General features: G+C 46.8%; 51 protein-coding genes and 2 pseudogenes. 10 read left to right on the top strand and 43 right to left on the bottom strand.

Features of this window, described 5'->3' with window-relative positions:
• Positions 1–250 precede the first annotated feature (250 nt).
• The 37 genes from dqlB to ACVCAM_RS21845 form a co-directional block, all read right to left on the bottom strand.
• On the bottom strand, positions 251–346 hold the full coding sequence (gene dqlB / locus ACVCAM_RS22025; protein WP_000609145.1) for a DinQ-like type I toxin DqlB: 96 nt from the start codon (positions 344–346) through the stop codon (positions 251–253).
• 536 nt (positions 347–882) lie between these two features.
• Positions 883–1,143 (bottom strand): hypothetical protein, encoded by a 261-nt coding sequence (locus ACVCAM_RS22020; protein WP_040080119.1) that lies wholly within the window; start codon positions 1,141–1,143, stop codon positions 883–885.
• A 110-nt stretch (positions 1,144–1,253) separates the two neighbouring features.
• The gene (locus tag ACVCAM_RS22015) at positions 1,254–2,072 is read right to left on the bottom strand and encodes a SprT-like domain-containing protein (protein WP_040080118.1); all 819 of its coding nucleotides are present in this window, start codon (positions 2,070–2,072) and stop codon (positions 1,254–1,256) included.
• 2 nt (positions 2,073–2,074) lie between these two features.
• Positions 2,075–2,308 carry an antirestriction protein ArdR gene (locus ACVCAM_RS22010; protein ID WP_044715201.1) on the bottom strand — a complete coding sequence of 78 codons (234 nt, stop codon included), beginning with the start codon at positions 2,306–2,308 and terminating at the stop codon, positions 2,075–2,077.
• 210 nt (positions 2,309–2,518) lie between these two features.
• Entirely contained in the window at positions 2,519–2,788 is a 270-nt protein-coding gene (locus ACVCAM_RS22005; RefSeq protein WP_044715198.1) for a hypothetical protein, read from the bottom strand.
• 48 nt (positions 2,789–2,836) lie between these two features.
• Positions 2,837–3,292, bottom strand: a complete 456-nt coding sequence (locus ACVCAM_RS22000) for an H-NS histone family protein (RefSeq protein ID WP_044715196.1) — start codon at positions 3,290–3,292, stop codon at positions 2,837–2,839.
• 18 nt (positions 3,293–3,310) lie between these two features.
• Positions 3,311–3,520, bottom strand: coding sequence for a hemolysin expression modulator Hha (gene hha, locus ACVCAM_RS21995; protein ID WP_044715194.1), 210 nt, complete (start codon positions 3,518–3,520; stop codon positions 3,311–3,313).
• Positions 3,520–5,841 (bottom strand): type IA DNA topoisomerase, encoded by a 2,322-nt coding sequence (locus ACVCAM_RS21990; RefSeq protein WP_044715191.1) that lies wholly within the window; start codon positions 5,839–5,841, stop codon positions 3,520–3,522. The genes hha and ACVCAM_RS21990 overlap by 1 nt, the downstream gene beginning before the upstream one ends.
• A gap of 1 nt (position 5,842) precedes the next feature.
• Positions 5,843–6,499: a hypothetical protein gene (locus tag ACVCAM_RS21985; RefSeq protein ID WP_050886235.1), complete on the bottom strand. Its 657-nt coding sequence runs from the start codon at positions 6,497–6,499 to the stop codon at positions 5,843–5,845.
• 2 nt (positions 6,500–6,501) lie between these two features.
• Positions 6,502–7,158 (bottom strand): hypothetical protein, encoded by a 657-nt coding sequence (locus ACVCAM_RS21980; protein ID WP_044715189.1) that lies wholly within the window; start codon positions 7,156–7,158, stop codon positions 6,502–6,504.
• A gap of 11 nt (positions 7,159–7,169) precedes the next feature.
• Positions 7,170–7,943 (bottom strand): hypothetical protein, encoded by a 774-nt coding sequence (locus ACVCAM_RS21975; RefSeq protein ID WP_044715185.1) that lies wholly within the window; start codon positions 7,941–7,943, stop codon positions 7,170–7,172.
• Between the two features lie 14 nt (positions 7,944–7,957).
• Positions 7,958–8,428 carry a thermonuclease family protein gene (locus tag ACVCAM_RS21970; protein WP_044715183.1) on the bottom strand — a complete coding sequence of 157 codons (471 nt, stop codon included), beginning with the start codon at positions 8,426–8,428 and terminating at the stop codon, positions 7,958–7,960.
• A complete protein-coding gene (locus ACVCAM_RS21965) occupies positions 8,425–8,760 on the bottom strand; it encodes a hypothetical protein (RefSeq protein WP_050886236.1) in 336 nt (111 codons plus the stop codon). Before ACVCAM_RS21965 ends, ACVCAM_RS21970 begins: the two co-directional genes overlap by 4 nt.
• 5 nt (positions 8,761–8,765) lie before the next feature.
• Positions 8,766–8,969 carry a hypothetical protein gene (locus tag ACVCAM_RS21960; protein WP_044715181.1) on the bottom strand — a complete coding sequence of 68 codons (204 nt, stop codon included), beginning with the start codon at positions 8,967–8,969 and terminating at the stop codon, positions 8,766–8,768.
• 68 nt (positions 8,970–9,037) lie between these two features.
• A complete protein-coding gene (locus ACVCAM_RS21955) occupies positions 9,038–9,376 on the bottom strand; it encodes a hypothetical protein (RefSeq protein WP_225622178.1) in 339 nt (112 codons plus the stop codon).
• A gap of 4 nt (positions 9,377–9,380) precedes the next feature.
• Positions 9,381–9,776, bottom strand: coding sequence for a cag pathogenicity island Cag12 family protein (locus ACVCAM_RS21950; RefSeq protein WP_044715177.1), 396 nt, complete (start codon positions 9,774–9,776; stop codon positions 9,381–9,383).
• Positions 9,773–11,608, bottom strand: coding sequence for a type IV secretory system conjugative DNA transfer family protein (locus ACVCAM_RS21945; RefSeq protein WP_447093668.1), 1,836 nt, complete (start codon positions 11,606–11,608; stop codon positions 9,773–9,775). The genes ACVCAM_RS21950 and ACVCAM_RS21945 overlap by 4 nt, the downstream gene beginning before the upstream one ends.
• A gap of 2 nt (positions 11,609–11,610) precedes the next feature.
• Positions 11,611–12,642 (bottom strand): P-type DNA transfer ATPase VirB11, encoded by a 1,032-nt coding sequence (virB11, locus tag ACVCAM_RS21940; protein ID WP_085281062.1) that lies wholly within the window; start codon positions 12,640–12,642, stop codon positions 11,611–11,613.
• Between the two features lie 23 nt (positions 12,643–12,665).
• Positions 12,666–13,877 (bottom strand): VirB10/TraB/TrbI family type IV secretion system protein, encoded by a 1,212-nt coding sequence (gene virB10 / locus ACVCAM_RS21935; RefSeq protein WP_085281061.1) that lies wholly within the window; start codon positions 13,875–13,877, stop codon positions 12,666–12,668.
• Positions 13,874–14,803: a TrbG/VirB9 family P-type conjugative transfer protein gene (locus ACVCAM_RS21930; protein ID WP_044715170.1), complete on the bottom strand. Its 930-nt coding sequence runs from the start codon at positions 14,801–14,803 to the stop codon at positions 13,874–13,876. The genes virB10 and ACVCAM_RS21930 overlap by 4 nt, the downstream gene beginning before the upstream one ends.
• A 4-nt stretch (positions 14,804–14,807) precedes the next feature.
• Positions 14,808–15,536, bottom strand: a complete 729-nt coding sequence (locus ACVCAM_RS21925; protein ID WP_044715168.1) for a virB8 family protein — start codon at positions 15,534–15,536, stop codon at positions 14,808–14,810.
• A gap of 239 nt (positions 15,537–15,775) precedes the next feature.
• On the bottom strand, positions 15,776–16,831 hold the full coding sequence (locus tag ACVCAM_RS21920) for a type IV secretion system protein (protein WP_044715165.1): 1,056 nt from the start codon (positions 16,829–16,831) through the stop codon (positions 15,776–15,778).
• Positions 16,832–16,842: 11 nt separating this feature from the next.
• Positions 16,843–17,100, bottom strand: coding sequence for an EexN family lipoprotein (locus ACVCAM_RS21915; protein WP_044715163.1), 258 nt, complete (start codon positions 17,098–17,100; stop codon positions 16,843–16,845).
• A gap of 9 nt (positions 17,101–17,109) precedes the next feature.
• Positions 17,110–17,856 (bottom strand): type IV secretion system protein, encoded by a 747-nt coding sequence (locus tag ACVCAM_RS21910; RefSeq protein WP_044715162.1) that lies wholly within the window; start codon positions 17,854–17,856, stop codon positions 17,110–17,112.
• Between the two features lie 10 nt (positions 17,857–17,866).
• The gene (locus ACVCAM_RS21905) at positions 17,867–20,626 is read right to left on the bottom strand and encodes a VirB4 family type IV secretion/conjugal transfer ATPase (protein WP_044715159.1); all 2,760 of its coding nucleotides are present in this window, start codon (positions 20,624–20,626) and stop codon (positions 17,867–17,869) included.
• Between the two features lie 21 nt (positions 20,627–20,647).
• Positions 20,648–20,938: a TrbC/VirB2 family protein gene (locus ACVCAM_RS21900; RefSeq protein ID WP_044715156.1), complete on the bottom strand. Its 291-nt coding sequence runs from the start codon at positions 20,936–20,938 to the stop codon at positions 20,648–20,650.
• Positions 20,922–21,566 (bottom strand): lytic transglycosylase domain-containing protein, encoded by a 645-nt coding sequence (locus ACVCAM_RS21895; protein ID WP_044715155.1) that lies wholly within the window; start codon positions 21,564–21,566, stop codon positions 20,922–20,924. Before ACVCAM_RS21895 ends, ACVCAM_RS21900 begins: the two co-directional genes overlap by 17 nt.
• A gap of 223 nt (positions 21,567–21,789) precedes the next feature.
• On the bottom strand, positions 21,790–22,281 hold the full coding sequence (locus tag ACVCAM_RS21890; protein ID WP_044715152.1) for a transcription termination/antitermination NusG family protein: 492 nt from the start codon (positions 22,279–22,281) through the stop codon (positions 21,790–21,792).
• Positions 22,282–22,636: 355 nt separating this feature from the next.
• The gene (gene mobP1, locus ACVCAM_RS21885; protein WP_044864205.1) at positions 22,637–23,797 is read right to left on the bottom strand and encodes a MobP1 family relaxase; all 1,161 of its coding nucleotides are present in this window, start codon (positions 23,795–23,797) and stop codon (positions 22,637–22,639) included.
• A gap of 2 nt (positions 23,798–23,799) precedes the next feature.
• On the bottom strand, positions 23,800–24,348 hold the full coding sequence (ddp1, locus tag ACVCAM_RS21880) for a DNA distortion polypeptide 1 (RefSeq protein WP_044715148.1): 549 nt from the start codon (positions 24,346–24,348) through the stop codon (positions 23,800–23,802).
• Between the two features lie 327 nt (positions 24,349–24,675).
• Positions 24,676–24,933: a hypothetical protein gene (locus tag ACVCAM_RS21875; protein WP_044715147.1), complete on the bottom strand. Its 258-nt coding sequence runs from the start codon at positions 24,931–24,933 to the stop codon at positions 24,676–24,678.
• 15 nt (positions 24,934–24,948) lie between these two features.
• Positions 24,949–25,098 (bottom strand): hypothetical protein, encoded by a 150-nt coding sequence (locus ACVCAM_RS21870; RefSeq protein WP_162852120.1) that lies wholly within the window; start codon positions 25,096–25,098, stop codon positions 24,949–24,951.
• Positions 25,099–25,175: 77 nt separating this feature from the next.
• Positions 25,176–25,517, bottom strand: coding sequence for a hypothetical protein (locus tag ACVCAM_RS21865; RefSeq protein ID WP_059347451.1), 342 nt, complete (start codon positions 25,515–25,517; stop codon positions 25,176–25,178).
• Between the two features lie 96 nt (positions 25,518–25,613).
• Positions 25,614–25,853, bottom strand: a complete 240-nt coding sequence (locus tag ACVCAM_RS21860; RefSeq protein WP_044715143.1) for a hypothetical protein — start codon at positions 25,851–25,853, stop codon at positions 25,614–25,616.
• Complete coding sequence (locus ACVCAM_RS21855; RefSeq protein ID WP_044715141.1) at positions 25,846–26,112, bottom strand: hypothetical protein; 267 nt, start codon at positions 26,110–26,112, stop codon at positions 25,846–25,848. Before ACVCAM_RS21855 ends, ACVCAM_RS21860 begins: the two co-directional genes overlap by 8 nt.
• Positions 26,113–26,123: 11 nt before the next feature.
• Positions 26,124–26,666 carry a hypothetical protein gene (locus ACVCAM_RS21850; protein WP_044715140.1) on the bottom strand — a complete coding sequence of 181 codons (543 nt, stop codon included), beginning with the start codon at positions 26,664–26,666 and terminating at the stop codon, positions 26,124–26,126.
• A 43-nt stretch (positions 26,667–26,709) separates the two neighbouring features.
• The gene (locus tag ACVCAM_RS21845; protein ID WP_044715137.1) at positions 26,710–27,225 is read right to left on the bottom strand and encodes a DnaJ domain-containing protein; all 516 of its coding nucleotides are present in this window, start codon (positions 27,223–27,225) and stop codon (positions 26,710–26,712) included.
• A 253-nt stretch (positions 27,226–27,478) separates the two neighbouring features.
• On the opposite strand from ACVCAM_RS21845, the gene ACVCAM_RS21840 reads away from it, so the two are divergent.
• The 4 genes from ACVCAM_RS21840 to ddp1 (ACVCAM_RS21825) all read left to right on the top strand — a co-directional run bounded on the left by ACVCAM_RS21840 (position 27,479) and on the right by ddp1 (ACVCAM_RS21825) (position 30,642).
• Positions 27,479–27,634 carry a hypothetical protein gene (locus ACVCAM_RS21840; protein WP_226852982.1) on the top strand — a complete coding sequence of 52 codons (156 nt, stop codon included), beginning with the start codon at positions 27,479–27,481 and terminating at the stop codon, positions 27,632–27,634.
• A 1,138-nt stretch (positions 27,635–28,772) separates the two neighbouring features.
• The gene (locus ACVCAM_RS21835) at positions 28,773–29,660 is read left to right on the top strand and encodes a replication initiation protein (protein ID WP_225622177.1); all 888 of its coding nucleotides are present in this window, start codon (positions 28,773–28,775) and stop codon (positions 29,658–29,660) included.
• 8 nt (positions 29,661–29,668) lie between these two features.
• Entirely contained in the window at positions 29,669–30,112 is a 444-nt protein-coding gene (locus ACVCAM_RS21830; protein ID WP_447093667.1) for a hypothetical protein, read from the top strand.
• A 173-nt stretch (positions 30,113–30,285) separates the two neighbouring features.
• The gene (gene ddp1, locus ACVCAM_RS21825; RefSeq protein ID WP_044715127.1) at positions 30,286–30,642 is read left to right on the top strand and encodes a DNA distortion polypeptide 3; all 357 of its coding nucleotides are present in this window, start codon (positions 30,286–30,288) and stop codon (positions 30,640–30,642) included.
• Here ddp1 (ACVCAM_RS21825) and ACVCAM_RS21820 read toward each other — a convergent pair.
• From ACVCAM_RS21820 to ACVCAM_RS21810, 3 genes are all read right to left on the bottom strand, one after another.
• Positions 30,639–31,616 carry a DUF6685 family protein gene (locus ACVCAM_RS21820; protein WP_044715124.1) on the bottom strand — a complete coding sequence of 326 codons (978 nt, stop codon included), beginning with the start codon at positions 31,614–31,616 and terminating at the stop codon, positions 30,639–30,641. The genes ddp1 (ACVCAM_RS21825) and ACVCAM_RS21820 overlap by 4 nt on opposite strands.
• A gap of 24 nt (positions 31,617–31,640) precedes the next feature.
• The gene (locus ACVCAM_RS21815) at positions 31,641–31,922 is read right to left on the bottom strand and encodes a hypothetical protein (RefSeq protein WP_044715122.1); all 282 of its coding nucleotides are present in this window, start codon (positions 31,920–31,922) and stop codon (positions 31,641–31,643) included.
• A gap of 96 nt (positions 31,923–32,018) precedes the next feature.
• Entirely contained in the window at positions 32,019–32,681 is a 663-nt protein-coding gene (locus ACVCAM_RS21810; protein WP_044715119.1) for a nucleotide-binding protein, read from the bottom strand.
• Positions 32,682–33,016: 335 nt separating this feature from the next.
• Here ACVCAM_RS21810 and ACVCAM_RS21805 point away from each other — a divergent pair.
• Positions 33,017–33,427 (top strand): annotated as a pseudogene (locus tag ACVCAM_RS21805) (recombinase family protein); the annotation flags it as partial.
• 33 nt (positions 33,428–33,460) lie between these two features.
• Here ACVCAM_RS21805 and ACVCAM_RS21800 read toward each other — a convergent pair.
• Both ACVCAM_RS21800 and ACVCAM_RS21795 read right to left on the bottom strand, forming a co-directional pair.
• Entirely contained in the window at positions 33,461–36,427 is a 2,967-nt protein-coding gene (locus ACVCAM_RS21800; RefSeq protein ID WP_001138014.1) for a Tn3-like element TnAs1 family transposase, read from the bottom strand.
• A 3-nt stretch (positions 36,428–36,430) separates the two neighbouring features.
• On the bottom strand, positions 36,431–36,991 hold the full coding sequence (locus tag ACVCAM_RS21795) for a recombinase family protein (protein WP_001161490.1): 561 nt from the start codon (positions 36,989–36,991) through the stop codon (positions 36,431–36,433).
• 448 nt (positions 36,992–37,439) lie between these two features.
• Between ACVCAM_RS21795 and ACVCAM_RS21790 the strand changes: the two genes are divergently transcribed.
• The 5 genes and pseudogenes from ACVCAM_RS21790 to ACVCAM_RS21770 form a co-directional block, all read left to right on the top strand.
• The gene (locus ACVCAM_RS21790; protein ID WP_014343471.1) at positions 37,440–38,000 is read left to right on the top strand and encodes a replication protein; all 561 of its coding nucleotides are present in this window, start codon (positions 37,440–37,442) and stop codon (positions 37,998–38,000) included.
• A 533-nt stretch (positions 38,001–38,533) separates the two neighbouring features.
• Positions 38,534–38,812 (top strand): hypothetical protein, encoded by a 279-nt coding sequence (locus ACVCAM_RS21785; protein ID WP_013213990.1) that lies wholly within the window; start codon positions 38,534–38,536, stop codon positions 38,810–38,812.
• Between the two features lie 110 nt (positions 38,813–38,922).
• Entirely contained in the window at positions 38,923–39,348 is a 426-nt protein-coding gene (locus ACVCAM_RS21780) for an antirestriction protein (protein ID WP_013213989.1), read from the top strand.
• A 127-nt stretch (positions 39,349–39,475) separates the two neighbouring features.
• A complete protein-coding gene (locus tag ACVCAM_RS21775) occupies positions 39,476–39,631 on the top strand; it encodes a hypothetical protein (RefSeq protein ID WP_013213988.1) in 156 nt (51 codons plus the stop codon).
• 463 nt (positions 39,632–40,094) lie between these two features.
• A pseudogene (locus ACVCAM_RS21770) lies at positions 40,095–40,958 on the top strand (IS1182-like element ISKpn6 family transposase); the annotation flags it as partial.
• A gap of 249 nt (positions 40,959–41,207) precedes the next feature.
• Here ACVCAM_RS21770 and ACVCAM_RS21765 read toward each other — a convergent pair.
• On the bottom strand, positions 41,208–42,089 hold the full coding sequence (locus ACVCAM_RS21765) for a carbapenem-hydrolyzing class A beta-lactamase KPC-2 (protein ID WP_004199234.1): 882 nt from the start codon (positions 42,087–42,089) through the stop codon (positions 41,208–41,210).
• Between the last annotated feature and the right edge of the window lie 276 nt (positions 42,090–42,365).

Below are 42,365 nucleotides of genomic sequence, written 5' to 3'. Positions count from 1 at the left end.
CCAATTTATCGTCAAAATCGGTGTTGCAAAAACGGGAGTGACCATAGATTCCGTTTTCTGAGACGACCCCTACGAACCAAGATTGGTTAAATAATGCGCTTAACGTACAAAAATTTCCGATCTCCAAACTGACCCCTAAAAGGTTAGGTGGGGGGGGTTATGCGCATCAGATGAATGTTGTAACTAAACGATGTTTTTATTAAAGGCCGGAGGTGGTTAGCCCCCAGCCTTAGTTACGTTTCCGTATTCATCAATCGATGAACTGGCGGATCAGTTCCAGAATAGCAATCAGCGCGTTTGCCAGCGCCGCTACCGCTCTAAGAACGATGATTAACAGATTAATCATCCGGTTCTCCAGATAAGCTGGAGGAAATCACCGTTGCTTACTCATACACTGCCTGTCACAACGGTTCTCTCGCATTGTTAGATGTAGAGTGACTTCCTCCTGCCAGAGCACCAAACACAGCACCACCTGTTTGTTCAGCCAGGACTTTTGAAACTATTCATACCCGCCGGAACGGGGAAGGGCAGGGAGGCCACTTACAGAGCTAACCCCGCAATTATACCGATCTGCTGGCGAAACTCATGCTGTAATTCAGTCAGTTGACAACTTGTGTCAACTGCCACTGGACAGCCTGTGTCAAGTGCCATAATATTATGGGTGTTAGATGTAGAGTGACTTCCCCGGCCAGAGCACCAACTCCGAACCGGAAAACAAAAAAGCCCGATCTCACCAGTCGGGCTTTTTTGCGTCTGAAACAGCGTGCGCTACGTGAAATCTGAGTTCGAGTGAAGGGAGGTTAATCCCGATTTTTTAAACTGAAGCGTCGCCATCCCCCGTGAAAGAAAGCCCCCAACTACGCCCTGACAAAACTGATGATATTAACTTTTGCCGTTGTCGGCCAGCTCGAACATAGTATTCAGGCTGGAACGGAATTGATTCACCGATGATACTAGCTCCTGACTCCGCGCTTTTTCTTGCGCTAGTGAGCGCCTGAGCTGCGTTATCTCGTCTCTGTTACGCTGAAGCTCAAGGATGGCCGTCATAAAGGCTTTACTGGCTGACGCCATTCCGGTAACCTCCTGCGCCTTTCTGATAACCTGATCTTCATCGTCATTTGTTCTGATGGTGTAATGCCCCATAGAAAACCTCTTTTGCTGTCATTTTTATCACGCCGGCACGAATCCGGAAGAAAGATTTGCTGGCAAAAAATCGATGGCCAACTGCTGCGGTCGTAGAATTTTGCTGGCACTTAGCTTTCTCTGAAAGCTTGTTCACAATCTCCGCAATGGATATTCAGCCCGGCCTTACCCCACACAGCAGCACCGCACCCCGGACACTGATATTTTGCCTTGTTCCGTTTAGGCTTGTCCTCAAACGCCGCAACAAAGGACGTATTGCTCCCGGCTATAACTTCTGAATCTGCGTTCCCGTTCTGTGGCGTCACTGACGGTAACAGAGCCATTGACAGCACCGCTTCAATATCAATGCCGGAGCCTGCATTCTGATGCGCCTGAGCCAGCGTTTCCCGCCATTGTTCGATAACGGCGGTCATGTCTTTCTGTTGTTCAACCTGAACGGGGAAGCGGTCAAACCAGCTCAACGCAAATTGCCCCTGAAACAGTTCCAGTGTGACAAGCTGGAAGCGACCGCCGGGGATCGGATAGTCGTTAATTTTCTGGCCGACTTTCGCGCCACCAGGTCTCCCGGTGGAAGAGGGCATTAGTCCGATGCTTTCCATTTTGGCCGCCCACTGCGCATTGTGGTACGTCTTGCGGGAAGGGTTACCAAAGTGAAATTGCCACATATGACACTGTTCATGAACCAGAGTCTGCATAACTTCAATAAGCGGATATGCCGGAAAATACTCAGGATTCAGGGCAATCTCATCAATCATTTTGCCGCTGCCATCAGCAGCAACAAAACGTCTGAAGCTGAAATAGCCCATCGTGTTTTTACCGCGCTGGAAGGTGATCAGGCAGTCGGGAAGTTCGCCGTTAAACAGCCTCTGATTGTAGAAATCAAACGCCTGCTGTAGCTCGTTGTAAGCGCGTTCTGTGGCTCTGGTCATTATCAGGACTCCTGAAAGACTACCCAGCATTTAGCGCCGTCATAGTCATTCCCGCCCTCGGCAATAAACATATTACCTTCGGCATCGACGGCAATTGCTCCTGGGCGTTCATGCTGTGGATCGCGGAGAACGTTTTTCCAGCCATACGCCTCGCCATCCCATATAAGCACAACACCGGAATCAGCATGTTCCTGATTCCGCTGACGCCATACCTTTGCTATTCCGACATGATCCATATGCTCACCCTTATCTGTATTGTACGATACAGATAAAATATAGTAGCCCGAAACCGAATGCAATCATTTTTGCTGGCATTTTGGGTCGCCGACTGGCATCGAGAAAGGAATTATGCTGGCATTATTGCGCGGCCGCATCAGCTGCAGAAGGTATCTTTGCTGGCAGGATTAAGGAAGCCTCCGGTACAGAGGCTTGAGGGGGGAAACGACTCAACGCTTTTTCGCCCACGTTTTTTCATCATCGGTGAGCTGTTCTTTATGCAAGTAATCTCCGGGAACTGGAGGCGGCGTTACCAGCTTAGGATGCCCTGTATCGATATCGCGAACAGTCACCAGTCCGACAATATCCCCATTTTCTTTTAGCGCCCATGCAGCAAGCTGGTATACGGTCGATTCGCCATGCTCACCGGGGACATTATCATGCCTGAAATACCAGTCTGTTGCCGGGATGATTTGTTTGTAGGGTGATAAGTCACTCACGTTTTAATCTCCTTAAAACCCTCCGCACAACCTGGAGGGCTTATAAAGTTACTGTTTATCGTCAGCAGAACCAGACGGCTCTTTCTTGATAAGAAAATCGTCCAGAGAACGGCCAGCCTTTAACGCTTCATCAATCGGTTTTGGCGAACGTCCACGGCCAGACCAGAATTTAACTTCGCCATTTTCTTCAAACTGATACTTTGGCGGTGCTTTCGGCAATTTACTCTTACGTGCATTTGGCGCATCGTCGGTCAGACCAAGCAACTCTTCAGGAGAAAAACCTTCCCCAGCGATGAGCTGAAGCAATTCCTGACGTTTTTTCTCACGTTCCTGACGTTCTGCGGCTTCACGTTCAGCATCTTCTCGCCGCTCTTCGATAACAGCGTTCAACTTTTCCTGCATTTCCAGCAGTTGCTCAAAGCTCGTTTCACGCGCAAAGACACGGACAGAACGAATATTCGTCAGAAGTCTTCGGGCTGCATCAAACGTTTCATTATCGCTCATAGTTCCTCTCTTTATGGGTTATCTGACGTGTTGCCAGACTGATGCGGGGATTTTATCAAACAGTTTATTCATGATTATCTCAGCCAATCGGTGATCAGCAGCAGAATAAAATGTTACCAGCTCTCCAGCGGTAAGGCTGCGTTCATTTTTTTCTATAACTTTCTCTAAGGTTTCCCGGTGTTGGCACTTTCTTAACTGGAAAAGCCAGTCTTGTCTGGTTTTCACCATTATTTTTTCCTGAACTCAAAACCAAGTTTGCCTGTAGATTTATCCTGCAAGGTAACTACAGCGTCAAATTTTTTCCCGGCTTTGCTGGTAAACCCTTTAATCTCGCTGGTTTTACCTTTTTTTATCACCGTTTCAACCTGATTTTGTGTCAGTTTCTTGCCGGAAAACTCAGACCAGATTTTAAACTCACACCCCGTACAGAAAAAGCCTTTTGGCCTGATTAAAATCTCTTTGTTACAGGAAGGGCAGGGGACACCAAGACGGGCGCTTGCCCCCTCAGAAGCCTGTTTCTCTGTAACAGGTTCTCCATCTTTATCCGGGAATGATGTTTTACACTCAGGATAACATGAGCACCCCCAGAAAAAGCCATTCTGCCCCTTACGTTTGCGCAGAAAACCTTTGCTACAGACAGGGCAGGGCGTGGCATTAGACGAAATGTTAATCCCGTTTTTATCCAGATCGTCGATTAAACCGCGAATATAATCGTCGTTGTCTCTGATAAAATCCTCAACGGTCAGTTCGCCGGATTTGATTTGCGCCTGTTTTTCAGCCCATATTGCCGATATGTTGGGTTTAATCACTTCAGGCGGAAGAGCAGCGCAGAACTCCTGCCCCTGTTTTGTTGTTTTCCATACCAACTCAGAGTAGCCCTTTTCTTTCTCTATCGAGATAAGCCCGGTATTGGCAGCCAGTTTTTCAAGGATACCCGCACGGGTAGCTTCTGTGCCGATACTGCCCCGGTCACTGCTCCCCTCGTCTTTGGCTTCAAGCGCTTTTCTCAGAGCCGGATCATCGATAAATTTTGCCGCACTGGTCATCGCGGCCAGTAACGTTGACTCCGTAAAATAGCGGGGTGGAGTTGTCTTTTTCTTGTCCACGTCAGCCGACTCACACAGGCCGCTGTCATTAAATTTCAGAGTCGATAAATCAAAACCGCCCGTTCCGGCATCTTCGGCATCGTCCTCTTCATCATTGTCTTTACCCAGCGCTTCCCAGCCCTTTTGTATCAGAACGCTTTGTGTGGCCGTGAAGGTATCACCTTTAATATCGAAGTGAATTTTTGTTTTGTCACGGATGGCATCCGGGTAAAACAGACCAATGAAATAGACGGCCACCAGGTTATAGACGTTCCGCTCTTTCTCACTGAGCTGAATACCGGCTCCGCTTTTCGTCGTCGGAATAATGGCATGGTGTGCCTCGATCTTACTGGCGTTAAAGGCTTTATGCTTTTGTTCCTTCTCCATATCTGCGGTTGCCGACGCCAGTTCCGGCATTGTGGCCGCGATAGCGACTGCAATATCCCCGGCCTGATAAAAATGCTCATCTGAAAGATAGCGGTTGTCAGAGCGGGGATAGGTCAGCAGCTTGTGTGTTTCATACAGCCCCTGCATCACATCCAGCGTTTCCTTAGCCGTATAACCGTATCGTTTTGCACAAAGTTGCTGAAGCGTGGACAAGTTCAAGGGCAGCGGCGGTTTGGTATTTTCCGGTTTAGTTGTCGCGATCGTCACGAAAGCGTCCTTACCCGCTACCCGTTCGGCAATATGCGCGGCCTGTGCTTCTGAAATCAGGCGTTTTTTATCGTCGATCTGATCGCCGTCCGTTGTCTGATATTTCGCCTTAATATGATTCCCGTTCATCTTCAGACTGGCGAAAACATCGTAGTAAAAGCTTTCAGTGTGATTCTGGTTTGCCAGCGTGCGCATGTTCACCAGTCCGAGAACTGCACTCTGTACACGACCAACGTTCAGAACACCGTCATATCCCTTCTCACGGCCTTTGAGCGTACAGCCTCGCGTCATATTATAACCAAAGTCCTGATCGCATAGAGAACGTGCCAAAGCGCTATCTGTCATGCCGCGAAATTTTTCGTTAGGCTGCATGTTTGCCAGCGATTTTTGCACTGGCGCAAGGTTGAGATCGGCAACCAGCAGCCGCTGGACGGGCTTCTTGTTTCCGGCATAACCTAAAATCTCATCAACCAGTAAACACCCTTCATCGTCGGGGTCGCCAGCATGAACAATGCTATCGGCTTTTTCTATCAGCGACAGAATAATGCGGGTCTGTGCTTCAGATTCAGGTTTTAGTTTGTACGTGGGTGGATAAACGGCTTTAATCGGTAAATCGCTGAATCGCCAGTTAGCATATTTTTCGTCATAATCCTGCGGGTCATAAAGCTCAAGCATATGACCATAACACCAGGTAACAGCATCAGCGCCGTGTTCAAAATAACCGTTTTTCTTCTCCGTATTAGGGTTGCCACCTAATCCTTCGAAAATCGCTTTTGCTAATGATGGTTTTTCAGCAATAAAAAGTCTCATATTAATGGCTCCTGTCAATACAATCTTTTTGTACTAAGGACTGAATTTCGCCCGCTGCCGCAACAATAATTTCTTGTGCATTATCTTTGTCAAAGGCGTTAACTATTATTGATAGCTGGTCACTGACATCCCTTGCTAATGAAAAAGTATCTTCATTGTCATCATCCTCCCAGACATATCGGTTTTTCAATAATGACTCCACGCTGCCTGTTTTACTCGTTGTTGTGCAGGTGAAAGAACCATCTTCTAATCGCCGGGTTTCTATTTCATACTCAAACACTGGCTTAAAGTTTTCCAGAGTGTTAGAAGTAAATGCAACAGCAATAACTCGCTTCCCTCTGGCGCTCATGATTTTTAAAAAATCATACAGAAATGAATCATTTATGTTCTGTGGAAATTCTACACTATCGAGAATGACAGTGGATTCCTTCGCATCCAGAATATGATCCAAGTAAATATCTTCATTAGTACGGCAAAGGAAATGCAAGTCTGGATAACATGTTGCACCGCACATTTTTGAAAAGTCAAAGTAACGCGAATCGGGGATAGTTGCTTCTTCGAGTAGTTTACTTTTTCCTGTCCCCGTCCTCCCATGAACCAGAACATGCCCTTGCGATTTTTTCAGGGCGTCTTGTGCTGTTTTCTTATCATGTTCCATTTTTAATCCTCCAGCTGAAGTGCGCCAGTAGCAAAGGCAGCTTCAACAATTGCGGAAAGTTGATGCGTTGGCATATAATCTTTGTAATTAATCCATACTCGTTTAATTTTCCCATCAACTTCTACGGCACGCTGTCTCCTTTCATTGCAATCACTATCCAGCCATACACCATTGAATAAAGGAGAACTGTTATTCTTAAAATAGACTTTTTTATCTTCATCAGACATGCAGTTGAGCATATGCGCGAGATAACGAGATACAAGCGCGAAACTTCTTACCGTATGGTTCTTATCGTCAGGTTCAACGTTTTTATTATCGAACTCTATAATGCCGCCTTTGTGGATTCTGAATTCCCCAAATGTCATAACATGCGCACGTTCTGGTTTTGTCGGGAATGTCCATGTAGCGTAAAAAGAGTATACCCCGCGCTCTTTTTCTATCCACGCCTCCGCAACGAAGCAAGCCTCGCTACCATCCAGACAAGCTGAATAGCGCGGAGGTACACAAAACGAATCACTGTCGTGAGAAACAGGCTGCGTGTATTTTCCAAGAATGAAGGTGTCACCGACTTTCATATCCCTGATTGAACGCTGAAACCAGAGCGGCATACGGCAGTAACGCATAAAATCATAAACCGTCTTTATTGAACTCACTTTCATTATTGGCTCCTTTACCAGCCATACGGATAAGCAGGAAACGTCAGCCAGCTTTCAAGCAGGTATTCGGTTTCTTTGTTCCAGTAAAAATAAAAACCCCTGGGATTGAAGAAAACGGAATAACCGTCAATCTCACCAATTTGTTCTGCTTTATTGAACAAAGGATTGACATAAAAATCATCTTCGAAAGAATCAGTGAGATTAGACGCTACGAAATCCTTACGAGATAGTTTTGTTATTTTGTCACGCTCATCATCAAAGTTAATGCGTTCCATTGTATGGGGATTGATGCCAAAACCTACCGTTCCGCCAGTGAATGCTCTGTGTTCAAAATTACCCCATGTAAGTTCATCTAATGAATCGACATGTTTTTGTGTGATTTCCAGAAAGGATTGTTTAACTGGTTCCTTATCATCATAGTTAGCTTTCTCCGGGAAACTGATAAGAAACTCAGCCGTTTCACCCTTATCATGATTGAATAAAGGGTTTAACTCCTCCTCATTTTCAAATTCTTTCTTAAATGCTTCAATATCACGCACGAAACATGACATATAGTAATATCTGTCTGTCTGGAACAACCCTTGTAAATCTTCACCATGAAGCAAAGCAAACTGGCAAATACGATCATACAAATCCATTGCCTTTTGATAATCATCGTTAGGGACGATTAACTTTACCTCAGCCGCGCTTTCTGTCATGCCTGGTGTAACATAAACATCTGCACTTACAAGCAAGTTACCAACACATAAACGGTTATTGAAACGTTCTTTATCGGATTCAGTCATCATCGTTTCATTCCTCTTTATTTACTATGCCGCCATTCCCACGGCGGCACTGGTTGACTGTCAGCCCACAGGCCGCGCTTTTGTTCCTGTGCTGCCCTTTGCAGAGCCGGTAATGAATTATCGCTGTTGTACTTGTCGTAAACCCATGCTGCACCAGATTGCACCATAAAGCGGTTGGCCTCTGTGCCGTTCGCCGTGAACACACGCCCGATAATGCGCCCGTAGCGATCTGTCTGCGTATACGTCACCGTGACGGGCAGCGCTGCAACCAGGCCTTTAAGCTGATTGGTTGACCAGCGCCCGAAAGCCTGTTTCTTTTCCGGTGCATCGATGTTTGCCAGGCGAATCCTGACGGGCTTTTTATCCTGCAATACTTCGATGGTGTCACCATCGAGCACACGGATAACTTTTCCCTGAATTTCTGCTGCACACAACGTAGCTGGAAGCACGACTACAAAAAGAGAAAAAGCATAAAGAAAACACTTCATCGTTTCTTTTCCTCCCACATGATAGTTCCTATCTTAAACAGTGAGAAAATCACGATGATTGAAACACCAACAACTACCAACATAGGAATAATCAAGCTATACAAATTAATTGTATAATTAAAAAAACGCTCAAAGTAATAGTATTCAGATTCAGATGTACTTCCCCATAAGATAACGGCGATACGATAAAACCCATAAACCAATACAGGGAACCAAGCCATAAAAAAGAGTAGCCGAGTAAACACTGAGGCAACCTTTTTAGAGTATCCTATGAAAATAAACAGAATATCACTGACTCTTCCTGCTGCTGATCCCATAATAATCCTCACCATAATCTTTAATCCTCTTTATCCTGTTTCTCAACGTCACATTCATCCAGAAAAATTTTATCATTGCAATTAACCAGAGAGATGTAAGCGGTACAGTTTTCGATAATCGCATTCACTGTCTCATTACCTGTATTTTTCAAATCACTTAGATTCTGAGTAACCGTTACTGTTTGAATATTATGACGTGACATTTTTAAAATCATTTTATCCATAACTAACGTCCTTCGGTTGTTCAACCCCGCAAACCTCAGATTAAAATCTGAAATTTTCGGGGTTATCGTTATTCCTGGAATGAGCGACCATAGCGCTGAATAATCATTTCCAGATTGTCTTTATTGATTACAGCGCCGTCACAGGTATTTAAGATACTTTGCCTAAGCCTTGCTGTGGCTTCAGGATTATAGTAGGGGGTAAAAACCCGGACATTGAAAAAGCGCTGATTAACTGTCTGACAGGCTGGCTGTGTATCCCCCTGTAATTTTCCGGCCATGCAGGTTAACAATTCACATGGATCACCCGTCTGGTTTAACCCGTCAGTGTGGTTATGCTTTTTGGCTAAAGCAGGCGTTGTCAACACAGCAAGAACGAGCGGAACTATAAGCACATTGCGAACATTCATAATGTCATCCTTTCTGAAGATAGATATTGATGGATTTAACACCAAATTCATCACGCTTATATCGGTACTGGATTAATCCATATGCACCGTTAGACCTAAGCCAGTTTTTTGCAGTAAAGAAGTCTTCACCCCGGCTACTTTCAATAATAATTGAGTCTGAATGAGCAACAGCATAGAAAACCGCATCATCGTAAAGACGGTTCTCAGGAGTAAAGTTTTTTATAACCTTTACCCAGGATGAATTAACACGGTCAGATTTAATTACCGTAAAAGTAGGTTGCCAGTCCATTAACTGTGAATTCATTGTTTCCGGGTTTTTCTTCCAGTCAACCTGTGGGGGTTCAGGAGGTGATGAACAGGCAGAAAGAAAGACAAAACCAGCCAGCACTATTCTTTTCATAATAAAACCTCAGATTCAAGCTCACCTACGGAAAGCATTTTTTCTTTTGAAGGGTATTTAAGCCCCTTAACACCAAAGATATTTTTTGTCTTGTTAAGACTGGACGTTAAAGCAGCCAGCTTCGGACTTACCAGCATAAGCCTGTCCATAAAATACGAATCAAGGTAGTAAAGGGCTTTTTTGGCTTTAACAGGGTTCTCACCCTTCAGGATGATAAACTCCTCTGAAAACTCCAGCGTTCCCAGCTCCTGTGGAAGTACCAGAGCGCGTTGAGCGTCACTTTCGGAATTGCTTTTTGATGTCGAACGACCGCTCGTTTTACTGGAACCAGTAGACTTAGCGGTTGTATAACCAAGCTTCTCTGAAATCTTTTTAGCATCATCCTCTTCACTGACAGCATAGATAATCCGGCAAGGGTGCGCACTCATCAGAGTCTTAGCTCCCTCTATACCGTAGATTTCATTAAGCTGGCTGATATTCTGATAAATCGTCAAAAGCTTGAGTTTAAAGCCTGCAATGTACCCCGAACCTTTTTTAATAATCGGCATATAACCAATTGAAGGGAACTCATCTAGAAACATTAAACAGTCATGCTTAAGCGTTGGGTCAAAATCCGGGTTTTCCCTCAATGTGACTTCAACGACAAAGTTAAAGAACAGGTTCAGGAAGTCATAGGCAAGGGACATATCCTCCGCATTCACGCCAACATAAATAGAGATATCTTCCCGGCGCAGCTGGCGAAGGTCAAAATCATTACCGTCAGTACATTTTCTGACGGTAGGGAGGTAAAACAGACTCATTTTTTTACGGAATGAACCATCGATACTTGAACGCTGTTCGTCTTCAGTTTCGTGGTACTCACGGATTTTCGTCAATGCATCCCGTAAGTGAAACAATGCCGTTTCATCTAATCCCGCTATCCCCTCAAAGTCTTCACGGTTAGCCAGTACGTTTTCCCGATCAATATTGCTGTAAAGGTCAACAACAGAACCGATTGAGAAAATGGGTTTAAGATTGAATTCGTTAAGCCAGTCAGGAGCGTAATTGATAAAAAAGTGAAGCAGTTTTGCAAGGCCAGTCCAGTATTGCCCGGCAAGGTTGTTAAAGTGGGCTTCGGCTCCCGTCATACCATAAGACGGGAACAGAATTTCTATCAGCTTCAGTAAGTCTTTAGCGCCACTCTCAGCTTTTAAATCAATATAGAAAAGCGGGTTAAACTTATGCGTTTTACTGTTAAAGGGGTCTAACAAAAAAACTTTATTCTGGAGAATCACCTCGCGAACTTTACTGGTGATTTTCCACAGTTCCTGTTTTGGGTCTAAAGCAATAAGAGAGTGCTTTCTTACCAGAAGATTAGGAATTCCTATTGCAGCACCTTTACCCGCGCGTGTACCTGCACCCAGCGAAACAAAATCAGGAGCCGTATACCAGAGATATTTTCCCTTGTAAGCGCCGACAAGTATATCGTCGTCATTCTCTTTCTCCCATTTTAGCAGCTTTGATTTTTTTAAATCATCATCGCTGGCAAATTTCGCATCACCATAGAGAGAAAAATCTTTTTTATTCAATTGCCAGATAATAAAAACGGGAACGATAACTGAGGCAGCTAAACCAGAAAGAAGAGCGGGCATTGCCGTAATTCTGATATCTGACCGTATATTACTTTCTGTCATGAGTCGCCAGAGTAACATAGAGTCGAAGTTCTTCCATATGAACAGTGGCGTTTTACCATTAAAAAAGTAGACAGCAACAGAACCTGCATAATACGTAAAAAGACACATAACAAAACCGATAAAGAGCCACTGCCCTTTATCAGAGAGTTTAAGAGACATGATCACTCCTTCAGCTTTTCAAAGTATTCCTGAAAGTGAATATCGCGATAGTAAATACCCGATGCAAAGCGTAGGTCTTCGTCATCAATGTACTTAATACTCATGATTACATCGACGTTGCTCAAAACCCTTCGCAGTATAATGTTATAGGGCAGATTCTGGCATTCCGGGTTCATATAACACCGCTGAACAAGGCCAAGCACAGCATCTTCAGGCGTGCTTTCATGTACCGTGGTTATGTTTCCTGCGTGGCCGGAACTTGAACCTTTAAGAAAATCCCAGGCTTCCGCGCCACGAACTTCTGTCATCAGTATCCTGTCTGGATTCATACGAAAACCAGAACGTAGTAGAGAGGCCGAGTTAACAACGATACTTTCACCCTCTGACGGGTAATACAGCTTCACATGGTTTTTATGAAAACGGAATTTTGCCTCATCAGTATCTTCTATTGAAACACATCGCAGATGATGAGGGATGTATTGCAGACAGGCATTTGCAAACGTGGTTTTCCCGGCTCCGGTTCCGGCACAGAACACCATCGTTTTACCTTTAACCAGACATTCAGGAATAAACCGTTCAAAACGATTATCTTTAAACATTAAAGATAATTCGTCCTCTTTATTCCTGAAATCAGCGCCCTGATTTAGCTTCGAGTAGAAACCCTGTTTAACGAATGTTTCATGGTCAATAAAAACACTGGACGGCTTACGAATTGTGATTGATACCGTTTCACGTTCCGTTGCCGGGGGGATGACAATCTGTACGCGCTCCCCAAGGGGGAGCGTGGCAGAGCGCAATGGATATTCTGGCGTAACAGAACCCCCATCATGATAATCAGAAATTGCCCCAGCAAATGACATACAGTCACCAAAAGTCATACTCGTTTGGTGTTGCTGCCATTTACCCCTGACTTTAACAAACAGTTCACCGGGACGATTTACGGCAATCTCGGTTAAACCCTCCACACTATTTAGCCACTGATGAAAATAATCATTCACGATATCGTAAACAATATGGCGATTTTCAGTATTAATATCACCCTGCATTACCTGACCTCTTATCGCATTTTCAGTTTATAGATACCTGAGAAATCCAGATCCTGACCGACAATCAGAGTAATAATCTCCCCCTGATTTTTATAAAGCGTTGGTGGAATATTCACACTGTTAGAAAAGGCTTCACGGGCGATATCAGCAAAAGCCTGTCGGCTGTTTGCGGTATAGTCCGTCTGGTTATCCTTATTGTTTTTAGCGGCTCCACTCGCCCACTGAGCCACATCGGGGATCATGCCAACCATCATAGCCCCGGAAAAACGCTCCCAAAAATGCGTATCAATCCAGCCTGACGCTCCGGCCTCACCTAATGGCCCAGCCGCCTGTGTATCAATCAGCGGAATATCGATAAACGGTGCAGTGCGTGTTCTCAGTTTGGTCGCCATAAGGAATACAGCGCCCTGACCGTGCTGAAGGGAACCGGCTTTATAAATCACATGGGCGGCAGTTCCTTTTTCGATGAGTTTTACATTACCGTTGGCACTGTAAATGTCAGAATTAACCGTGCAGACCAATTTTCCTGCGAGATCAGAGATAAACTTTCTGTCCAGTGAACAGGGTATGCCCGTATTTTCTGGAATAAATAGATTGGGATCATAGGGAACCCTGGTAATTTTCGACAGCGATACGGGCGCTCCGGCATTAACAGGCTCGACCTCCTGTGTCGTGCTGGTATTACCTCCACCTTTGGTTTCACTGGCTTTTTGTGTTGAGGCGCTGCCGGAACCTCCCGATGCCGCAGAGCTACTGCCACCATAAGACACATCAAGCGCACGGCTGAAGTTATGCTGTACGCTTTCTGGCGCTGCTTCAGCTTTCCCGCTGTTGTTATCCCCTTTTTTCTCTTCCTGCCCGCCCTGCGTCTTTTGGTCAGAATTAAAAGGGTCAACGTCATCGCTTAACCCGGTCTGACGCTTCACCGACCCCGTAGCCACATCACTACTGGCTGGTTTTTCGTCATTACTGGACATTGAACGGATGATGGAAGGGACATAATAGACGGATACCCCAGCAGCCAGCAGAACAAAGGCGGCCACAATGATGATTAGCCCCTTACGTGATTTTTTAAGCTTCTCGATGCCCAGGCTGTTAGCTGGCCGTCCTGAATCCTCCTCTTTATCTGTTTTGTCGGCCTGCTCAAGCTCTTTCTGTCGCCGTTCGCGCAGTTCCCGCTCAATTTCAACGGCGGTGAGAGTTTTATTTTCCTGTTCGCTCACTGGATCACCTCTTTTTCAACTTTCGGAGATACGGTGTCTCCTGCCGGAAGCCGGACTTTGCCAAAGCCCCGATTTTCAACCCCGACAACCTGATTTCCGATACGCAACACAAAACGCTGGTCTACAGGCACACCCACAACGGTAAAACTGCTGCTTTTCTTCACTACCGGATTAGTCAGGGTTTCCTGATCGCCGCTCATGACAAAAATACTCGGGATTTTCTTCAGTGGGCTGAATCCAAACCAGGTATAACGGCCATCGTCATATGCATAATCCGGGCTGATATCCTGGCTACCTTCAGCAACTCGCTTCCAGTACTGCCAGTTGCGCGGAGATTTGGCATTTTCAAGCGCGTTGTTGATGGTTTTTTCTTCCTGTCGCTTGTTGTAAGCCTCAATCCTTTTTTTCTCGATCTCGGCCTGCTCTTTACGCCTTTCCTGCGGGTACTGGTAATTCACAACAAAAGCAATTTTATCCGGCTGGCGAAACGTCCGGGCGTTCAGCTCCATGCTGTAATTGCGTTTTGTGGTACGGACAAACAGGTTTGTTCGCCAGCGTTCCAGATCGGTTTCAGGGTCAAGAGCCACGTTAACGACTTCAGATGACTGCTTTCCGTTCTCGTCCGTGTTGTTGTTCTGCACCGTCTGTTTAACTGGCTTCACTTCGACATAAACAAGATTATCTTCTTTATTCACCGACCATCCCTGGGGGAAGCCTGTTCTGGCACTGATAACAGTTTCGTCGTCATCAAATACCAGTGTGGTTGTATAGCCGACTGCACTGTTAATAACAGTCGTATTTTGAGGGTTATAACTGACAATCTGGTTTCGTGGATCGAAGCGGCTTCCCGATGGCTGTACTGCCGCATTACAAATGTGCGCAGCCATCAGAAGCGCAATTACTAACGCTCCTTTTCTTATTTTCATATTTTCACCCTTTAACTTCTTTATCGCGAACGTAGCTGGTTACAACGAATTTGAGCGGATTATTATTACGTTCACCCGATGCCATTTCGACCTGTGGCTCAATCCGGTAAGTTAGCCGGATATTCCAGTATTCATCATTATTTTGGCCTGTCGCCACATCCCTGACGGTTAGTTTAAAGCGAACATATGCCCCCATATCCTTATCATCAGGACGGGATGACGGGCTGATAATGACAGACGGCTTATCTTGCACGGTAGCCGTTCTTTCAGCTTTTCTGTAAATGACTTTAGGTGAATTACTGCTATTGATTAGAGCATTATATTCAGTTGCCACATTTTCAGCGCTATAGAGCAATACATAATCATAGTCATGCTGAAGACTAAAATAGTTATAACCTTCGCGACGTTTAACGTACTGAGTGATAAAGTATTTTGCCAGCGCTTCATTTTCAGAGAGATTTTCTTTTTTAACAGAAGTCAGTCTTTCAGCAACGCCAGTGACACCATTAATAAGATAAGCCTCGACAACCGTACTCTTTAACGGAAGCGCACCATTCAGGGCAAGCAGCGACAACACACCAACGGCCATCCCAGCAATACCACCAAATTTATATATGCGGTTCATTTTCTCCTGTAACACTACATTTTTCTCTTCAAATGTGGTTGAAGAGTCCGTTACTTCTTTTTTCTTATTAAAACCGGGCAGTTTTAATTGTGGAATTTTAAACCCCATTGCGCATTACCTCTGCTGAATTAACAGGTTCGCTTTTCCCGGAAACCGGAGGTTGTTTGTGTGACGCCTGACAACCAAACAGACAAAGTGTCACGAAAAACGTGATAATTAGTTTCATAGTAAAACCTGAGATTAAAGATGAGTGAGAAAGTAGAGTGGGATTAACTGGTAAAAAAAGACATTATCAAACAGGCAGTAATAAAAAAGATGAAAATAACCATATATAATAAATTATTCACCTACCCTCCATATTTCTTCTTAGCCATTTCGATTGCGGCACTACGCAGTTTTTTTGCACCAATATTTAACCCCTGCCCGGTCAGATTACCCAGCTTACCGGACATTCCCGGAGACTGACCAAGCCCCCCTTTCTGACGACTAATGCCCTTCCATGCGCCAATACCTGCGTTTCTCCCCATGCCAAGAGCACCACGCGCCATGCGGGAAGCACCAAATACGCCAGCACCTATCCCCATAGCAGCAGCCCCCTGCAATGCCCCCTCAACGCCAACACCTGCGAGCTGTGAAGCATAGGTTTTGGCCTGCCAGATAATCCAGGCCATGAATGCACCCGCAACCCCGGCTTGAGCACCGGTCGAGATGAGATTTAGTTCGTCTGCATTTGCTATAGATATGGTCAAGATGCCATTAAGGAAAGTCATTCCCGCTTTAATAGCCAAACCGCAAAACAGAAATATAAAACATGAGCTAAATATTAACTGTAGCCAGCTATTAAACATTTGCCTTAAAAAACCAAAAGAAAGGCAAACAATAAACAATGGCGCAGTAATAGTTAGCATTTTAAGTGTAACTTCAGCAGCAAGATAAACTATAGATGTTAATAGCAGCGCTAATATACCGCCAGCATATGTTAATATCGCCGCAATAGCGCCGTCTGTTTTAACATACGTGGAAGTATCTTTTGACATAAGATATGCTGCAACTTGCTGAACTTTTTCCCAAAGTTCATCAACCCATTTCCAAGGGTCACCTCCTGCAAATGTTTCCTTTAGTCCATCTATAGCCTGATTAGCGCTATCTAGCCAACCGCCCATATTCCTGACAAAAACAAGGATCAGCCAAAAACGAAATAAATTCCAGATAAAATCCTGAACATGAGATTTCTGTTTCCCTACAATTACTGTATAGGCATACCACAATATATAAATAGAAATACCATACTTACCCAATTGATACGCTATTGAAGAAAAGTTATCTAACTGACCAGTCAAAGACTGGTCGAGAACTTTAACAATAACGTCATGGGCGGCTTGGAAAAACCTAGAAGTTGCCATAATGGCTCCTTTTAACTTCCCTCTTTACCCAAAACATCTTTGAATGCGTCTTTAATGTCAATGTGCTTAGGATGCAATTGCTTATATCTAAACAAACCTTCTTTAGCATTTTTACAATTGTCACTATCACTACCAGACTTTTTGCATTCAGCTACTTTTTTAGTTGCTTCGTCTACGTGAGACTGCCACCAGTCTACAGACTTTACCTCTTCACACCCGGCAAGAAAGAATGTAAGCCCTAACGCTGCAACTACTCCATATTTTTTCAAAGTTCCTCCTCAGTTCATTTCATAGCTCTGCTGATCAAACGCTGACTTATAATCAACAATTGGTGTATCCGCATTGACTGCATCCAACTGTTTCTTTTGGAATGCAGCCTCCGACATCTTCATCTTGTATTCTGCAAGATCGCGCTGCTTATCGCGATACATTTCATACTGAAATTTGAGCTTCTCGAACTTCAGGTTCTCCAGAGAGACAGCATTAGTCGCGTCCTGTGTAGCTTTAGTGTCCTTCGCGTTTTTAACCTGATCGATAAGGTCTTTCATCGACTGGTTGTCGCTACGCAGCTTTTCTTCAAGCTGATTACCGTACTCAACCCCTGCCAACTGGGACAGGAATGTCGCCTCACATCCCCGAACCTGGTTACCTGTGTACCCCAGCCCTTTACAGGTATCCGTTACCTTGTAGTCGGAAAGCAGCGATTTAGCCTGCGCAGAGAGCACAGCATCAGGGTTTTTAATGTAGTCATCGATAAATGCATTACCCTGGTCGTAAATCTGTGTTAGTTCCTTACTGACAGACTGTGCGTCCTGAACCAGCCCCTGAACGTCACGGATACCTGTTTTCGTTAACAGCTCGTCCTTATAGGCCGTAAGCTCGTTCTCCCACTGTTTGGCCTCTTTTACCCACTGCGCCGCCGTATCTAACGCTGACTTTGCATCATGCACAATCACCCCGCTACCTATAGCAAAGGCGCTTGCCGAGCAACAGATGAGCGTTGCGGCCAGAAATTGTTTTTTCATCATATTCACCTTAATTAATTCCACGATTGGCACGTTCAAGATAGATATCAATCCAGTCTTCCGGTTTCATCCCTTCTTTCCAGATTTCATCGAACAGCTCCAGCTGCTCCGTAGAAGCACTTAAAATCGGGAGATAATAAGCGGCTTTACCCAGATCTAACTTTGCAAAGGCTGCAAAGTCATCGCGTTCGCCCTGCCGCTGTGGGTTTTTGACCACCATGAACTGACGCGAAAGCGGGTCAATAGCTTTAATTTTGTCAAAATAAAGCTCTTTTACCTGTAGGCCGTCGACATATTCCCCACGCTTGGCTTTAGGATTTGCAAGATAGATATGTGTGGCACACTGTTCACGAACAGCAGCTGCTATCGGCGTTTTAATCAGCTCATCCGGCGACTGCGTAGCGACAACGAGCACCATATCCAGCTTACGTCCAGTCTTGAGTTTGTTATAAACGAAATCCCTGAAAGCATCGTTGTTCAGCCACTGCCAGAACTCATCCATATAAATAATGAGTCGTCGGCCGTCGGCCAGCATTGTTACGCGATAAATAAGATAAAACGAAGCTACCGGGGCAACAACTTTATCATCCAGAAATTCCGTACCATCAACACCAAAAACATCCAGATTGGATACGTCAAAAGTATCTGTGCGATTATCAATGACCCAGCCGTATTCACCTCCCTGTTTCCACGCTTTAAGACGAGCCTTGATACCATGACGCTTAGTTTCTGCATCATCTGGTTCAAGAATAAGCGGAATAAGTTTACTGACAGGGAATGAACGATCTTCCCTTGCCATTAAACGCTCAACTGCATCTGAAATCAGGCCGTTCTGGTAATCATCCAGGGTATTGTTATTAAGCGTACAAATCAGTCTTATCAAATCCTTCATAAAAGCGATGTTACGCTTGGTTGGCTTCAGAGCCGCTGGATTCCACCCGGTCGGTGCGCCACCCTTAACCCGGTAATATTCACCTCCCATAGCGCGAATGCCGACTTCACCCGCCCTGTCTTTATCAAAAAAAACAGTGGTCAGTTTCCTGACCTTTCGGTTAGACGGAAAGGACTCCGGCGCACCGTACTGTTGTACGGCGTATGCTTTCGTCATTAAAAGGACAGTTTTACCTACGTTTGATGTCCCAAGAATTTCCGTATGTCCCAGCGTTGGGTTTTTACCAAAGAAATTCTGGTTTTCCGTGGTCATATGGTAGTTGAGGTGATAAATATCATTACCAGAACCGCGCAAGGTAATTAATCTGTCACCCCAGGTATTCCCTTTTTCTTTCCCTGTAAAGAAGTTATGGAAGCTTTCCATTTCAGCAAAATTAAGACTGCTAAGGGTACACAAGCGAGGGCGCAAGTTATAATTACCCGGTAACTGAGCAAAATACGCAGCCCCAAGACTCAGGGTCGAATATGTGATAATAAGCCCAAGGTCTTCAAGGGTTGTGGTCACTATATTGGTGTCTTTAACCAGACGTTCCGGCGTGTCAGCAAAAACAATCAGCGTCTGGTGACTCTTACCAAAAGAGTTGTAACCACTGGAAACCATATCCAGACCAACATGCAAATCAGCCAGCAATGATTTAGCCGCATCATCAGTCATCTCAAGCTTATCAATCTGATCGTCCAGCGCCTTGATGGAGGCTTGCTTATCCATCGTAGTGAAAGACGATGTAAAGACATATTCAACAGGGAGATACATCAGCGCATCAAAAATTCCGGCGTCCGTCTCCTGAAAGTAATCCTTTATTTCAATGCACCGGAAATATCTGGCGTGATCAGAAGCTGTAATTTGCCCTGCATCGTTACCGAAAAACAAGTCTTTACCGCCAAGATAAGTATAAAAAGGACTATTAGTTACTCTTACCTTTTGAAACTTCCCGGATAGCAGATACTGAAAAAGGGAAAGTTGGTCAGAAAATACCTTGCTATTTTCTTCAAACAAACCAAGACGGCGAGAGTGGAACCTGGACAGATAAGTATCAAGTCTGCCACAAATTTCGTTCATGTCGTTAATGGGTTCATCAAAAATATTTTTATTCCGCTTATTCCTTGAAAGAAAATGTGAAACTTTATCTTCAGCATTGAAAGGCTTATAACAGACTGTCAGATAAAGTTTGTTTTCAAAATATTCAGGCTCAGAAAGAGAACGGTAATAATCATTCATAACCCGGTTAACAAATGGGATTTTACTGTTAAATGAAGACTGAACCTCTTTCTTTACACGAACACGGTGTGTGTAGAACGTCACAGGCTTACCCTCAAAGCTTCGAATAAGCGTGTTGAGTTGGTCTGTCAGTAACGTCAGATCCTCCTCATCAACACATTCAAAGTAAGCGCCGTCAATATGCCAGGTAGCCAGCAAATCACGGCTTTTTGTGACGATTAGATTATCTGTGATATGAGAAGAGTACGGTATCAGCTCCTCAATAGAAGACTGGTCTTTCAGCTTCATAAAATTGTCCACTCTGGAAATATCAACTTCATCATACTGGCTCCCCGCATAATGGACGGCACTGAAGCGTTTGTTTGACAAGGGATGACCTTTGATTACAGTTCGTAGATAAAGCAGGTCAAAGAAACGCTCATCGATCTGTGTTACTCGCTTGATGGCATACCACCCTGGCAATATGAGTGCATACATTGCATCATGAATCCATACACCAAGTAATACAGAAATAAGGCACATTCCAAGGAAGGGGTAGAGCGGAACGCCCAACCCCCGGATTAAAGCGGGGCGTGTCAGCCCTTTAAAAAGAGTACTCATATTTACGCCCCTGAGATTAACTTATGACAACCAGTCCGGTACGTAAGGAGCAATGATAAAGATAATCATCCCGATAATCAGAGGATAAATCCATGTCATATGTTGACGTGCAAACAGCGCAATATATGCAATACCTAAGCAAATAATGGTGATTGCTGGTTTTCTCAAGTCAGTAAGGAAATCAATGATCTTTTGTAAAAAACCGGTAGTCTTTGTAGATACATCATCAGCAAAAGCTGGTTCCGCAACACAAAGCATTAAGGCAGCCATAAAGACAGTGAGTGTTAAGTAACGTTTATTCAGTTTCAACATCGTTTGTTTCCTTTTCATCTGATACGGTGCCACGCATGGCATATTTTGGATAAACAGTAGTTTCTTTTCGCGTAATGTCCTGTGTTGCAGTCTCCTTTCCTATTTCATCCTTAACCGATGGAACAGCCCATACCTTTTTGTTGTCTGGACGGCTATAACCAATACGCTGCGTATAGCTCGTATTATTAAAATTTGATTCAGATTTTTGCCCCGTCACAAAATTTCCAGAGTAATAACAACTAAGAGCGTTTTTTAAACTCCCTCCCCTTTGATAGCAATCAAGCATGATTTTTTCGAATACGGTAAGGTTTGTACACTGCGAGAAAAGTTTTTCTGCATTGACGCCATATTTAGAAAAATTAGTGCTTGTTATTTGCATAAGACCCGTTGAATAACGGTGATTTCTAGCTTCAATTTTTTTTATTATGCTTAGTGCATCCTCCTTAGAACTTGGGAAATAAGAAATTACGCCACTATCACCGGGCTTACGCTCACCTTTCGGTATAATCTCGGCTATAGCATAAGGATTAAAGCCAGATTCAACCCTTGCAACTTCATGAGCAGTATCAGGATGAACGCTGGCGGCGCATTGCATAGCAAGCGCGATAAAAGCTGAGGTAGATAACATTGATTACTCCCGGCCAGAACAGCACGGAACAGATCGGCAGAACGATTACTCTTCGGAGTCGATATCGGCTCCGTTTATGAGTTCATCTATTGCCTTTTGTGAACATGTTTTAATGAGATACTGCACAAAACCAGAGTCAGAAATACGCCTTCCCCGGCGGTAGCTAATCTCAACAGCGATTCGCTCAACTTCATCACGAACGTCAGAAGGGAGATAGAGGGTATTACGTTGAGGCTTGCGCTTGCTTGAAGTCTTTTTTCTGGTAACAGTCATTTTTCTTCCGTTTCATTTTGTGGGTTAAGCTTTTTTCTGTGATGTAGTTGAGCATGGCTATACTTCTCTTCCTTGGATCATCCATCAGCATTATTTCCACCAAACGGGGGGCGTTAGTATGGCTAAGTTGATTCCGTTCTCCTTGTTGTACGTTAAATATTTCCTCATCAGGTACAGGTAACGGCTCTCCACCAAAAGCAATAAACCGCTGAACATAAGGTAATGCGGTGATAGTAGATGAGTGAATTTTTTCAAAATCGGCCTGGATGAAAAGATACCCTGGGAAAAGTGGTAACAGCCTTTCTCTGAACGAGATTTGTTTATCCGGGCGGCGATACTTTTCTGAAATCATAGGGCAGTAGTAAGAAAAGTTATGCTGTTCAAGATGGGAGAAAACAGCAGCAAACCTCGTCGTAGTAAATTGCAAAACGTACCATTTCATAGATTTTTCCTTTCATGCGCTCTCTCGACTCGGATGACCCCGAAGTGGATAAGAAAAAGAAAAAGGACAAATTTTAATCTCGAAGTGACTTTATCAGCTACTTGTGCTGCTTTCAATTCGTTAAGTAGATCTTTCGATCGCCATAACTTCATATCGCACTTTGTTTATGCTGCAAAAATAACAATATTAAGATGATTTATCTTTATATATTACAAAAGACAGATCAAATGATCGTGATGGGATCTTTTCACAGATGACTTAACTAAAATTTTAAGCTGTAGTTGGTTTTTCTTTAAAATGGAGTTCGTGATAAAATAAATCGATCTTATTCAATGAGTTACAAGTGCTTTTGAAATTATCCTAATTTGATACCAATCTTCATCTTTTGTTCGTTCTGGAGCATCGCTTGTTTGATTTGGATGAACTGTTTCATCTGGAGCTGCTGCTTCTGAAGCATTGCAGCACTGTTAAGCACCAGTTCTTTACTTGATGAAGGGGTTCTATCGATACCTTTAACACCAAGATTATCAAGCTTCCACTCGTTACGATGGACTGTCTTCCAGCCATGTTGAACACCATGTTTATCAAGTGCAGGTATTTTTACTTCCTTTTGACCGAGTTTTTTAAGCTTAACAAGATCGCCCTTCTTAACATTTTCTCGTGATGTAAGATCGCCAAAATCAGCCCCCCAGTATGTCTTTTCAACCCCCTTGTTAAGGGTCTTCAGTTTCAAGAAATGCTGCTTCGGCTTCGTTTTATCATGCTGGTAATGGTCATAACCAACATCCACAACCTCATAAACGCCCTTCTGTCGCTTAGGAGCGGTACTGTGAGCATCCCTGATAGACTGATTAAGTCCTTGCTGCTGCCTGTGTGTTGCCTTAACGTCATAACCTTTAAGTTTTAGCTCTTCGCAAAAACCAGTTCTAATCTCCCTTAAATCCTTCTTTCTTATATCGGTACGCTTTCCATCTTCATCACGGATACGGAAAACAACATGAACATGAGGATGGTCTTTTTTATCGTTATGATACCCAAGAACAAAGCGATGGTTTGGATACTTCTTGTGCATCGTTTTTCTGACTGACTCAAGCAAGTCTTCTGGTTTCACTTTTGCAGAGACAGGCGGTGAGAACACGATATTTTGTGTCACCTTTTTATTTTCTTTACCCTTATCGTTCATTACATTTTGAGGGTCGTTTGCACGATCTACCATGTGCTCTTTTGCTTCCTGTATCTCGTCACCTTTCCATACCTGGCCGCTTTCACTCATCACGGGCAATTCTGATTCCCGGCTCATATAGTCAATACTGTTTCTTATCCCTTGTCGGGTGATTGCACCGCCTGATATTTTTACAACCACTTCCTTACTGGCACCCTTTCGGTTGATACGTTCCTGTACGTTACGCTGATAGTTCTTACCACCATTTTTCACTTTATGGGCAAAAGCAGATTTGCGGCCAGCTTCAGAGGATTTACGTTTGACCCGGTATTCTTTATCAACGGAAACGCCCATTATTACACCTCCACCTTATTAGATACAGTTCGACCTTTGCATAACATTATGTAGTTTTCAAACTCACTTTTAAGATTAATGATTTCTGTTTCAAGCTTTTCTGCATCCTGATAGAACCCATCTTTATCAAGAACTCTTGCCTGATCATTAAGGATGATGTAGTGAAAATTCCGGCCTACTTTATCGATAGCATTGCGACACCGATTCATCATAAGAAGTTCTTGATCAAAGAAATCCAGTTCATTATCTAAGGTGGTCTGAATACGGTAGCGGCACTCTCTGGACAAAGTCCATCCATGACGCTTTGCGGCTTTTTCTATTTTATTCCGCTGTTTCATTGTTAAATACATTGTAGTTTTGATAAAATCATTAGTATCTGGCATAAAGTTATCATTATCATCTTCTGTTACTTTGCTTTTAAGTAATGCACTGGCAAGCAATTTCATGCCTTTAGCAACAGTTAAACCAGGCTCATCTGGATAAATAACCTTCAGACATTCAAGTAGATTATCATGCTGTTTTTCTTCTAGTCTGAAATTAATTTGCTTCATAAATCCTCCAACAAGAACCGACTGTAGGTCACCGGGCAAACGAGTAAAATGCTAGCATTTTGCGGCGTTTGCCCTATCCTGCATCGCTTTGATCTAGCACTAGTCTTGAATTGTGCTTCAGCGTCGAGGAAAAAGCAAAACTGAAGGGCTGTCATGGCTGAAGGTTTCGCTTGTCTACGACCGGAAACATCTCAATGGCTGTGAGCTATGTGGGATAAGGTTCGCTACGCGAACGGTCTGGCAGGGGGCGCAAGCGCTGTCTTGCAGAGTATATAAAAAAGCACCTCCCGCAAACGGGAGGGCTTCGGCGATTCATGACGTGTGAAACTATTCAGGGTCTGGTGTGTCGCCTACCATGCCCTGACGGGCATCACACAACCAGCGGCGTAAGTTGCTCATTCTTTCCCTGTTTGCGTGGCTTGGTCTTTTCCCTCTGTTTCCGGTTAAAACTCTCCAAACCCTCAGCCCTTCTTTATTCGTCCAGTGAATGACTATTTCACCTTTACTGTTGAATGCAAGGGAAAAACGAACCGCACCTTCTTTTTGTTGATCACTGATAAAAGTTAAAAACTCCTGCTTTGTCATAAAACCTCCAATGTTTCATTTACCAGTGAATCTATGCGCTCGTCTTTCCAGCGCTTTTTTGAGCTGATCCATGAACTCAGGGAATGCAGAGAACGGCATGATGGGAAAGACAGGGCGAGCGCCCTTTTCAACAGCCTGTATTGCTGATAGCATACGTTCCGACATTAGATATTCCTCGCGTGGGAATGAGTGTCACGGTATCAGGTTGCTCCAACAACCTGATACCACCTTCTTTTAAAACATCAGTTTTTATTCAAAAGATTAATCACCTCTCTTTTAGCTTCATTCTGCTCCTTCGTTGTGAAGGCAAAATTGAACCATGATTCAATCTCTCTTAAAACGCCTTCTTTTGACAGGCCACATTCGTTGAACCAGAATGTTACGTTCTTTTTAAGTGAGTTAATCGCGCTAAGTTCGTTGTTATCTACTTCGCGAACAGACAAAGTAATGTAACCACGACCCCGGTTTTTTTCTTCGAATGTATGAATGGCAAGAAAAAGTGTTTCTGACTGGATGAAGGATATGCAGTTTATGGTTTCTTTTTTAACGTTTACTGATTTAAAATCGATGGCATAAGTTTTCATTTTTACTCCCGCCCGTTTGGGCTACTGGATTAAGGCAAGGAATCATTCCTAACCAACAAATTCAGTATACCATCATATGATGGTAATGCAATTATTTTAATCCCTTTCTTTTAGAATTTCTCCACGCTTTACAAGTTGGTAAACAGGATGTTCATCAGCCAGGAGTAAAAGCATTTCATAAGTACCGGCTGCTAAACCGCGTGAAGTTTTTCCGGTAGTTTCTTTAGCCTGCCATGCTGACAAAGTGAAGCCAAAACGATCTGCGGCTTCCTGCTGTGTAAATCCAGCTTTAATGCGAGCGTTTTTCACCTCTTCCGGCGTTGGTTTATCAATCATATTTTTTCACCTTCAACAATGTATCGACACAAAATTGCAATAATATTGGGTCTTCAATTTCATTCTTTACCCTATCAAATTCATCTTTGAAAAAAGACTGCTGATAAACAATCTTTTTTGTTGTTTTCTTTTCAGATTCTTTTGCTCTAACCTTCATCAGTTTTTCCAGCTCGATGAAGATGCGTCCTGAATCTTCAGAAACAACAATTCTGTATGTAACATTACCTTTGTTTTTTCTGTCACTCAGTATTTCATCCATTATAATTACCTTCATAGTTGTTTAATTAAGCCGGATAACTTTACGAGCTGATCTATGTCCAATCCCCGAATCAGGACTTCATAACCATCACCACGCTCTGTCACATGCCCATTCAAACCATTTACAGCTTTAAACCCTGTTAACGTTCCGTGCCAGTTTTCAAGCTTAACAAGTTGTGACAACATGCCTTTCAGTATTTGCCTTTCTTCCCGCTCTTTCTGTAGTTTCTTCTCATACTCTCGCGAAGTTTCAACATCCTGTAATGCATTTATAAGTATTTTCTTTTCAATATCTGCGGCTATCTCTACGGGGTTACGCTGTGGTGATACAGTGCATGTATGACATGGACTACGCCAGTTACGGCTATCCACGCTGCCTATGATAGCTAACCTTCCTTTGTCCATTCGAATGTGTACAGAATAATTTTTAAATCGTGGCGACGTTAGTTTTATACGATATTGACAATCATCCAGCAGGTTTACGCGCCAGCCGTTCCCCAGGATACGGCAGACGATTTCAAAAACAGGCCGATAGAGCAAGAAAAATGATTTCATAAACTCACCTTTAAAGTGTTGGGGGCTTTCGCCCCCGTTTTAACTATGCTCTGTTTTCTACTTTCTGCCTGCCAGCTGCTTTACGCTTCCCGGCAGTGCCGTACATCTCGCGGATTTCATCAATACTGTGTTCTTTTCGGTTCCAGCGGCTCTTATGTTCTTCAGGACGGTAAAACCACTGTTTTTTCTTCGCTGCCCATTTGCAACCTATTTCTTTCAACGTGTCTTTATGTTCGCGAGTTTCCCCACTAATCCAGATCCAGTTGCCTATAACTTCATAAACTAAACCTGATAACCCGGTGAGTACGTTCAACACGCTTTCCATATCGTCACCGTAGTTATAGTGTGCGTTTTCATCGGTGCTCTGAAACGAATTAATTTTATCGATGTTTGCCATCAGAAAATCAAAAGCAGCGTTTACAGCTTTCATCAGTTCAGCGCCTAACGGATTACGGTCTGGATGATATTTTAAAGCCGCTTTTTTATATGCAGCCTTGATATCCTTTTCAGTCAATTCACCAGATAAACCAAAGACGTTTAATGCTTCCTGAATGTTCATGCTTTTCTCCCGCCCGTTTGGGCTGCTGGATTAAGGTAGGGAGCCATTCCCAACCAACAAATTCAGTATACCATCATATGATGGTAATGCAATTGTTTTTGATTGCTTTGTAGTGTAAAGACACTATAAAGACAGCGAATGCTTTACGCTGTTGAACCGTGTTTCAAAGAGGCGCGAACTGTGTCACATTTTGCATACTCGTTACATCGCGCCGGGGACGTTCGCCAGTATTGGCGAACCAACAAGCCTGGATATGAGCAATAACCTCCTCTCCCCTGCTAAGCCAATTTCTGACTATCAGACGGCGTTTAGCCTGTCGCAGTTAGCGCGTGAGCTGGCGAACGGTACGCCGGGGCAGTGTGAAGCACTGGCGCGGGGCGCTGTATCTGCGCGTTATGAGGTGCGTTAGCAGCGCATTACGTGGCGAGTAGCTGAAACCAATTGATGCCTGACGAACTCTGACAGCAAAAAAACAATCAGGCCGCCAGCTGCTGGGCGACAATAGCCAGCAAAAAGTAACTGGCCATCATTGCCGGTCGTAAAATTTTGCTGGCATACCATGTAAGCGGAGTTCACTCCTGGTCAATTTCCAGCTTGTTACGTTAAACGAGCTGTATGCTGTTCTAAGCGGGTTTACCCCGTTCTGCTGAACCCTCGTCGGGGTAAACTCACTTAAAACGCCTCTGAGGGCTTCTGAGTGCGTTTTAGTGCTGGATCTAAAAAGGATCACTCCACGATCCTTTCCCGTTTTTTACGCATAACTTAAAAATCATCTTACTTTTAAGTTATCTTTGCTCAATGTATCTCTTTGATTTAACAGTTTAAAACATCTCTTTTTTTTGAGTTAAAATTCTTCTCACCTTTTCTCAGACCTAGGTGATCGAGAGACGGCACCGCTCGCCGCAGTCTTTGGCTGAGGCGTACCGCAGGAGCATAGCGACGAGGAACGAACAGCCAAAGCGAGGAAGCGGAATATCTGCTGCTCTGACAGAGAGCACGTACACTCAATGGCTAAAATATGAACACCTTATGTTTTGCTCCAACTTCCGAAGGTTAGAAGGATCTATCCTCTGGGTTTATGCTGAGTTATCCACAGGTACTGTGCATTAAAAGCCTTATATATATTTTCTTTTCTTAAAGATCTTAAAGAATTAGAGGTTTTTAATTATCTGATATATATAGGAAAAATAAGCTAAACATGATGGTGGATGCGACGAAACATGATGATAAATGCGATTAAACATGATGGGAAATGCGACGAGTCATGATGAAAAATGCGTTTTACCATGATGGAAAATGCGACGAAACATGATGGAAAATGCGACGCTATTAACAGCTTGATTTAAAAGCTTCATATCTGAAGATCTTTGTATGTGAAGTCATCAAGGCGTGCGTTTTATGAGCACATTGGCTGGAGCCTGTCTGGTTTAGCTGAGTCGCTAAGCGGACAAACATGATGATAAATGCGAATAAACATGATGGAAAAAATAACTTCATCATGTTAATGTGGCTACTCTTTAGTGAGAGGTTTTATGAGAATAAAAGTTATGAAAAATGTAACTGAAAAAACGAAGATTCGTCACAGGAACGAAATAAATAAAACTCTGGCTCAACTTCCATTGGCAGCCAAAAGGGTTCTGTGTCTGGCCTTGGTTTATGTTGATCCAAAAAAAGAAATGAGAATGGGGCAGACCTTTAAAATTCGGGCTGATATGTACGCAAAGATAGCCGGAATACATCCTTCTGTTGCTTATAAGCAAGTCAAGGAAGGTGCTGAATTGTTAAATGTCAGTAAACTTTCCCTTACGGGGAATGATATGAAGGAATTAGCAAAGGAACTTGGTCTTCCAAATTCAAAAAACATCGACCGCCTTGACTTATCGATTACTGATTATTGTGCATATAACCAAAATGAGGGATTTGTAATTCTAAGATTTGGATACACTATCACGCCTTATATATCAAGATTAATTGGGGCGGAAAATAAATTCACAACACAACTAATTGCGTCCTCATTAAAATTGAGAGGGGAGTATTCGTGGTCATTGTATCAGTTAATTAGGAAGAATTACTCAACGTTTAAAGGGAAAAATTCATTTAGCCTATCTCTGGAAGAGTTGAAGGATGAACTTATTGCTTACAATATTGATGATAATGGAGATATTATATATAAGTATCCAGAGTACCCTATATTCAAGCGAGAGGTAATAAATAAGGCCATCAAAGAAATAAAAGAAAAAACTGAGGTGACTTTCCTGTCTTGCGTTGTCGATGAAAAAGAAGGAAGGAAAGTTAGTAAGTTACGATTTGAATACGCTATAGATGAAGATAAATTTGCCGAATCAGGCTCTGATTTTCCTATAGAGTTATTTGACGATGATGATTCTGCTTTTCTTGAGGAGTTTGATAGAAAAGTACCACCCAAAAAGAAATGAGGTGAGTTATGGCTAAAATCTATGATTTCCCGCTGGGCGCAGAGCGAGACAAACTAAGGCATGAAATTGACAGGGAACGTAAAAAGCAACGTAGAGTAAAAACGGGCAATCCGTTTATCCGACACGTTAAATGGTTCTGTTTTTATCTTCGCCTTGTCACAGCTGGCGCACTGCATGTAGTTTCTGTTATTACCCTGGCTGTATTGGGGGCTTTCAGTAAGGCTATTTTCTTGATTGGCGGGATGGTTTGTGTCGTCACATGGTTTCACCTTGAGCGCCAGTTCTGGACGCCACATAATTTCACGATCCCTGTTATCGTAAGCCTGTGGGGATTGAGTTTGTTTGCCACTCCCCTAATGGAGATGATAAACAAAAAAATGCCGTGGTATCGTCTCCTGGTTCCTGATGCGAAAGAAGCAAGCACGGAGACACCTGATGATGAGTCGCGGTGAACCAGTCGCAAGCTGCCTGCTTGCACTGTGCATGTTTGCCTTATACCATCGGTTTAGCATAGTGCGCGATGTGAGTTCTTTTCAATGCGATGCAGGATAGGGCAAACGCCGCAAAATGCTAGCATTTTACTCGTTTGCCTGGTGACCTACAGTCGGTTCTTGTTGGAGGATTTATGAAGTTTGATGTAAAAGAGTTTATTGATGATAAATACGCAAAAGCTATTAATATTTTAAAGGAAAACCTCAAAGAAAACTATCATGTTTTTTATGGGATCAGATTGAGTGAAATTCTTTTTCCTGCCAGTGAGTATGGCTCTGATGCTTTCTTTAAAGAATTTGAATCAATTAACAGTGTAATACTACCATTAGTAATCTTTGATTTAACACAACGCAAGCCAATGATGATTATCAGCTTCGATAAGATATCTGATGCCAGTTTGTTGGCAGGGACGGGTATTGTGGTTCTTGAATGTATGGCTCTGTCCGATCTTCTGACAAATGATAATATTGCTATTTTATATAAAATCTAAGAATCTTCTCTCAGTTTATACTTTCTGCTAGGGTCACCAAGTGTTATCGAGTTTAGTTCATGTGAGTAATGGTGTGTATGGTAATGCGCTGGATTTTTCAGATAATCGGGGAATGATATTATTTTCCCGCAACTAATTGCAGAATAGAACCAGTTACGGAAAGTTTTGTCATTTGTTTTTAGTGCATGTTTTGGAATAAAAACTAATTTAATACTGGAAACGTAATTGACAGGATTAAGTATAGTATATCTGTTTTCTACAAACTCTTTTAAAGCATCTATAAATTCATATTCTGATGTATAAATTTCTGTCTTATTACTAGGGCGTTTTATCTGGAATATGAATGAATAGTAGTTCTGGTCAAGTATTTCAACGGTGTTTGAATTTATGCTCAGTTGTTCAATAACCGCTTCTCGTTTATACTCTAATTTGTCTCTGACAGATTGATATACAACCATTGCTGCATGATGTGAACCACCACTGTTTGAAGCTACATAGCGGTCAAGCCAGGAGTAATATGTAACATTGATAGAATCGCGAGGGTTGAAACCTTCATGCTCAATGTGCCATATATTATCCTCCCAGTCTGAAATGTTTTCAGCTTTCAGGTTTTTGGCGGGATACATCCCCTCCCCCCATGAGTAAAGGTTTTTGAACCAACTACCATTTATTACCTTGTTCCATCCACAACCGAAACTTTTCGAGGCAGTCAGAGACTGTAATTTGTTAAAATCGAAATCCAGAGAGTGTTTTTTATCTGTAGTTATTATGTTACTCAGAATCTCAGCCAGATCCCTGTCAATATATCTCAGTGAGTATTCGCTAAATATATTTTCAAGCTGCAATATGGTGTCTGCATCCGCTGTAGGTTCAACTAACTTAATATCAGCAAGATTTTTAAACGTTGCAGCGGTCAGCTTATGGTGATCTGTCAACCTGTAGAGTTGACAGATTAATTCGGTTAAATATCTCATAGATTATCATCCATGCTTCTATGGTTAGAATTTTGCTGATTCCAGTAACCAGTGGTTTTTCTGGTTTTCGTCCAGATTATCAAATGCGGCCAGCGCTGCCTTTAGAACGGTTGTCCTGCTCTGTCCTGTTCTGATCGCCTCAGCCTCTAGGATATCGTCAAAGGCTTCAGAAAGCCGGAAATTAACCAGCTTCGCTTTACCTGGTGTTGGCTTCCTTGTGGCTCCAGAGATAAAGCGTGCTGTTTCTGCGTTTGTTGCCTGTTCTTCTGTCGCCGGAACGGTTGGCGTTTTCAATTTTAAAACCATACAAAATCCTCATTAAAGACACTATCTAAGTGTAAATACTATAGTGTCTTTATGTTGTCTTTACAATGTAAATTTCTATGTATTCGATTGAAATATTTAGATTATCCCTATTTCCTGGGCGACTAATTCTATCTGTGCTTTTGCTGTTGTCAGACTGGAGGCGCGGCTTACATCATGTACCCCTGCCCCTTCATTGCAGGCGCTTTCAAACACATCCAATTCTGACATGCGGTTTTTTAGTGGCTGTATCCAGACGTCGTCTGAGCGTAATAATTTATCCAGCTCAATAGCGGCTTTTCTGTGGCGTGGCTTGCTTGGGTTTATTCTGGTAAGTAATACCCAGGGTTGCAGGGCTGCGTTTGATTTCTGAGCCATGCGGACTTTCTCGGTTACGCTCGTCAGTGTTTCACTTTCAAAGTCAGATGACGCTTTAACCAGAGTTATCATGATATCTGACACAGTCAGTGCGCTACGGAACTCAAGGCTGTCATGTCCGGGGCAGTCAACGATCAGAACATCGCACAGCTTGCTCAGGCGGTTAATCTCTTTGCTTACATTACCGTATGCCTCGTAGACTGGTACTGTTGGGAGGCTATTCTCCCTGCGTTTTTCATTCCAGCTGATAAGGTCATTGTTCTTATCGGTTTTAAGGATGATTACCGATTTTTCTCTGTTTGCCAGCATAGATGCTGTGTTAGCTGAGTAGGTGCTTTTCCCTACCCCGCCCTTATCTGAAACCACCAGTAAAATTTTTCCCATTTCCGCATCCTCGTATTTACGATGTAAAGCTTTTCATGTCTTTACGGTGTCTTTAACTTATAAAGATATAGGCGTCTTTATAGTGTCTTTATACTCTTTATGTTTTACGATGTAAATAGAGTATAAAGATAAGTGTGTCTTTATGTGTGCTTTACATGGTAAAGCTCATTATGGCTTTACGTTTGATTTACACCGTCTTTCTGATGTAACTGTAGGTGACGTGGTCACATAATGAATCATTTCTTTGGTTCGGTTTGAGTATGCTTAAAATGGACTGGCTTTAATAGGTACTGTATAAGGCGCTAACACCACTTAAAACAGACTGGTTCGCGCTAATGACTCAAACAGTACCGGCAAAGGCCACAAATTTTGTTCGTGCCTATCTTCGTGCATCAACTAAAGAACAGGATGCACAGCGAGCGCGGGGCAGTATTGATGCCTTTGCGCAAGAGCGCGGCTTATCAATTTGCAACTATTATGCAGAAAATGAATCTGGCGCTCGTTTAGATCGGCCTGAGTTATTCCGGCTCCTGAGCGATTGCCAGTCTCAAGATATTTTACTTATTGAAGATGTTGACCGGTTGTCTAGGCTGCGTGAAGCTGATTGGCAAAATCTAAAAGCTATCTTGCGGGATCGGCAAATTAAAATCGTGGCCGTGAATGTCCCGACGACTTGGCAAAGTCTAAAAGCTGACCAGACCGAATTTGATGCCCGAATGTTTGGCGCAATCAATGACATGCTTCTAGGGGAGCCCGCAGAATTCGGAAAAAATCGTACGCTAAGGTTTTCCGGGCATCCGTAAGGGCCGAAACTTCCCGTCTTCCAGTCTGCGGCTCTGCCGCCAGACGTAATCGCCGGTTAGGTTGATGTGCTCCCAGCCCAGCGGCGACAGGAATTGCAGCAGCTCGCCGTCCACCGGCTTGCCGGCCTCGACCAACCCCTGGGTGGCGCGTTCCAGGTACACCGTGTTCCACAGCACGATAGCCGCCGTCACCAGGTTGAGGCCGCTGGCCCGGTAGCGCTGCTGCTCGAAGCTCCGATCCCTGATTTCCCCAAGGCGGTTGAAGAACACCGCCCTGGCCAGCGAGTTGCGCGCCTCACCTTTGTTCAGGCCGGCATGCACGCGGCGGCGCAGTTCAACACTTTGCAGCCAGTCCAGGATGAACAGCGTGCGCTCGATCCGGCCCAGCTCGCGCAGGGCCACGGCCAGTCCGTTCTGGCGCGGGTAGCTGCCGAGCTTGCGCAGCATCAGCGAGGCGGTGACGGTGCCCTGCTTGATCGAGCTGGCCAGGCGCAGGATGTCGTCCCAGTGGGCACGCACGTGCTTGATGTTCAGGGTGCCGCCGATCAGCGGGCGCAACGTCGGGTAGGCTTGCACGCCCTGCGGCACGTACAGCTTGGTTTCGCCGAGGTCGCGGATGCGCGGCGCGAAGCGGAAGCCTAGCAGGTGCATCAGGGCAAAGACGTGATCGGTGAAGCCGGCCGTGTCGGTGTAGTGCTCCTCGATCCGCAGGTCGGACTCGTGGTACAGCAGGCCGTCGAGCACATAGGTGGAATCGCGGACGCCGACATTCACCACGCGGGTGCTGAACGGCGCGTACTGGTCGGAGATATGGGTATAGAACAGCCGTCCCGGCTCGCTACCGTACTTCGGGTTGACGTGCCCGGTGCTCTCGCCCCGGCCACCCGCGCGGAAGCGCTGGCCATCGGAGGATGAGGTCGTGCCGTCGCCCCAGTGGGCGGCAAAGGCGTGGCGATACTGGTGGTTGACCAGCTCGGCCAAGGCCGCCGAATAGGTTTCGTCGCGGATGTGCCAGGCTTGCAGCCAGGACAGCTTGGCGTAGGTCAGGCCGGGGCTCGACTCGGCCATCTTGGTCAGCCCGAGGTTGATCGCATCACCGAGGATTGCGGACAGCAGCAACGTCCTGTCTTTGGCCTCGGCCCCGTCCTTCAAGTGGGTGAAGTGGCGGCTGAAGCCCGTCCAGTCGTCCACGTCCATCAGCAGTTCGGTGATCTTGATGCGCGGCAGTAACTGGCTGGTTTGGTCGATCAGCGCCTGCGCCCGATCCGGCACCGCCGCATCCAGCGGGGTGATTTTCAGCCCTGACTCGGTGAGGATGGCATCGGGCAGCTCGTTGTCCTTGGCCAGGCGGGTGACGGTGGCCAACTGCTCGTCCAGCAGCTGCAAACGCTCTTCCAGGTACTGGTCGCTGTTCGGGTTGATCGCCAGGGGCAGGGCCTGCTCGCGCTTGAGTGCGGCGAACTTCTCGGCCGGCAGCAGGTAGTCGTCGAAGTCGCGGAACTGCCGCGAGCCCTTGACCCAGATGTCGCCGGAGCGCAGGGCGTTCTTCAGCTCGGACAGGGCGCAGATTTCGTAGAATTTCCGGTCGAGGCCTTCCGGGGTGATCACCAGCGGCTTCCAGCGCGGCTTGATGAAGGCCGTGGGTGCATCGGCCGGCACCTTGCGCAGGTTGTCGGCGTTCATCTCACGCAGGGTCTGCACGGCTGCCAGCACGCCTTGCGCGGCCGGCGCGGCGCGCAGTTCCAGCACCTCCAGCAAGGCCGGCGTGTAACGGCGCAGGGTGGCGAAGTTCTCGCCGACCAGGTGCAGGTGGTCGAAGCCTTCCGGCCGGGCCAGCAGCTCGGCCTCGCTGACGCTCTCGGTGAACTCGTCCCAGGGAATCACCGCCTCGATGGCGGCATAGGGGTCGCTGCCGCTTTCCTTCGCTTCCAGCAGCGCCTGGCCGATCCTGGAGTACAGGCGCACCTTGTCGTTGATCGCCTTGCCCTGCTTCTGGAACTGCTGCTGATGCTTGTGCTTCGCGCCGCTGAACAGCTTGACCAGGATGCGGTCATGCAGATCGACCAGCTCATCGATCACGGTCGCGGTGCTCTCCAGCACCACGGCGGCCAGGGTCGCGTAGCGGCGCTGCGGCTCGAACTTACCGAGGTCTTTGGGCGTCATCTGCCCACCCTCGCGGGCCAGCTTGAGCAGGCGGTTCTGGTGGATGTGCCGGCCCAGGCCTTCGGGCAAGTCCACCAACTGAAATGTCTTCAGCCGCTCGATGTGTTCCAGCATGTGCCGAGAGTTGGGTTTCAGCGGTGCCTGGCGCAGCCAGGTCAACCAGGTGATGCTGCTGCCGGCCTTGAGCTTCAACAGCTCGTCCAGCTTGGCCCGATGCGAGTCCGTGAGTGGTTCGACCAGGGCGCGGTAGACCCGCCGATTGGCTCGCGCAATGGCTTCCGAGCAGGCCCGGTCAATCACGCTCAGCGCCGGCAGGATGCGTCGTTTCTGCCGTAGGCTCTCCAGGGCCTGACCGGCCAGCAGCAAGCCTTTGTCGGTCTGCTGGGCCAGCTCGGTTAGCTCGCGCACCAGGGCGCGGAAGTCGGACAGGCCGAACGGGGCCAGTTGCAGGTAGGTGCGCAGTTCCTGGGCATGCTCGCGACGGGTCACGTCGCGCTCGCCGTACTTTGCCCAGCTCGCCGGCTCGGCCTGGACTTGCTTCGCCACCCACAGGATGACCGGCTCGGGCAGCTCGCTGTCGGTTCCCAGCGCGTAACCGGGGTAGCGCAGCAGGCAGAGCTGCACGGCGAAGCCGAGGCGGTTGGCGTCGCCGCGTCGCTGGCGGATCAGCGACAGGTCGGAGTCGTTGAAGGTGTAGTAGCGGATCAGGTCATCCTGGCTTTCCGGCAGCGCAAGCAGGGTGTCCCGCTCCGTGGCCGAGAGGATCAAGCGACGCGGCATGTGTCAGTCGTCCGTGCGGAGGTACTGGTAGAGGGTTTCCCGGCTGATGTTGAACTCGCGGGCAAGCTGCGCCTTGGGCTCGCCGGCCGTCGCTCGCTGCCGCAGGGTAGCAGCCTGCTCATCGGACAGGGCTTTCTTGCGGCCCCGGTACGCGCCACGCTGCTTGGCCAAGGCGATGCCCTCACGCTGCCGCTCGCGGATCAGGGCGCGCTCGAACTCAGCGAAGGCCCCCATCACCGACAGCATCAGGTTGGCCATCGGCGAGTCCTCGCCAGTGAACACCAGGCCCTCCTTCAGGAACTCGATGCGCACGCCGCGCTGAGTCAGCTTCTGTACCAAGCGACGCAGGTCATCGAGGTTGCGGGCCAGCCGATCCATGCTGTGCACCACCACTGTATCGCCTTCGCGGACGAAGCTCAGCAGCGCTTCGAGCTGGGGGCGCTGGGTGTCCTTGCCCGATGCCTTGTCGGTGAACACCTTGCTCACCTGGGTTTGTTCCAGCTGGCGTTCCGGGTTCTGGTCAAAGCTGCTGACCCGGACGTAGCCGATGCGGTGCCCCTGCACGATGTCTCCTTGGTTGAAGGCGGCTTAAGTGCACTTTCTGTTCCGTTGTGCCTCAAAGCCCATTTCTGTCAGGCTGAAATCTATAACCTTCGCGGGCATGTGTCAAAAAATGGGAAAGCAGACTCTATTCTGACGAAGCGGCGCGGCCCTGCCTGACATCAAGTTAGGGTATAGCCTAGATTGACATGCGCGATGCAACCCTTAACTTGCTTGCACCTATCGTTTCCATGCTAGCTTTATCGTAACGCTAAGGAAGCTCTGAAAAAGCCCATGTTTCGCGAAATCACCGCTCTGTAACCCGCATGGTTGCTGGGATGCATTTCTCGAGCGGGGGCTTTTTCAGACCTTCCTTAGCTTAGCGTACGATTTTTTCCGAATTCTGCGGTTCCCCCTGGAAGACCTACGCAAGTTGGGCCAGCTCAGAGGTGGAATCAACGAAGGCGAGCGAATGAGGCATCTTTTCTGGCGTCTTAACTTTCTCCTTCTCTCCGGGGCAACAAACAGCGCCCAGATGTACCATGAGGCCGCCGCTCTTTCCTCCGAGCTGGATACTCGTTGGTCTTACCGCTCCAAAGAGCTTATGACGCTCTACAGCAAGGCGAAATCCTATGAGGCTGGGGAACGTGTCGAGTTCGGCGGAAAGTCGTTTGCACCGCTATACACGCCCAAAAACGACACGCTGATCAACCTATTCCAGATCTCACAGCAAGAACAAGAGCAACTGAAGACGATTATCAGCACTGACGAGGCTCAGAAGCGCCGCAGAGAGCGCGATAGACTGCGTGATGAAGAACGTCGCCGCGCCGCTGGCCAGCTTGAGCGTGAAGCCTATGAAGCCAACTCATTGAGCAGGCAAAAGCCCTGGGAAGCTATGGGCATGAGCCGGGCTAAATGGTATCGCCTGGGCAAGCCTTCACCTCAACAAAACAGTGAGACAAGTCCCTCCCCTATTACTAATGGCGAAGCCTCAGCGGTTGCCCTTCAGGCGGCCAGGTGTAAAGCCGTTTAGATGGCTATTTCAAAGTGAGTGAGATTTCGTAACGGATGGCAGCCCTAGAGGCTGCTTTCTTTTGAGGGGTTAGCAGGCGTATAGCCATGCTGGATCTCAGTCTATCACTACCTGCTTAATATTCCACCTTTAGATCCGGCAGCAGTTCGACCAGGTGGCCAACTTACCAGGCACCGGCAGCAGCTCGACCGGGTGGCCAAGTTCAGATCTGGACGCCAGAAGGAAATCAACCAGGTGGCCAACTTACCAGGCACCGGCAGCAGCTCGACCAGGTGGCCAAGTTCAGATCTGGACGCCAGAAGGAAATCAACCAGGTGGCCAACTCACCAGGCATCGGCAGCAGCTCGACCAGGTGGCCCATTTCGTACGTACGAAATCAGGCGACGCTATGCGAAATCTTGGCGGCAATCCCCCGCGACTACGTGATTTTTTTAACGTAGAGCGCGCTTTTTCTTGCCATAGTAGGCCATTTTGGCCTATAATCTTAATTAAGAAGACCGGGCACCCGCCACGGTCAATACCGGAGAACTCCGATGATCCACACAGCTAACCGCACCTTTCACCAACTCTATCGAGAATGGATACGCGAACGCCGCGAGCATATGCACAACGTTTTGACCTGGGAGCGTGATCGTTACGGTGCTCGCCTCGTCGGTCTGTTTTATCGTTACTGCAAGGTGGCCAACCCCTTTCCCCGTTGCACTCTGAATACTCGGATCAACTACCGCGCCCATGCGGTGAATCTGCCAGATTGGCCAGCCCGCAGCCTGGAGCTGAATAAAATGTGGCTCAGTTGGAGAGAAAAAAAGTAGGCCGATTTGGCCTATTTTTTATTGTACCCGCTTGACACAATAGGCCAAAATGGCCTATTATATATCTCAGAAGGCCGGGCACCCGCCACGGTCAATACCGGAGAACTCCGATGATGCAAACAGAACTTAATCCCCTGATCTGCTCCCTGGTCGCCACCCCTCGCCGTATGGCTGCAATGCCCCGCTATGTAGGCCGTTTCTATGTGGTTTTCGAGTCGATGCTTTACCAGCAAATGAAAGGGCTCTGCCGCGAGTATCGCGGGGCTTATTGGCTTATGTGGGAGCTGTCGAACGGCGGCTTTTATATGGCTCCTGGGCGTCGTGATGAAATGCTGAACATCGAGGCCATGAACTACTTTAGTGGCCAAATGAGCGCCGATGCTGCCGGGATTACCGCTTGCCTCTACCTCTATAGCCATCTGTCATTTCACACAGAAGGCGCTGACCAGGAGCGGTTTTCAAGGCTGTATCACAGCTTGCGGGATTGGGCTTGTGAGCATGACGAAAAAGAGGCCATCTTGGCCGCAATAGACTAGCAACAGAAAGCCCCGGTGATGGCCGGGGCTCTTAAAGGAGGTGCATAGGTAGAAAAAGAAATGGTGCCCCTGGTATGGCTGCAACCAATCACAGGGGCTTTCACCGGTCAATTTGAGGATAAACGCGATGAATACGGATATTGTATCACTTGCAAAACACATTGGCGACGCTCTGACGGCCCGCCGCCCCGTTCATATGCCGCGCATGAAGATGCGGGAGCTTGGCTTGCTCTTGATTGAACTGAAGGCGTATCGGGAGGCCGCCGCGACCGTTACCCATTGATAAAAAAGCCCCGGCATTGACCGGGGCTATTTGAGGATTTATCGCATGATTAGACCTGAAACGCTTAGGCCGTTCGCTGAAGATTGGCAGGCTCCAACCGCCGATGAAATCAAAGAGGTGTTGGAGCTGATTAGGCAACGAAAAGGGCTTAGTAAGCCTCTCAGTGGCGTTGATGTCGCTGATCTCGTTGGTTTGCCTGGTGAGAGAGGCAGCGGAAAGGGAACCCGAACCTTCAGGCGTTGGGTGAGCAAAACCAACCCTAGCCCTATTGCTTATGGTGCCTGGTCTATCTTGGCCCACCTGGCAGGTTTCGGGGCTATATGGGACGCTGACCGGGATTGAAACCATGACCGAACATAAGGCCGAACGTGCTCCCTGGGGAGACTTCCCGGCAGTAGTGAGGAACGGCGATCTAAAGGATCTCTCTAAAGAACCTGAATACGAAGCCGCCAAACATGGCGACCACAAGGCGATGAGCTATAAGCGCATGAAGCCGGCCGAGGACGAATTGCATTGCGAGATCAAGGCGCTGCTTGATCGCGCCAAGGCTACCGACGACCAGGAGCGTAACGAGCCGGAGCTGGACATTCCTGCCGAGATTTCTCGCCGCGAGAAGCGCCTGGAGGCGATCCAGGCGGCAAAGGCGCGCCTGGAAGCGCGCCAGCGTGAAGCGGACCAGGCCCGGGGGCGCAGCGAAGACGATGGCCGCCGGCCTCGCCATCCGGATGGCTCGGACAAGGGCGGTGGCTCGTACAAACGCGAGTTTGGTGTGCCGGATGACCGTGATCAGGAAAGCTTCACCGATCCGGACAGCCGGATCATGAAACACGCCGGTGGTGGCTCCGAGCAGAGCTACAACGGGTACACAGCGGTCGATGCCGAGCACCAGATCATCGTGGCGGCGGAGTTGACCAACTGCGCCGCGGACAGTCAGGCGCTGCTGGGCATGCTGGCAGCAGTTCAGGCCAACACCGGAGAAATGCCGGCCCAGACGCTGGCGGATGCGGGATTCCGTAGTGAGGCTGTTCTGGCAAAGGTCGCCGATCACCACGGCGATGTCATCGTTGCCCTCGGCCGCGAGGGACGTGAAGATGCCAAGGTCAATGCCAAGACCCATCCGCATACGGCGGCGATTGCGGCGAAATTGAAAACGGAGCAAGGCGATGCAGCTTACCGCCGGCGCAAGTCGATCGTGGAGGCTCCGAATGGTTGGATCAAGGCGGTGATGGGATTGCGTCAGTTCAGCATGAGGGGCCTGGACAAGGTGCAAGCCGAGTGGAAGCTCGTCTGCATGGCGCTAAATCTGAGGCGAATGGCGTATCTGTGAGGGCGAAGGTTAAATGGGGCGGCTCAAATGCACCCCAGTCGTCATAACACGCCGCGCGCCGCAAGATTGGTATCCTTGGCGCCGACGCCTTGCCAATTGCAGAGAGCGCCGCCGCCATCGTCAGTGCTCTACAGAAAACCGGTCACACGGCTCTGCCGCGCAGACTCCTAGCCTAAATGTGACAGTGGTTGGTAATCCATGCCGCCCGCAAGGGCGGCGGTGGTGGGCCAATAGATGATTTTCAGAGCCTTACTGCCCGTTGACGCCCAATCCCTCGAGCGCGAGTCTAGCCGCAGCGGCGATGACGGCCTCGCTGTGCTTGTCATCCTTGTTAGGCGCCCGGGTGTAGACGGCCAACACAATAGGTGCGCGCCCAGTGGGCCAGACGACGGCATAGTCATTTGCCGTGCCATACACTCCGCAGGTTCCGGTTTTGTCTCCGACTGCCCAGTCTGCCGGCACCGCCGCGCGGATGCGGTGGTTGCCGGTCGTGTTTCCCTTTAGCCAATCAACAAACTGCTGCCGCTGCGGCGCAGCCAGTGCAGAGCCCAGTGTCAGTTTTTGTAAGCTTTCCGTCACGGCGCGCGGCGATGAGGTATCGCGCGCATCGCCTGGGATGGCGGAGTTCAGCTCCAGCTCCCAGCGGTCCAGACGGAACGTGGTATCGCCGATAGAGCGCATGAAGGCCGTCAGCCCGGCCGGGCCGCCCAACTCCTTCAGCAACAAATTGGCGGCGGCGTTATCACTGTATTGCACGGCGGCCGCGGACAGCTCCGCCACCGTCATGCCTGTTGTCAGATATTTTTCCGAGATGGGTGACCACGGAACCAGCGCATTTTTGCCGTAACGGATGGGTGTGTCCAGCAAGCCGGCCTGCTGCTGGCTGCGAGCCAGCACAGCGGCAGCAAGAAAGCCCTTGAATGAGCTGCACAGTGGGAAGCGCTCCTCAGCGCGGTAACTTACAGTTGCGCCTGAGCCGGTATCCATCGCGTACACACCGATGGAGCCGCCAAAGTCCTGTTCGAGTTTAGCGAATGGTTCCGCGACGAGGTTGGTCAGCGCGGTGGCAGAAAAGCCAGCCAGCGGCCATGAGAGACAAGACAGCAGAACTAGACGGCGATACAGTGACATCAACGATATTCCTTGTTTGAAGGTGGAGCTAGGTGTAGCGGCCGGATGTAATCAGGCCGCTACAGCTGGGATTAGGGGTCTGACGCTCAGTGGAACGAAAACTCACGTTAAGGGATTTTGGTCATGAGATTATCAAAAAGGATCTTCACCTAGATCTGTCTCATGAGCGGATACATATTTGAATGTATTTAGAAAAATAAACAAATAGGGGTTCCGCGCACATTTCCCCGAAAAGTGCCACCTGACGTCTAAGAAACCATTATTATCATGACATTA

The sequence above is a fragment of the Enterobacter sp. CFEC122 genome, assembly GCF_052983755.1.
Note: the sequence above shows the minus strand (reverse complement) of the source record. Positions and strands in the feature narration are given on the sequence as shown.

Coding starts and splice junctions, on each gene's coding strand:
- dqlB (WP_000609145.1), bottom strand. CDS start 346: ATGATTAATCTGTTAATCATCGTTCTTAGAGCGGTAGCGGCGCTGGCA.
- ACVCAM_RS22020 (WP_040080119.1), bottom strand. CDS start 1,143: ATGGGGCATTACACCATCAGAACAAATGACGATGAAGATCAGGTTATC.
- ACVCAM_RS22015 (WP_040080118.1), bottom strand. CDS start 2,072: ATGACCAGAGCCACAGAACGCGCTTACAACGAGCTACAGCAGGCGTTT.
- ACVCAM_RS22010 (WP_044715201.1), bottom strand. CDS start 2,308: ATGGATCATGTCGGAATAGCAAAGGTATGGCGTCAGCGGAATCAGGAA.
- ACVCAM_RS22000 (WP_044715196.1), bottom strand. CDS start 3,292: ATGAGCGATAATGAAACGTTTGATGCAGCCCGAAGACTTCTGACGAAT.
- hha (WP_044715194.1), bottom strand. CDS start 3,520: ATGGTGAAAACCAGACAAGACTGGCTTTTCCAGTTAAGAAAGTGCCAA.
- ACVCAM_RS21990 (WP_044715191.1), bottom strand. CDS start 5,841: ATGAGACTTTTTATTGCTGAAAAACCATCATTAGCAAAAGCGATTTTC.
- ACVCAM_RS21985 (WP_050886235.1), bottom strand. CDS start 6,499: ATGGAACATGATAAGAAAACAGCACAAGACGCCCTGAAAAAATCGCAA.
- ACVCAM_RS21980 (WP_044715189.1), bottom strand. CDS start 7,158: ATGAAAGTGAGTTCAATAAAGACGGTTTATGATTTTATGCGTTACTGC.
- ACVCAM_RS21975 (WP_044715185.1), bottom strand. CDS start 7,943: ATGATGACTGAATCCGATAAAGAACGTTTCAATAACCGTTTATGTGTT.
- ACVCAM_RS21970 (WP_044715183.1), bottom strand. CDS start 8,428: ATGAAGTGTTTTCTTTATGCTTTTTCTCTTTTTGTAGTCGTGCTTCCA.
- ACVCAM_RS21965 (WP_050886236.1), bottom strand. CDS start 8,760: ATGGTGAGGATTATTATGGGATCAGCAGCAGGAAGAGTCAGTGATATT.
- ACVCAM_RS21960 (WP_044715181.1), bottom strand. CDS start 8,969: ATGGATAAAATGATTTTAAAAATGTCACGTCATAATATTCAAACAGTA.
- ACVCAM_RS21955 (WP_225622178.1), bottom strand. CDS start 9,376: ATGAATGTTCGCAATGTGCTTATAGTTCCGCTCGTTCTTGCTGTGTTG.
- ACVCAM_RS21950 (WP_044715177.1), bottom strand. CDS start 9,776: ATGAAAAGAATAGTGCTGGCTGGTTTTGTCTTTCTTTCTGCCTGTTCA.
- ACVCAM_RS21945 (WP_447093668.1), bottom strand. CDS start 11,608: ATGTCTCTTAAACTCTCTGATAAAGGGCAGTGGCTCTTTATCGGTTTT.
- ACVCAM_RS21930 (WP_044715170.1), bottom strand. CDS start 14,803: ATGAAAATAAGAAAAGGAGCGTTAGTAATTGCGCTTCTGATGGCTGCG.
- ACVCAM_RS21925 (WP_044715168.1), bottom strand. CDS start 15,536: ATGGGGTTTAAAATTCCACAATTAAAACTGCCCGGTTTTAATAAGAAA.
- ACVCAM_RS21920 (WP_044715165.1), bottom strand. CDS start 16,831: ATGGCAACTTCTAGGTTTTTCCAAGCCGCCCATGACGTTATTGTTAAA.
- ACVCAM_RS21910 (WP_044715162.1), bottom strand. CDS start 17,856: ATGAAAAAACAATTTCTGGCCGCAACGCTCATCTGTTGCTCGGCAAGC.
- ACVCAM_RS21905 (WP_044715159.1), bottom strand. CDS start 20,626: ATGAGTACTCTTTTTAAAGGGCTGACACGCCCCGCTTTAATCCGGGGG.
- ACVCAM_RS21900 (WP_044715156.1), bottom strand. CDS start 20,938: ATGTTGAAACTGAATAAACGTTACTTAACACTCACTGTCTTTATGGCT.
- ACVCAM_RS21895 (WP_044715155.1), bottom strand. CDS start 21,566: ATGTTATCTACCTCAGCTTTTATCGCGCTTGCTATGCAATGCGCCGCC.
- ACVCAM_RS21890 (WP_044715152.1), bottom strand. CDS start 22,281: ATGAAATGGTACGTTTTGCAATTTACTACGACGAGGTTTGCTGCTGTT.
- mobP1 (WP_044864205.1), bottom strand. CDS start 23,797: ATGGGCGTTTCCGTTGATAAAGAATACCGGGTCAAACGTAAATCCTCT.
- ddp1 (WP_044715148.1), bottom strand. CDS start 24,348: ATGAAGCAAATTAATTTCAGACTAGAAGAAAAACAGCATGATAATCTA.
- ACVCAM_RS21875 (WP_044715147.1), bottom strand. CDS start 24,933: ATGACAAAGCAGGAGTTTTTAACTTTTATCAGTGATCAACAAAAAGAA.
- ACVCAM_RS21870 (WP_162852120.1), bottom strand. CDS start 25,098: ATGTCGGAACGTATGCTATCAGCAATACAGGCTGTTGAAAAGGGCGCT.
- ACVCAM_RS21865 (WP_059347451.1), bottom strand. CDS start 25,517: ATGAAAACTTATGCCATCGATTTTAAATCAGTAAACGTTAAAAAAGAA.
- ACVCAM_RS21860 (WP_044715143.1), bottom strand. CDS start 25,853: ATGATTGATAAACCAACGCCGGAAGAGGTGAAAAACGCTCGCATTAAA.
- ACVCAM_RS21855 (WP_044715141.1), bottom strand. CDS start 26,112: ATGGATGAAATACTGAGTGACAGAAAAAACAAAGGTAATGTTACATAC.
- ACVCAM_RS21850 (WP_044715140.1), bottom strand. CDS start 26,666: ATGAAATCATTTTTCTTGCTCTATCGGCCTGTTTTTGAAATCGTCTGC.
- ACVCAM_RS21845 (WP_044715137.1), bottom strand. CDS start 27,225: ATGAACATTCAGGAAGCATTAAACGTCTTTGGTTTATCTGGTGAATTG.
- ACVCAM_RS21840 (WP_226852982.1), top strand. CDS start 27,479: ATGAGCAATAACCTCCTCTCCCCTGCTAAGCCAATTTCTGACTATCAG.
- ACVCAM_RS21835 (WP_225622177.1), top strand. CDS start 28,773: ATGAAAAATGTAACTGAAAAAACGAAGATTCGTCACAGGAACGAAATA.
- ACVCAM_RS21830 (WP_447093667.1), top strand. CDS start 29,669: ATGGCTAAAATCTATGATTTCCCGCTGGGCGCAGAGCGAGACAAACTA.
- ddp1 (WP_044715127.1), top strand. CDS start 30,286: ATGAAGTTTGATGTAAAAGAGTTTATTGATGATAAATACGCAAAAGCT.
- ACVCAM_RS21820 (WP_044715124.1), bottom strand. CDS start 31,616: ATGAGATATTTAACCGAATTAATCTGTCAACTCTACAGGTTGACAGAT.
- ACVCAM_RS21815 (WP_044715122.1), bottom strand. CDS start 31,922: ATGGTTTTAAAATTGAAAACGCCAACCGTTCCGGCGACAGAAGAACAG.
- ACVCAM_RS21810 (WP_044715119.1), bottom strand. CDS start 32,681: ATGGGAAAAATTTTACTGGTGGTTTCAGATAAGGGCGGGGTAGGGAAA.
- ACVCAM_RS21800 (WP_001138014.1), bottom strand. CDS start 36,427: ATGCCGCGTCGCTTGATCCTCTCGGCCACGGAGCGGGACACCCTGCTT.
- ACVCAM_RS21790 (WP_014343471.1), top strand. CDS start 37,440: ATGAGGCATCTTTTCTGGCGTCTTAACTTTCTCCTTCTCTCCGGGGCA.
- ACVCAM_RS21785 (WP_013213990.1), top strand. CDS start 38,534: ATGATCCACACAGCTAACCGCACCTTTCACCAACTCTATCGAGAATGG.
- ACVCAM_RS21780 (WP_013213989.1), top strand. CDS start 38,923: ATGATGCAAACAGAACTTAATCCCCTGATCTGCTCCCTGGTCGCCACC.
- ACVCAM_RS21775 (WP_013213988.1), top strand. CDS start 39,476: ATGAATACGGATATTGTATCACTTGCAAAACACATTGGCGACGCTCTG.
- ACVCAM_RS21765 (WP_004199234.1), bottom strand. CDS start 42,089: ATGTCACTGTATCGCCGTCTAGTTCTGCTGTCTTGTCTCTCATGGCCG.